The organism is Streptomyces sp. NPDC127119 (assembly GCF_042677425.1).
Lineage (GTDB): Bacteria > Actinomycetota > Actinomycetes > Streptomycetales > Streptomycetaceae > Streptomyces.
This window is the reverse complement of sequence record NZ_JBHXTO010000003.1, coordinates 111,649-167,058: the sequence shown is the minus strand read 5'-3', so window position 1 is coordinate 167,058 and position 55,410 is coordinate 111,649. Positions and strand designations below refer to the sequence as shown.

Here is a 55,410-nt window from a genome sequence, read left to right as displayed (position 1 = left end):
CGACGATCATCAGCGGGGCGTCGCGGAAGTAGCGTTCGACGTCGAACTCGGTCGAGTAGCCGTAACCGCCGTGGATCCGGACGGCGTTGAGCGCGATCTCCATGGCCGTCTCGGAGGCGAAGAGTTTCGCCATGCCGGCCTCCATGTCCACGCGGCGGCCCTCCTGCGCCTCCCGGGCGGCGTACAGGGTGAGCTGGCGGGCGGCGGTGAGGGAGGTCGCCATGTCCGCCAGGTAGTTGCCGATCGACTGGTGCTTCCAGATCGGCTTGCCGAACGACTCGCGCTGCTGGGCGTAGGCGAGGGAGTCCTCCAGGGCGGCGCGGCCGACGCCGAGGGCGCGGGCGGCGACCTGGAGGCGGCCGGTCTCCAGGCCCTTCATCATCTGGGCGAATCCCTTGCCCTCGACTCCGCCGAGCACGGCGTCGGCGGGTGCCCGGTAGTCGTCGAAGGCCAACTCGCAGCTCTCGACGCCCTTGTAGCCGAGTTTGGGCAGATCGCGCGAGACCGTCAGGCCGGGGCCGTGTTCGACGAGGAGGATCGAGATGCCCCGGTGGGCCGGGCTCGCCCGGGGGTCGGTCTTGCAGAGGAGGGCGATCAGTCCGGAGCGGCGGGAGTTGGTGATCCAGGTCTTCGAGCCGTTGACGACATAGCCGTCGCCGTCGGTGGCCTTGCGGGCGACCGTGCTCATGGCCTGGAGGTCGGAACCGCCGCCCGGCTCGGTCAGGGCCATGGTCGCGCGGACCTCGCCGGTGGCCAGCCTCGGCAGCCAGTGCCGCTTCTGCTCCTCGGTACCGAAGGTCAGGATGAGCTTGGCGACGACCGTGTGACCGCCCATCGCCCCGGCGAGGCTCATCCAGCCGCGGGCCAGCTCCTCGGTGATCAGCACGTAGCAGGGGACGGAGACGGGCGTGCCGCCGTACTCCTCGGGGACGGCGAGGCCGTAGACGCCGAGCCGTTTCATCTGCTCGATCAGGGCCTCGGGGTAGGTGTTGCCGTGCTCCAGTTCACGGACCACGGGCTTCACCTCCTTGTCCACGAAGTCCTGCACCGTCCTGACGATGAACTGCTCGTCCTCGGACAGGATGTCCAGAGTGCTCATGCGGTGACGCTCCTTCCAGAGCCGCGATGGTGTCGTGCGTCGGCGCTTCCTCGGTGGCTCATACGATGCGTTCCGCGCGCAGCCGCTCGATCTCGGCCGCGCCGTACCCGAGCCCGCCCAGGATCCTGTCGGTGTGTTCGCCCGCCGCGGGCACGGCGCCCATGGGCGGGACGGTGCCCGCCAGGTTCGTCGAGGGGGACGAGTGCGGGCCCCACTGGCATCGGAGGGACGTCGGCCGTCATACCAGGTCCGGGGCATCGCACAGCGCGCTCATCACGCGCTGCCGACACCCCTTGGCGATCACGGTGTGTCTGCCGTTCACCCGTTGTCCTCCTGGTGTGGGAGAGCTGTTGGGGCTGGGCCGGGACGATCGGGCCGCCCTTCCCATGACCATGTCAGGACGGAATCCGTGAACAGATCGATCGCCCGCGGTGGGCGTCGTGTCCTTGCCCGTGTTCTTGCCCGGTTCCTCGTCGTCGGCCCGCTGGTGGCCGCAGGCGCGCTGAGCGGTGTGCCCGCGGCGCACGCCGCCGTCGCCGACGACATCCGCATCAACGAGGTAGTGACCACCGGCGACGTCAACGACTCCATCGAGCTGTTCAACAAGGGCACCGCCACGATCGACGTCTCGGGCTGGATCCTCAAGGACGACGACACCAGTCACGCCTACAAGATCGCCTCGGGGACCACTCTGGCAGCGGGCGGATACCGGGCGTTCGACGTCCACGACACGTTCGGCCTTGGCTCCGACGACGACGCTCGCCTCTACCTCGCCGACGGCAAGACCCTGGTGGACAGCTTCTCCTGGAGCAGTCACTCCGGCCCGTCCTGGTCGCGCTGCCCGGACGGCACCGGCGACTTCCAGCAGGCGTTGGCCGTGACCTTGAGCGGCCCGAACAGTTGCCGCACCTCCGGGGGTGGCGGAGGTTCGACCAGCCCGGTGGTGTGGCCGGGCGGCAACAGCGTGGCGACCGCGGACGCCTCCAACGTGTTCGGGCAGGACCTGAGCGGCCTCTATCAGGAGGGCGACGTGCTGTGGGGCGCGCAGAACAGTGGAAAGCTGTGGCGCCTGGTGCGCGACGGCTCCACCGGCTGGAAGCCGGACACCAGCGGCGGTTGGTCCTCCGGCAAGTCCCTGCGCTTCACCGGCGGTTCCGGCAGTGCCGACAGCGAGGGCGTCACCCTGGCCGGCTCCGGCTCGGCCGGCGGGGCCTTCGTCGCCAGTGAGCGCAACGGCGACGCCTCCGGCACCAGCCGCCTGTCGGTGTTGAAGTACGACGTCACCACGTCCAGTTCGTCACTGACCGCTTCCAAGGAGTGGAACCTCACCTCCGATCTGCCCTCGACGGGCTCCAACCTGGGCCTTGAGGGCATCACCTGGGTTCCCGACACCTACCTCGTCGGGGCCGCCTTCAAGGACGCCTCCACCGGGACGGCCTATGACCCGGCCCGGTACAGCGCCCACAGCGCCGGTGTGTTCTTCGTCGGCGTCGAGGGGACCGGGATGATCTACGGCTATGTCCTCACGGACTCCGGCAGCTACACCCGGGTCGCCTCCTTCGCCAGCGGCATGGCCGGGGTGATGGAACTGCAGTGGGAACCCCAGGCCACGCGCCTGTGGGCGGTCTGCGACGACACCTGCGACGGCCAGCACCGCACTCTGAAGGTCGACGCCACCGGCGTGTTCACCGCCACCGCCGTCTTCAACCGCCCCACCGGCATGCCGAACTACAACAACGAGGGCTTCTCCGTCGCCGGCTCCGGCGAATGTGTGGCGGGCGCCAAGCCCGTCTACTGGTCCGACGACACCAATGACGGCGGCCACGCCCTGCGCAAGGGCACCATCACCTGCTGACCTGATCGTCTGCCGCATGTGGGTGGGCGCGAACCGTGAGCCCCGGACCGTACGGTCCGGGGCTCACGTGTTCCCTGCGGTGCTGCCGGGGAGTACCGACCACGCACGCCGGGCGCCACCACTCAGAGGCCGAGTTCGCTCAGCCGCTCCTCGTAGTCGAGGGCGGTGTCCTCCTCCTCGCGCGCGGGCTGGTCCCACATCCGGGTGAGTTCCGACTTCACCGTGACGGGGAGAGCTTCGTAGCGGTCGCCCCAGGTCTCGGAGCCCGGCATCCGGTAGCCGACCACCTTGAACCGGTCGGCGGGCAGGCCGAGTTCCTTGCGCAGGTAACGGCGTACGTCACGCAGCGCGTTGGTCTGCCCGGCGACCCACACGTACCCGCCGGTGAGGTCCGTGCCCGGCGGCACCTGCGAGGCGACGAGCTCCGCCAGCCGGCAGGGGCCGTGCCCGTTTCCGCCGTACTTCCAGGTCAGATGGCCCCCGGGGCGCAGCGACAGGTCCTGACGTGAGCCGGTCGCCCGGTACCTCCACCGCGATCCGGCTGCGCACCCCGTCCGGCGTCTGCTCCAACAGGCGTGCCAGCGCGGGCAGTCCGGTCAGGTCGGAGACCAGCACCTGTCGTTCGAGGTCGGCGGGCGGCCGATAGAGGCCGGTCGGCGATGTGAGGCCGACCGGGTCGCCGGGGCGCGCCCCGAGCGCCCACTCCGACGCCACCCCGTGGTCGTGGCGCACGAAATCGATGTCGATCTCCCCCACGTCAGGACGGACCGCCCGGATCGTGTACGTCCGCATCGGCGCGGTGGGACGGTCCTCGGGCGTCCGCCAGCCGCCGTCCCCCAAAGCCTGGGGCAGCGAGAAGTCGTGGCGGTCCGCCGTGCGGGTCGAGGACCCGGCGCAGGGCCCCTTGCCGCAGGGCGTGTTCGCCGTGTCCGTAGACGCTCACCATGGCGGCCGAGGCCCGCTGCCACGACCAGGACAACAGGACGAACGTGGCCGCCAGTACGGCGAGCCAGCCGGCCAGCGCGCTCGGGTCGCCGGGGGCCAGGGCACGGTCCACCACCACGCCGACGAGCACCGGGATCAGTGCCTCGCACGCCTCGTGGGCCATGAACGTGAGGGTGGTCAGGACGAGCAGCCGGGCCCGCCCCTGGTGCAGGAGCGCGAGACGGTAGAGCACGGAGACGGTACTGCCGGAGGAGGTGGCAGTGGCGGAGGAGGTGCCGCCGTAGGTGGCAGTGGCGGAGGAGGAAGTGGAGGTGGGGGCGGACGTAGGGGCGGTGGTGGGCTTCTTCTTCATGTTCACACCGAGGTCCTGGACATCGGCATCGCCGGCGACCCTGATCCGCTGACCACTCTTCAGCGTCCGTGGGCCCGCGCCGTCCTTGACGAGCCCGATCCGGCCGCCCAGCTCCGCCTCCAGGCCGCGGGCGCCTGTGCCATCCTGCGTCGCGCCGCGCCGCTGCTGGAGGTGGTGCGCAGCGCGGCGCCCTCCGAGCCGGAACTCGCCCAGCTCTGGCAGACCAACCTCGAACAGCGGCACACGGTGCAGCTCAATTTCGCCGAGGCCCTCGTGCCCAAGACCGCGGCCGGGCTGCGCGACGGCCACGACGCCGCGTCGGCCGCCGACATCGCGCTGACCGTGCTCGGCGCGGAGACCTTCACCCCGCTCGACGCGGGCCGCGGCTGGACACCGGAACGCTGGCAGCACTGGTCCGCCGACTGCCTGGTGCGCCAACTGCTGCCCTGACGTGCCGCGTTGTCTCACACCACCGGCGCAGGTCGAGTACGTTCACTCGACCTGCGCCGGACGGTGTTCGAGGTGGCCACGTGGGCCCCGATACCGGCGGTCACCGATACCGGCGGTCGTTACGCGGGGTCGAGGCGGGAGATGTTGCCGTTACTGGCGAGCACATACAATTCCTTGTCGCAGCCCTGAACGAACGACACCACTTCGCCGGCGCTGACTCCGAGGTCGCTCACGCCGGTGACCTTGCCGTTCTCCATCTGCAGCGTCCGGACGGTGCCGTCGCAGTAGTCACTGAAGACGTACTGTCCCTTGAGGTCCGGGATCTCGTCGCCGCGATAGACGTATCCGCCGGTCACCGAGCACCCCAGGCCGCTGCGGTCGTACTCGTGGACCGGCGGCACGTGGTTCGCGGGCTCCGCGCCACCCCGGAAGGCGTGGTTGCCCTCCATCTGGGACCATCCATAGTTCTCGCCGCCGTCGCTGTCGGCCGGGGCCCAGTCGATCTCTTCCCAGTCGCTCTGCCCGACGTCACCGATCAGCAGATCACCCGTGCCCTCGTCGAAGGAGAACCGCCACGGGTTGCGCAGCCCGTACGCCCAGATCTCGCCCTTCGCGTTCGGATCGTCCACGAACGGGTTGTCCGGCGGAATCGCGTACGGCTCGCCGCCCTGCGGATCGATCCGCAGCAGCTTGCCGAGCAGCGTGCCGAGGTTCTGCCCGTTCTTCTGAGGGTCGCCGCCTGAACCGCCGTCACCGAGCGCGATGTAGAGGTATCCGTCGGGGCCGAACTTGATGTCGCCGCCGTTGTGGTTCGAGTAGGGCTGCGTCTGGGTGAGGACCGTACGCCGGGTGTCCGGCTGGATCCTGCCGTCCTGAACGGCGAACTCGTCCACCGTGCTGGTGCCTTCGAGGTTGGTGAACGAGATGTAGAAGTGCGTGAACTCATTGTCGAAAGCGATGCCCAGCAAGCCTCGTTCGCCATCGGTCGTGGTCTCGGCGGACACGTCGAGGACGGGTTGGCCGAGGCCCTGATCGCCCAAGACCCTTACGGTTCCGGCGCGTTCTGCTATCCAGACCGTGCCGTCGGGGCCGGCCGCGCCGGCGGTCGGACTCTGGGCCGTGGTCAGTGTCGTGAGCACGACCGTACCGGCCTGCGCCGGTGATACGGATGCATCGGCGGACGCTGTGGTCAGGGCCAGGGAGGCGACGAGGCAGAGGGCGCCAACGATCGCCGAGCTTCTGGTGCGGACTTTCACCGTGATCCTCCTGGAGGCGGCGCGGTAGGTCACGCGGCCACTGGGCAGAGTGCGGTGGGGATCAGCCCGTGACGGCGCGCGACCTGCGTGGGGGGATGGTGCACTGCTGTCTGCTGTCCACGTATGAGGATACTGGGGTAACTGTGGTTTGCGGGGGCGAAAACTGCCCGCATTAAATCGGCGGGCCCGCGACGGTCACCGACCGACAGAACCCGTGTCGCCGGACTCCGCACACACGGTGGACCCCGCAGGCACCGCCTCAGAGGCGCCGACCGCTCCAGTGAGCAGGCTCAACTCATCGACGGTCTCGGCTTCGACCGGTCACGCGACAGGCGGGTTGAACCGGGAGTAGTTCTGGAGTTCCCACTGCAGCGGGCTGGCGTTGTCGATCTGCACCACGGTGTCGATCTCGAACTCCACCACGCGCAGAGCCCCTTCGTACGCCGCGGCGCTGCGGGGGTCCCAGTCGATGCGGCCGGTGCCGGTGAGTTGCAGGGTGTGGCCCCGCTCCCAGTCGAGGAACAGCAGGCCGGACGCGGGGGCGAGGTGCAGATTGCCCAGGGTCATGTAGAACTGGTTGCCGGTGTAGTCGGGCCAGCGCAGTGTGCGGGGCCCCGCGACGGTGACGAAGCCCGGCATGCCGCCGCGGTGCGACGCGTCGGCGCCGTGCTCGGCGGTCTGGCTGGCGATGAAGAAGGTGTCGGCCTGCTCGATCCACCGCCGCTGGACGGCACTGAGTTCCTTGCCGGTGCGGGCTTCCCCGGTCGGCGTGGCATCGGCGGACTCGGTGATGACGCGGTTCTGCAGGTACTTCGGGCAGTTGCCGAACACCTGCCCGGTGGTCATCCGCAGGCCGTCGCCGTCACGTACGGCCACGCCGTTCGCGCGGATACGGCGCTGGGTCTGCGGATGCAGGGCGAGCACGCCGACGGCGCGTTCCTCATCGAAGGCATGGTGGAGCGGATCGCCGGGAGCGGGCAGTGCATGGATGTCGAGGGTTCGGCCGTCCACGGGCTGGGCGAAACCGGGAGGTCCCGTCACGATCGTCGACCAGACGGCGCCGGTGTCGTCGGCGGCTCCGAGGACCAGCATCTGCTGGGCTCGGATGAAGGGGTGGAACCCGTGCGGGATGTCCGGGCCGAACATGGGCGATCCCCATCCGGGGCCGCCCTCCTGAGCCTTTCGCTGGACCGCCTGCTCCCCGCGGTGTTCTGCGCGCAGTGTCACGAGATGCCTCCTTGATCAGCGTGCGAGCAGGTCGGGCAGCTCGCCGAGGACCTGCTCGAAAACGGAAGGGTCGTCCAGGACGCGCGCCACCACCAGGGCGCCCTCGATACGGACGAGGGCGGCACGCGCCCGAAGCTCGGCGTCCTGTTCGGCCGCACCGGCCCTGACAGCAGCACCGGCCATGGCCTGGAGCCACGCTCGGGCGAGCCGGGCCGCGTGGGCCCTGATCTCCTGCGGCGCCCCGATCAGCGTCATCGTGTCGAGGACGCAGGCCATGCGGCCGTCCTTGTAGACGAGCGCCATACGCCGTGCCATCTCGGCAACACCTTCGGCGGCGTCCGGCGCCGAAGCGAGCAGCTCGAAGATCTCCCCGAAATGGGCCTCCATGCTCGTGAGGACGGCGGCCGCCATGGCGGGCTTGCCGTCCGGGAAGCGGTGATAGAGGCTCGCGCGCTGCAGCCCTGTCGCCCGAGACAGGTCGGAGAGTGACGCTCCGGCGTACCCGTTGGCCCGGAAGACCTCGGCGAGCCGGGCATGCATCAGCTCATCGTCGACATTCGGCGTCCGTCCCATGCTCTTACTTTACCGAACGTTCGGTAAAAGAGAAAGTCCGAGGTTCCCCACCCCGGGAGCGCACGCGTCATGACCGAGCCGGACGTGTCCCGCTTCCTGGCGATGTCAGTGCCCCGTGTCAGGCTGAAAGAGCCCGGCGGCGCCCATCACCTCGAAGCCGATGCTGCCGCCGGGCACCCTCGTCCCCATCGAAACGGGGAGGAGACAGACCGCGGCGACGCCAGCACGGGACACACTTTCGTACGACTCAGGCGCCACTGCCCATCCGACCACGCCCCGTTCGACGTCAGGCGTACCTGGCTGCACCCATGCAGTGGTGCACGCTCACCTTCGGCTATGCCGTCGCCGGCATAGCGTTCACGTCATGTGGAAAACCACGCGGCAGGCCTCGCGTGCCACCGCGCACCTCGCCCTCACGGCGGCCATGGCCTTCGGCGTGTAGCTCTTCATCACAGCGTTGATCATCACTGCCGTCGGCACCCTGGCCGTTGTCGGCGCCTGGATGCTGCCGGAGACAGTCCTGTTGATGGGCGGAGCTGACGCAGACGCGGGCCGGAGCGATCGCCGCTCACGGCGCCGAATTGCGCCGGATCGAACGCAACCTCCATGACGGCGCCCAGGCCCGGCTGGTCGCTCTCCCGGCATCTGCTGGAAGACGAGACCGACGGAGCCGAGGGCGGAAAGCACCGAGAGCAGGAAGCCGGCCGCCGCCTTGACCGGGACGAGCAGGGATCGGAAGACCAGCAGCAGAAGGACGAACGCCAGGCCGACCACGGCGATGAGGTCCAGGTGGAACGGGCTGCACCACGACGGCAACCACGAGTGACTCGCCGACACCACAGCCGGCCCGCGCCACTGCCAACAGGCGGAGTTGCCCGCGCAGGAACCTGACTCCGCTCATCACCCGCCCTCGGAAACAGGTCGCCTAGGCTGGCGAAGTGACTGGTGAGCGGGAGCGGGTGCAGCCGTCGGGAGTGTGGGCCACGGCGGTGGGGGTGGCCAGGGTGCGCGCGCTGGAGAGCGAGCGGGAGGACGCACTGTTCCGCGACCCACTGGCACGGGCCTTCGCCACAGCCGGTGGCCTATGGCCCTCCTCGCCGTCACTGCCCGATGAGGAGGCCGCGCGCCGCCGCCGACTGGCCGTGTCGTTCTCCATCGTCATCAGGACGAGGTTCCTCGACGACCTCTTGCGGCAGGCCGCCGCGTCCGGGGTCCGGCAGGTCGTGCTGCTCGGCGCCGGAATGGACAGCCGGGCCTTCCGGATGGACTGGCCCAACGGCACCCGGCTGTTCGAGGTCGACACCGCCACGCCGATGGACTTCAAGGCTGCGGTACTGCGCCAAGAGCGGGCCGTCGCGCGCTGCGAGCGGATCACCGTCCCGGTGGATCTGCGCGACGACTGGCCCGCCGCGCTGGCCGCCGCGGGGCACGACCCGACGGCGCCGACCGCGTGGATCGCCGAAGGGCTACTGATCTATCTGCCCCAGGACGCGGTGGAGTTGCTGCTGTCCCGGATCAGCGCGCTGTCGGCGGCAGGCAGTCGGATGGGGCTGACCTTGGGCTCGCGCGGCGTGATCGAGCGCTTCGGTGCGGACGCCGTGCCGGGATCGGCGGCGTCCATGTGGGTCTCGGAGATGCCCGACGACCCAGTGGGCTGGCTGGCCGGACATGGCTGGGAGGCAGACAGCCACACCCTGCGTGAGCGCGCTGCCGCCTACGGCCGTCCGACCAACACCCCTCCGGAGCAGGCGGAGCGGCCTGGCGGACTGATCTCGGCGGTCCGCCGGTAAACACGAGGCAACTGCCTTCACTTGATGGTGGACGTGCGCCTGTAGGGCACCGAATCGGTGCCCTACAGGCGCTGCGTAGGAAGTACGCCATCGCCGCGGTCGGCCGTCACCGACAGAACAGACCGACGCCCCAACGCCCCAGTCCTCAAGCCTCAAACCTCAACGACGCAACACCCCTGACCTACTACCAGGCGACAGGCAGCTCATAGATGCCGTACGCCTGCGAGTCCTCCTTGAACTTCAGCTCGGACAGGTCGGCCGCCAGCCGCAGTGTCGGGATACGGCGGAACAGGGTGCTGAACACGACGTGCAGTTCGATACGGGCCAACTGCTGGCCGATGCACTGGTGCGGTCCCCAGCTGAACGCCATGTGGTGTGCGGCCTTGCGCGCGAGGTCGAGCTTGTCCGGCTCGGGGAACGCCTCCGGGTCCCAGTTGGCCGCCGGCAGAGCTGCGATGACCCCCTCCCCCGCCCGGATGGTCTCGCCGTCGATCTCGATGTCCTCGACGACCGCCCGTCGGGCGAGGAGGTGCGGGATGGTCAGGTACCTCAGCAGTTCCTCGACCGCGTTCGCCACGAACTTGGGGTCGTCGGAGCGCTCCCGGAGAGCCGCCAGCTGATCCGGGTTCTGCAGCAGCAGGGCGGTGCCCAAGGTGATCATGTTGGCACTGGTGTCATGGCCGGCGACGAGCAGGATGTGTCCCAGCGGAGCGGCCTCCCCCATGGTCAGGTCCCTCGCCTTGACGCGTTCGGCGAGGTCGGAGAGCACGTCCTCACCGGGGTCGTCCATCTTGGCCTCGATGAGTCCGGAGATGTACTGGCGCAACACCCTCGTCGTCTCGGCGGCCTCCTCGGCGGTCTTGAACCGGGCGTTGGTGACCCCTGCGTGCTCCTGGAAGAAGTGGTGGTCCTCGTAGGGCACACCGAGCAGAGCGCAGATCATGAGTGACGGAAGCGGCAACGACAACGCTTCGTTGAGCTCGGTCGGGTTGGGTCCCGCGAGCATCTTGTCGATCAGGCCGTCGGTGATGTCCTGGATCTCGGGACGCAGCTTCTCCATCCGGTGCCGGGTGAAGGAGCTCGTCAACATACGGCGCCAGCGCTGGTGTTCGGGCCCATCGGTGTTGTTGATCGACGGCTGCATCTCGGCTGCGTGAGCCTTCATCGCCTCCGTCGTGTGCGGATACCCGGGCGCTCCGATATTGGCGCTGAGCCTCGGGTCGGCCAGCAGTTGGCGCTGCGCGGCGTAGGTCGTGGCCACCCAAGGAGTGCTGCCGTCCCAGGTCTCGACCCTGCGCACCGACTTGCCGGCGTCCTGCAGCTCCAGCAGCCCGGGCGGCGGCGCGAAGGGGCACTCGGACGCCCGGGGTGACGGGTATGTGGGATGCGCCCCGGTCACTCCGGCACTCGCCACGTTGTCGGCCATGTCCGCACTCCTCTTCTCTGACTGCCCTGTCGGACGACGATGAGCCACGCATGGGGACGACCCGCCGGGATCTCCGCCGGCCCTGAACCGGCGTCACCGCATCGCGCGCACCACGAACCTTACGTCGACCGATCGGTACAATCAATGCAAGTGAAGGGGTGGAATACGACCCCACAAACGGACTCCGAATACCGACGGAATGCGGTCGGCAGAAAGCGCGTAGGGGCAGCGCGGAGACCATGACCTCCGCCCTGCCCCTACGCAGCTCAGACCCAACTCAGCTCAAACCCTTCGCACCTCAAACCCTTCGCGGCTCAGGAGCTGGCAGCCCCCGGCTTCTCCTTGAACTGGTGCCCGAGAAAGGCCCCCGTCCACGCCATGAGGTCCGAGGGAACGTAGTAGCCGTCCTCGGCGTTGATCGCGTCCCAGTTCTTGACGACATCCTCGACCGTGGCAAGTCCGCCGTTATGCACGTAACCCGGTGTGGAGGCGATGAAGAAGCGTGCGAACCGGCCCGCTCCGGCTGCGTAGATCTCCCCGTTGACCGGGCACTCCTCGTGCGCGAGGTACGCGACCAGGGGCGCCACGGCCTGCGACGGCATCCCGGCCTGCTGAGCCGCCGCCTCCGCCGCGGCCTCGTCCTCGATACCGCCCATCCTGGTCAGGGCCGCCGGGGCGATCACGTTCACTTTGATCCCGTGGGGTTCGCCGGCCAGCCGCGCGCTGCGGGCCAGGCCGATGACTCCGCCCTTGGCAGCCGCGTACGAGAGGTTGTTGTCGAGGCCGAAGAGACCGGCCGACGACGTCAGCACGACACGGCCGTAGCCCTGTTCGACGAAGTGCGGCCAGGCGGCCTTCATGGTGTTGAAGGAGCCGACGAGGTGGACGTCGAGGTGGCGTTCGAGATTGTCGGCGTCGACCTCCGGCAGCCCGGCCCATCTGATGATGCCGGCGTTGTTGATGACGACGTCGATGCGTCCGAAGGCGTTCAACGCGGTGTCGATGATGGCCTTGCCGCCCGCCTCCGTGGAGACGTCGTTGGTGTCGGCGACGGCCTGGCCGCCCGCCGCCACGATGGCGTCGGCGGCCTTCAGTGCGGGGGCGGCGTCCGTGCCGTCGCCGTCCATCGCTCCGCCGAGATCGTTGACGACGACTTTCGCCCCCCGCTCGGCCAGCAGTCCGGCATAGGCGCGACCGATGCCACGCCCCGCGCCGGTGACCACGACCACGCGTCCTTCGAAGTTCAACTCGCTCATGGGTGACTCCTGTTGTGCTGCTGTAGAGCGGCGCCGCCCCGGACGACAAGTCCTGTGTGCCGCGCCGCCGATCCTGAAGAACGTTCTGACGAACGATGAATGCGGTGTCCCTGCTCGCCCGGCCGGGCCCGTGTCACTCCTCGATGTGAATGGCGAGCGCGGGGCACACGGCCGCCGCGTTGCGGACGTCGTCCGCGAGGTCGGCCGAGGGATTCCCGTCGAGCAGGATGACGATGCCGTCCTCCTCCCGCTGGTCGAAGACCTCGGGGGACGCGGCCACGCACTGTCCGGCCGCGCAGCATTTCTCCTCGTCGATGAGTACCTTCATGACACCTCTCCGGGCGACTCGGGGAACCAGTGGATTCAAGGGACGGAAACGGATGCGGTGATGCTGTCGACGACCTCTTGGCGGCGCATGCGTGTCTGCTTGGGCATGTTCCAGCCCAGGACTTCGGTCACGGCTCCACCGCTGGTGTAGCGGACGACGAAACGGCGGCCCGCCACATCGCCTTCGACGACCTCCGTCTCGGCGTCGGCCGGGAACAGGCCGTGGACCTGCAGCTTCGCTTCGAACTGGTCGGTCCAGAAGTAGGGCACCGGGGCGTAGGCCCGGTCCTCGCCGAGGATGACGGTGGCGACGGCCGCGGCCTGTTCGGTGGCGTTCGTGCGGTTCTCCAGCCGCATCAGCCGGTTGTAGCTCTCGTGGTGGAACCGGGCCACGTCACCGACCGCGTAGATGCCGTCCGCCGCGCGGCACCTCGCGTCGCAGACGACGCCGTTGTCCAGCGTCAGGCCGCTGTCGTCGAGCCACTGCGTCGCCGGAGTGGCTCCGATGGCGACGACCACGACATCGGACGGAAGGACCTCACCGCTGCTCAGTCGCACACCGGTGACCCGGCCGTCCTCGCTGAGCAGGCCCGCGACCCCTGAGCCCAGACGCAGGCGCACACCGTGCTCGTGATGGAGGCCGGCCAGCAACTCGGACACCATGGGGCCCACTTGCAGGGCCATCGGCGCCGCCAAGGGGCCGGCGAGGGTGACGTCCAGACCCAAAGTGCGCGCGGTCGCCGCGATCTCCGAGCCGAGTACACCCTCGCCGACCACGACGAGCCGGGATCCGGGCCGTAGGTCCGCCTTCAGGGCCACGGCGTCGTCGAGTCCGCGCAGCGTGTACACACCGGCGATGCCTTCCTGGCCGGGAAGGGCTCGCGCCCGGACCCCGGTCGCGAGCACGACGACGTCCGCGGACAGTTCGCGTCCGGAGGTCGTACGCACGGTCCGCGCGGCCACGTCGAGGGCGGTCGCGGCGTCGCCCAGCACGAAGTCGGCGTCGAGGTTCGCGATGACCTCGGCGGTGCGCAGTGCCGCGCGCTGCGGTTCCCAGGCTCCGGCGAGGACCTGCTTCGACAAGGGGGGCCGGTCGTACGGCGCGTGCACCTCGTCGCCGAGCACGTCGATGGCTCCGGTGTATCCCTTGCGCCGCAGCGCTTCCACCGTGGTGAGGCCGGCCGCCGAGGCTCCGACCACCAGGATGCGTCCGGGGCCGGTCATGCGCTCCCCCGTACGGTCGCCGGGCCGGTGGACGGCCGGTGACCGTCCCCCTGGCGGTCATCCCGGTCGCCGTGCTCCAACCTCATAGCTGTCTCCGATGCAGTTCGATCCGGTCGCTTCAGTTGTTGCGAACAGTCGGGACCCACTACGTGAGGTACCTGCCGCCGTTGGTGCTCAGGGTCTGTCCGGTGACGTAACCGGCCTCCTCCGACGCCAGGTAGGCCACGGCGTAGGCCACGTCCTCGGGGCGGCCGGCGCGCTTCATCGGCATGGTCTCCGCGACCGCTTCGACGTCGACGGGCCCCTGACGCACCAGCGGGGTGTCGATGAAGCCGGGCGGCACATGGTTGACCGTGATGCCCGTACTGGCGTACTCGATCGCGAGTGCCCTGGTCAGGCCGATGACCCCGCCTTTGGAAGCCGCGTAGTGCGCCATGGCCGGTGCCCCGGTCTGCGCGGACGAGGACGAGATGTTGACGATCCGGCCCCAGCCCGCGTCGAGCATGTCGGGCACCAGTTCCCTGGTCACCAGGAACGGCCCCTTGAGGTTGATGCCGACCATGCGGTCCCAGGCGGCCTCGGTGATGTCGGTGAAGGGCTGGTAGGCAGTCACCCCCGCGTTGTTGACCAGGACGGTGACGGGCCCCAGTTCCTCGCGGGTGCGCGCGGCGGCCTCGGCGACCGCGCCGGCGTCGGCGGCGTCTCCCCCGATCGCGATCGCGGTGCCGCCCGCCTCCTGGATGGCGGCGGCGGTCTTCTCGGCTCCTTCGTCATTCAGGTCCCATACCGCGACGGCCGCGCCCCTGGCGGCCAGGACTTTCGCGACCGCTTCCCCGATGCCGCGGGCCCCGCCCGTGACGACGGCGACCTTTCCCTGCAATGACATGCGTGCTCCTCATGTGCGTGGCGCCCCGCGGCCGGACCTCCGGCGGTCCCGCTCTCGTGGCAGATGGTTCGTCCCCGGGCGTTCATCCCTGAACGGTGGCCCCGACGCCCGGTGGAGCGTCGGGTGCCGCGTCAGTCGGGAAGCGCCTCTCGGGCGGCGTTACGTGCCGCCGTCGCCGCCGGGAAACCGGCGTAGCCCGCGGCGTGGTAGATGACTTCGGCGATCTCGTCCCTGGTCAGGCCGTTGGTCACGCCGATTCTGACGTGGGTCCTGAGCTCGCTCTCGGCACCCAGCGCGATGAGGATGCCGAGCGTGACCAGACTGCGGTCCCTCGGGGCAAGACCCTCCCGGGCCCACAGGGAGCCCCAGACGCTGGTCAGGCCGATGTCGACGAGTTCTTCACCGAGACGTCCGTCCCGCAGGTCGATGTCCCCTTCGGGGAACACCCCCGGCAGCGCGTCCCGCATGGCTTTCCACCCGGCGCTGCGCAGCGCGGCCGGTTCTTCGGCGTCCTTGGCCGTCATGTGTGACTCCTGGTTCGCACGGCTCTGTGTCTCCCCCGATGGAAAGTTAGACCAATCGGTCGGTATAATCAACGGCCAGGACAGCGGATACTCGTCACCCCTTGCGGGACGGGCCGCACCGGACGCCACACGGGCCGCGCTCCGCCCTCGAAACCGCCTCTCCGCGGCACGAGCATTGATCGATCCAAGGGCCTGCTCTACTCTCGCCCTGAAGATTCGATCGATCGGTCGAAATAACAAACTCGGGCTCACGCGGGCGGAGCAGCCCCCTGTTCACAGTGGAGGGCAGATGACCAACACGAAGACGACATCCTCAGCACCCGAGAGCCGGGGTGACGCGGACGAGGTACTGGATGTCGTGGTGATCGGTTCAGGTGTCACAGGCATCCACCAGCTGCATCTGGCGCGGGAGGCCGGTCTTTCCGCCAAGGCGCTGGAGGCCGGCAACGGTGTCGGCGGTGTCTGGTACTGGAACCGCTACCCCGAGGCCCGCTTCGACTCCGAGAGCTACAGCTACGGCTACCTCTTCTCCAAGGAGCTGTGGGAGGAGTGGGAGTGGTCGGAGCAGTACGCGGGGCAGCCGGAGATCGAGCGCTACTTCAACTACGTGGTCGACCGCTTCGACCTGCGGAAGGACATCGTCTTCAACGCGAAGGCGGACTCGGCCGTCTACGACGAGCCGACCGGCACCTGGACCGTGACGGCCGAGAACGGCACGACACTCAGGACACACTTCCTCGTCGCGGCCACCGGGAACCTGTCCGTTCCCTTCATCCCCGCCATCGAGGGCCGCGAGGTCTTCCGGGGCGAACAGCACCACACCAGCCGCTGGCCCAAGCAGCCCATCGACTTCACGGGCAAGCGCGTGGCCCTCATCGGAACCGGCTCCAGCGGTGTCCAGGTCGTACCGGCCATCGCCGACGACGTCGCCTCCCTGACCGTCTACCAGATGAAGGCGGACTGGGTCACACCGCTCAACAACCGGCCGATCACCCCCGACGAGCAGGCACGCCTCAAGGCCGACTTCGAACAGATCCGCGCCACCCTGACCAGCTCGCCCAGCGGGTTCCTGCATGCCATCAATCCGGCCAGCGGAGCGGATGTCGGCCCCGAGGAACGCCAGGCGTTCTACGAGCAGATGTGGAACAGCCCCGGCTTCACCAAACTGACCGAGCACTACCGGGACATGACGTATAACCCGGAGATCAACTCCGAGTGGTGCGCCTTCATGGCCGGGAAGATCCGCGGCATCGTCGAGGACCCCGAGACCGCGAAGAAGCTGATCCCCGAGGACGGTGGCTACGGCGCCCGGCGTCCTCCGTTCGGCACCGGCTACTACGAGGCGTACAACAAGCCGGCCGTCTCGCTCGTCTCCCTCCCCGAAGAGCCCATCATCCGGTTCACCGAGACCGGCGTCGAGACCTCGCAGGGGCTGCGCGAGTTCGACATCGTCATCTGGGGCACCGGTTACGACTTCGGCACCGGCGCGCTCAACCGGCTGGGCGTACGCGGCCGGCAGGGTCTGCCGCTGGAGGAGTACTGGGCGGACGGTCCGCGCACCTATCTCGGTGTCGCCACCGCCGGTTTCCCCAACTTCTTCTTCCCCGGCGGCCCGCACGGCGCCCTCGGCAACAACCCGCGGTACGCCGGCGACCAGGTGGAGTTCACGCACGACGTCCTGATGCACGCACGGGACCACGGACATGACGTGATCGAGGTGAAGGCGTCCGCGGAGAAGGAGTGGACGGACCTCATGAACAGCAGCGACAACCTGTCCATCTTCCAGAAGGCCAGCTATTTCTACGGCTCCAACATCCCCGGCAAGGCGGTCAGCCAGTTGCTGAACCCCACCGGGCGATGGAAGCTCCAGGAGCTGATCCGCGAGGTCGAGGGGAACGACTACAACACCTTCGACCTGTCGAGGTCGGACCGGCCTGCCGGTGCTTGAGCGCGTACGAAACGACGGTCGGCCGATGCGAGTCGGCCGACCGTCGTCGAGGGGGGCGGCGTGCCCTTCTCAGTAAGGGAGTTGGTCACGGCAGGAACGTGGTCACCCTGCGCTGGAAGCGCCACTCGCCGTCACGGCGGCGGAGCACGTCGTCGTAGCGGCCGACCAATCGGACCACCCAGCCGGATGCGTCGCGCTGGAAGAAGGCCAGGTTGCTGACGGCCGACGCCTCGTCCCCGGTGACCGATGTGACGACGGTGTTGGCGACGAGGTGCAACTGCGGCTGGGTGGGCGAGAAGCCGGCGTATCCGGCGCGTATCGCCTCGTGCCCCTCGAAGGTCCCGACACCGGTGATCTCGGCGACGCCGTCGGGCCAGAACAGCTCGACGAGGTCGTCCACCCGGTCGGCGTCCAGCGCCTGCGCGTAGGCGCCGATGGCGCTCTGCACATGGGCGGTGGTCGAGGCCTCGGTTGCTGTGGTCATCTCGGACTCCCGAAAAGTGAGGGGCCGGGCCCGTCGGTCGAGTGGACCGGGCCCGGCGGGTGGGGGATCAGGCCTGGTAGGTAGTGGACCGGCGGTGGAACAGCCACACCCCGTCCGTCCGACGCAGCGTGTCCACGTACCGGCCGGCGATCTGTGCGGTCCAGCCCGCCTCTCCGCGCTGCAGGAACACGACATCGCTCGTCGCCGTCGCCTCCTGTTCCGCGGAGACGGTGACCACGGTGTTGCTCACCAGATGGAGCTGGGGCTTCGTCGGCTCCCAGCCCTTGAAGGCCTGACGGATCGCGTCCCTGCCCCGGACGGGTTCGATGCCCGGGATCTCCAGGACCGCGTCGGGTGCGTACAGTCCGGCGATTTCGTCGGTACGCCCGGCGTCCTGTGCCTGGGTGTGTGCGCCGATGGTCGCTCGTACGCCTGCGACGACCTCGGCGTAAGGGGTTTCACTCATGGACGGCTCCAAGTGCTGACAGATAGCTGCAGGCCCAGGTCTACCGTATTTCGACCTCTCAGTCTATTGCTCCGGCTGGAAAATCGTCCGGCATCACCGTGCCATATTCAGGGATTCATTGACCGACCGGTACATAGTCCTTAGCATGGCGAAGACAGTCGACAGGGACGTCGGCAGAGGAGGCGTTTTATCGTGACGAAGCGTTGGAAGCAGCGGCCGCCCGGTTCGACGTGGGGCGACTGGGGTGACGACGACGAGCTGGGGCGGATCAACCTCCTCACGCCGGAGAAGGTGCTGCAGGGGGTGCGCGAGGTCGAGCACGGCATCGCCTTCAGCCTGAGCCTGCCTCTCGACTATCCCGGCGGCTCGGCGATGAACCAGCGCCGCTACCCGCCGATCCTCAGGCCCACCGAGGACCTGCAGCACAAGCAGGACGTCTTCTACAACGTCGTGGCCAGCGAGCAGATCAGCCCGGACCTGATCGACGTGTGGTCCGACGACGTGGTCACCCTGTGGCTCCAGTACTCGACCCAGTGGGACTCCCTGGCCCACCAGGGGGCCGAGTTCGACGCGGACGGCGACGGCGTCGCGGAGCCGGTCTATTACAACGGCTACCGGCCCGGCACCGACCTGGTCGGCCCCGAGGAGGACGCCAAGGGCGACGGCAGCGGCAGCAAGGCCTTCGCCCGCCGTCTCGGGCTTGAGCACATGGCCGAGCACGGGGTGCAGGGCCGGGGCGTGCTGATCGACATCGCGCACCACCTGGGCACCGGCTACCAGCCGGTCTCCTTCAAGCAGTTGCAGGAGATCATGGCGGCGGACAACGTCGTCGTGGAACCCGGGGACATGCTCCTGCTGCACACCGGGTTCGCCACACAGATCCTCGCCTGGGAGAAGAATCCCGACCCGGTCGCGATCCACCAGACCGCGCCCTACCTGGACGCGGACGACCCCGAACTGCTGCGGTGGATCGCGGATTCACAGATCTCGGCGCTGATCGCGGACAACTACGCCGTCGAGGGCGTGGGCGTCACCCAGGCGCAGGGGCCGCACACCCTGCTCCCCATCCATCACCTGTGCCTGTTCAAGCTGGGCGTCCCCCTGGGCGAACTGTGGTACCTCAAGGAACTCGCCGCCTGGCTGCGTGAGCACCACCGCAGCCGCTTCCTGCTGACCGCTCCCCCGCTGAACCTCCCCGGAACGCAGGGCAGCCCCCTGACGCCGGTGGCGACGGTCTGACGCACCGCGGGCGGAGTGCCCCCGCGCAGACGCCGATGCCCCGGAACCCAGGTTCCGGGGCATCGGCGTGCGGGCGTGTACGCGTGTCGGCGTGTCAGCTCTCCCGAGAGGCCGGCCGGAGCGGTTCCGGACTGGCGTTCCTCCTGACCGCGAGAAACTCACGCATGCGGTCTTCGAGATCGTCGAACCGGTGGCCCGGCTTCGCGAAGCCCAGGAAGAGGGTGGCGCAGTACTCGCGGGAGAGGTACTCGGCGTCCCACTCACCGTCGGGCCTGATCCACTGGTAGGTGTGGTTGTGCAGGTTCAGGAACTGCAGGGTGGCCAGTCGCGGATCGAGTTGCCGGAAGGCCCCTTCGTCCATGGCCGCGACGAGCAACTGCTGGACCAGGTCCTCGAACTCGCGGCGCTGGGTCATCAGACGGGACCGGTTGACGCCGTGCAGATTGCGGTAGTCGTGCTCGTACACCCAGACATGGTCCAGCCGGGCCAGGATGTTCTCCAGCAGTGTCTGCGACAGCATCCTGAGCCGGATGAGCGCGCCCTCCTCCAGGGAGGCGATGCGGTGCGCGCTTTCCAGCATCGGACCCATCACGCGGTCCTGGATCTCGACGAGGAGCTGTTCCTTCGAGCCGATGTAGTAGTAGAGCGCGCCTCTGGCCAGCCCGGCGGCCTCGCCCACCTCTGCGATGCCGGTGGCCGCGTACCCCTTCTTGGCGAACAGGGCGGCCGCCCGGTCGATGATCTCCTGGCGGCGGATCTCGTAACCCGGCCCATGTCCCGGTGGTCTAGGCATGGGTCAGCATGTTACGGCCTGGGACCACGGCCGCCACCAGCGGCATCACGCGCCGGGCGGTCGCCCGGCACGCTGTCGCGGCGTTTCGGCTCAGACGGCGGCGATACGACGGACGGTGTCCGCGATCGTGTCGCGTGAGGGCAGCCAGACGCGTTCCAGGGAGGGCGCGTACGGGGCCGGAACCGGGGGCGGGGCCACCCGTGTGACGGGGGCGTCCAGGTGCCAGAAGCCCTCGTCGACGGCGAGGGCGGCCAGTTCGGCGCCGACGCCGAAGTCCCGTACCGCCTCGTGGGCGATGACCAGGCGGTTGGTCTTGGCGAGGGAGGCGAGGACGGTCTCGCGGTCCAGCGGGGCGATCGTGCGCAGGTCGATCACCTCGACGCTGATTCCTTCGGCGGCCAGCTTGTCGGCGGCGGCGAGGCAGTCCTGCACCATGCGGGACCAGGAGACGAGGGTGACGTCGGTGCCCTCGCGGGCGACCTTGGCCCTGCCGAGCGGGATCAGGTGGTCGGCCGCGGGGCGGGGGCCCTTGAGGCCGTACTGGAGGCGGTTCTCGACGAAGACGACCGGGTTCGGGTCCTGGATGGCCGCCCGCAGGAGACCGTACGTGTCGGCCGGGTTGGACGGCATGACCACGGTCAGTCCGGGGATGTGCGCGAGGATGGCCTCCAGGCTCTGCGAGTGCTGGCTGCCCGAGGAGCGGCCGGCGCCGAACTGGGTCCGCACGACCAGCGGCATGGAGGCACGTCCGCCGGTCATGAAGCGGAGTTTGGCGGCCTGGTTGAGCAGCATGTCGAGGCACACACCGATGAAGTCCATGTACATGATCTCCACGACGGGCTTCATTCCCGCCATCGCCGCCCCCACCGCCGCACCGAGGATCGCGCTCTCGCTGATCGGGGTGTCGCGGACCCGTCCGGGGAAGGCCTGCGCGAGTCCCCGGGTGAGGCCGAAGACGTTGCCGCCCGCGCCGACGTCGATGCCGGCGATGAACACCGCCGGATCCGCGGTCAGTTCGTGCTCCAGGGCGAGACGTACGGCGTCCATCGAGCGGAAGATCTCCGCGTCGGGCGGCAGGGGAGCCGGTTCCGGCACGGCCGGGCGCGGGGCGGACACGAAGTCGTGGAGGGTCCCGGGGTCGGGTTCGGGCAGGCTCCTCGCCCATTCCACGGCCGACTCGATCTCCTTGTCGATCTCCTCGTCGACCGCGTCGACGAGCGGCTCCTCGACTCCCGCGTCCGCGAGGCGCCGCCGGGCCACCAGCAGGGGGTCGCGTTCCTTGGCGGCGGCGACCTCCTCCGGACTGCGGTAGCGCTCGGGGTCGCCCTCGTAGTGCCCGTGCCAGCGGTAGGTCTCCGCCTCCACGAGGACCGGGCCGCCGCCCTGCCGTATGCGCTCCACCACGTCGTTCATCATCCCGGCCACGGCCAGGACGTCGTTGCCGTCGACGTGGGCGTAGCCGATGCCGTATCCGGCGGCGCGGGCCGAGAGCGGCGCGCGGTGCTGCTCCGAGGCGGGCGAGAACTCGGAGTAGTGGTTGTTCTCGCAGAGGAAGACGACGGGCAGGTCCCATACGGCGGCCAGGTTGACCGCCTCGTGGAACATCCCCTGGGCCACCGCTCCGTCGCCGAAGAACGCCACCACCACATCGCCGGCCGCCCGCAGTTTGGCGGCGGTGGCCACCCCTGCCGCGATGGGCAGTCCCGCGCCCACGATGCCGTTGGCGCCGTAGATGCCAAGACCGGGATCGGCGATGTGCATGGAGCCGCCGCGGCCGTGACAGGTTCCGGCGTCCTTGCCCATGAGTTCGGCCATCATCGAGGCCGTGTCCAGGCCCTTGGCCAGGACGTGGCCGTGGCCGCGGTGGGTGGAGGTGATGCCGTCGCTCTCGCGCAGGGGCCAGCACGCGCCGACCGCGCTGGCCTCCTGACCGATCGACAGATGCAGAAAGCCGGGGATCTCGGTCGCCTTGTACAGTTCCGACGCCCGCTGCTCGAAGCGGCGGATTCGGCGCATGCGACGGTACATTTCGAGAAGTTGTTCCGAGTGGGTGGATTGCTCGCCGATTATCTGCGGTGCCAAGGTCATGTCAGTCCTCGCTACACTCACGCAGGCAATGCATCTGAGGCACGGCCTGTGCTGCCTTTTTTTAATGTACTGATCGCTCAAGGGAGAGAATCGGATGGCAAGGCCGCCGGGGCACGGTCCCGGCTTCGAGGTCAGGCGCCAGAAGATCATCGACACGGCTGCCGAGTTGTTCGCCCGCCAGGGCTATGCGGCGACGTCCGTCAACGATCTGGGCCGGGAGGTCGGGCTTGCCAAGGGGGCGCTGTACTACTACATCGTCTCCAAGGAGAACCTGCTGATCGAGATCCAGTCGCGGGTGATGGTGCCGCTGCTCAGGCGGGCCCGGCAGATCACGGAACTCGACGAGACGCCGTTGGTACGGCTGCGCCTGCTGTCCGAGTCGCTGCTGACGATCATCTTCCACCGGCTCGATCACATCTGGGTCTACGAGCACGACTACCGCAACCTCAGTGGGGACGAACTGGACCGACTGCTCGGCCAGCGCGCCGAGTTCGAGGGGCTCGTCTCGGGGCTGCTCGCGGAAGCCGCGGACGAGACCGCCGTACGGACGAGCCACACCCGCCTCGCCACCCTGCAGTTCCTCAACCTGCACAATCACACCTACCAATGGGTGCGGACCGATGGACCATGGGGTCCGGCCCTCCTCTCGCGCGAGTACTGCGACACCCTGTTCCGCGGTTTCGGTGCGAGCGACAGCGCTCTGGACGCCGCCGAGGAGAGGGCAGAGACGTTCAAGCGTGAGCGCCCGGACCTCCCGCTCGACCCCGAAGCCGAGTGGGCGCCCGTCACCGTGGGAGGCTGATCCGCTCCGCGGCGGGGCAGCCGCCGGCAGCGCATCGGCCCGGCCCTCACCCGCGCTTGACCAGCGCCTTGGCGATGACATTGCGCTGGATCTCGTTGGTGCCCTCGCCGATCTCCAGGATCTTCGCGTCCGCGTAGAAGCGGGAGATCTCGGATTCACGCATGTAGCCGTAGCCGCCGTGGATCTGCAGCGCCTGGGAGGCAGCGCGGTTGGCGACCTCGGAGGCGTACAGCTTCGCCATCGCGGCCTCCGTCGCGTGCGGACGGCCCTGGTCGGCGAGCCATGCGGCGCGGTAGACCATCCACCGCGCGGCCTCGAACTCCGTACCGATGTCCGCGATCTTGTGGGCGACGGCCTGGAAGGCGGACAGCGGACGCCCGAACTGCTCGCGCTCCCTGGCGTGCTGGACGCCCAGGGTGAGTGCGGCCCTCGCCAGTGACATGCTCAGCGCGGCGACGCTGATACGGCCCTTGTCGAGCACGGACAGGAACTGGCGCAGTCCGCCGCCCTCTTCGCCGATCAGGTGGTCCCGGGGAATGAAGCAGTCGGTGAAAACGAGTTCCCGGGTGTCCATGGCGTGCCAGCCGAGCTTCCTGAGCTTGCGGCCGACGGTGTAGCCGGGTGTGTCCGTCGGCACGTAGAAGGTCGCGAACTGCTTGCGGCCCTCGGCGTCGTGGCCGGTCCGCGCGAGCAGGGTCACACCCTGGCTGATGTCCGTGCCGGCGTTGGTGATGAACATCTTGGTGCCGTTGATCACCCAGCCGCCGTCAGCGCGGTGGGCCGTCGTGGTGATGCCCGCCGCGTCGGAGCCGGCACCGGGCTCGGTGAGCCCGAACGCGCCGATGGCCTCACCGCGTGCCAGGGGTGCCAGCCACCGGTGCTTCTGCTCCTGGGTGCCGTAGGCGAGCAGCGGCAGCGTGGCGATCGTGGAGTGGGCGTTCCAGGAGGAGGCCACCGACTGGTCGGCGGCGCCCAGTTCCTCCATCACCGCCACGTAGGACACCATGTCGGATCCGGCGCCGCCGTACTCCTCGGGCACCAGCATGCCCATCAGGCCCAGTTCGCCGAGCTTGGTGAAGATGTGGGTGGGGAACTGCTCGTTCTCGGACCACTCGGCCGCGTGCGGGGCGATCTCACGCGTCGCGAACTCCCGGACCATGTCCTGCAGCGCCCGCGTCTCCTCGGGCAGATCGAAATCCATGTCACAGTCCCTTCGGGGTCAGCAGAACCTTGAGGTGGGAGGCCCGGTCGGCGGCCAGGTCCGCGAAGACGCCGACACCGTCCTCCAGCGAACGCCGCCCGGTCAGCAGAGGGGAGGCGTCCAGGCGCCCGGTGCTCATCAGATCGATGACGCGCGGGATGTCGAAGGTGTAGCCGAGGGTGCCGAGCAGGGTGCGCTCGTAGAAGACGAGCTGTCCCATCTCGATCTCGACGCTGCCATGGCCGACCCCGGCCAGGACGACCCGGCCGCCGCGCCGGACGGTGGCGACCGCCTGGGCCGCGAGCGCCGCCACGCCGGTCGCGTCGATCACCGCGTCCGGGCCGACGCGTCCGGTTCGCCGGAACACCTCACGGCGTACGTCGGTCTCCCGGGGGTCGAAGGCCTCGGTGACGCCGATCTCCAGCAGCTTCTCCCGGCGCTCCTTCAGCGGCTCGCTCACGTACAGCCCGGCCGCTCCCGCGAGGCGGGCCGCGAGCACCACGGCGAAGCCGATCGGGCCGCCGCCGACGACGAGGACGTTGTCGCCCGGTCGTATCCCTGCGCGGGCCACCGCGTGCAGGCCGACGGCCAACGGCTCGGCCAGGGCCGCCATTTCGTCGCTGACGTTGTCGGGGAGGCAGGTCAGTCCGGCCAGCGGTACGGTGACGCGCTCGGCGAACCCTCCCGGCGAGGCCAGTCCCACCGATCCACTTCTGGGGCAGATGTGGTACTCGCCCCGTGCGCACCAGTAGCAGACGCCGCATCGCCACACCGGGTCCACTGCCACCCGGTCGCCCACGGCGATGCCCGGTGTATCGGTCCCCAATGCCAGGACGGTGCCGCTGAGTTCGTGTCCCAGCGCCAGGGGTGGCTGCGCCCCGGTGAGCGGGTGCGGCGCGGTGCGGATCATGTGCGGGCCCTCAAGGAACTCGTGCAGGTCGGTGCCGCACACGCCGCACCAGGACACCTCCACGACAGCCTCGTGCGGCCGCGGTTCCGCGGGATCGGGCACCTCTTCGAGCCTCAGGTCCCGTGCACCGTGCCAGCGCAGCGCCTTCATGCCGAACCACCCTTCTCGTCGTCGCTGTCGTGCACCGGGATTTCCTCGCGTACGGGGCCCTGTTCGTGCGCCGGACCCTGTTCATGCGCTGGGCCCTGTTCGTGCACTGGGCTGCCGAAGCTCGCCTTTCCCGGGCCGTGGTCGAGGAACGAGTGGAGTCCGGTGGCCGCGTCGCGCGTGCCGAAGACGCCTGTGAACAGGGCCCGTTCCAGGGCGAGGCCGGTGCCGATTCCGGCGTCGGCTCCCTGGTCGACCGCTTCCTTGATGGCTTCCAGGGCGGCAGCCGGTCCCTCCGCAAGGCGGTGGGCATAGGCGAGGGCGGTGGCGTAGACCGAATCGGCCGGTACGACCTCGTCCACGAGCCCGATCCGCAGCGCCTCGGCAGCCTTCACCCGGCGGCCGGTCATCAGCAGGTTCTTGGCCTTCGCGGGGCCGAGCAGGCGGGTGAGTCGCTGGGTTCCGCCGGAGCCGGGCATGATGCCAAGCCTGACCTCCGGCTGGCCCAGTACCGCGTTGTCGGCCGCCACCCGGTAGTCGGCACAGAGCGCCAGTTCCAGACCGCCGCCCAGCGCATGGCCGGTCAGCGCCGCCACCACCGGCATCGGCAGGCGGGCGACGTCCTCGAAGGTCCGCTGCAGTGCCCGGTTCCAGCCGCGGACCTCCTCCGGCCCCATCGCCGCCAGCGCGTTGATGTCCGCGCCGGCGGCGAAGAGCCGTTCACCGCCGTAGAGGACGACGGCCCCTACGTCGCGGGCGTCCGCCAGCTCGCGCGCCGCGGCTGCCAGCTCTCGCCGCTGGGCCGAGTCGAAGGCGTTCATCGGCGGATTGACCAGGCGAAGTACGACCACCGGTCCATCGGCATCGATGCGGATGCGGGGCACAGGTCGGCTCCCCTTTCCGGGGGATCCTCCCCCTCATGACGGTTGTCGGTGGCTGCGGAGCGTCGTAGAGTGCGCTGCAGGTTTTATAGACCAATGGGTACACGAAAAGTTTGTAGCGGGCAACCGACCGGTCGGGACAATGCCGGTCAACGAACAAGAGAGTCGCCGTGCACAATTTCGCGAGCATCCTCGACTACCACTTGGCCCAGCGCCCCGACGCCGTCGCCGTCGTACAGGACGACCGGCGACTGACCGTGCGAGATCTGCACACCAGGGTCAATGAACTGGCCGCCGGCCTGTCCGAACTGGGCGTGCGCCGGGGAGACATCGTCGGGCTGCTGCTGTACAACCGGCCCGAATTCATCGAGCTGCTGTACGCCGTCAACCGGATCGGCGCCGTCCTCCTGCCGTTGAACTACCGCCTGTCGGAGGACGAATGGCAGTTCATCCTCGACCACGCGCACGCGAAGGTGATCGTGACCGAGCCGGAATTTGTTCCGGCTATCGATCAGCTCAGGCACGCATTGGACCGACTGGAACACCAGATCCAGGTGGGCGACGGCACCATAGCCGAGGGGTGGACGGGCTATGACGACCTGCTCTCCCGGCATGTGGGCGCCGCGGTGGAGACGGTGGACGTCGAGGCGGGAGACCTCCAGCGGCTGATGTACACCTCGGGCACCACGTCACGGCCCAAGGGCGTGTGCATCACCTACGGCAACCTCCAGGCGAAGAACCTCGCCCACATCGTCCACTTCGGGCTGACCGCGCAGGACACCACCTTGGTGTGCGGCCCGCTGTATCACGTGGGTGGCCTGGACATGCCGGCGCTCGGCGTGCTGTACACGGGAGGAAAGGTGGTCCTGCAGCGCAAGTTCGACGCCGAGGGCGTACTGAAGGCGATCCAGGAGCAGCGCGTGACGAACCTGTGGCTCGCCCCGGCCATGGTCAACGCCGTCCTTGAGGTGCCGGGCCGCGAGGCGTACGACACCACCTCGGTCCGCTTCGTGCTGGGCGGCGGGGAGAAGACCCCCGAGCCCGTGCTGCGGCGTATCGGCTCCGCCTTCCCCAACGCCTGGTTCGCCGACGCCTACGGACTCACCGAGACCGTCTCCGGCGACACCTTCCTCGACCGCGCGCACAGCCTGTCCAAGCTCGGCTCGGTCGGGCGGCCCGTTCCGCACACCCGGATCAGGATCGTCGACGAAGGCGGGAGGCAGGCGCCGACCGGCGAGTTGGGCGAGATCACCCTGCGCGGTCCGAAGGTCTTCGCGGGCTACTGGCGGGACGACAGGGCGACGGCTGCGGCCGTCAAGGACGGCTGGTTCCACACCGGGGACATCGGCCATGTCGACGAGGAGGGCTTCCTCTACATCGACGACCGCAAGAAGGACATGATCGTCTCGGGCGGCGAGAACATCGCCACCCCGGAGGTCGAACGGGTCCTGTACGACCATCCCGCCATCCTGGAGGCGGCCGTGGTCGGACTCCCCCATCCCCGCTGGGGCGAGGTGCCGCGGGCCTTCGTCGTCTTCCGCCCGGGCATGCGGACCGGGTCCGAGGAACTGCGCCGGTTCTGCCAGGAGCGCCTGGCCAAGTTCAAGGTGCCCGCCCGTATCGACGTGGTCGACGCACTCCCCCGTACACCGTCAGGGAAAGTCCTCAAACGGACCCTGCGCGACCTTCCGACGGAGCCGCAGGCATGACCGACATGACGAGCGACCTGCGCCTCGACGGCAAGACGGTCTGGGTGACCGGTGCCGGAAAGGGGCTCGGCCGCGCCATGGCCGTGGCCCTGTCCCGGGCCGGGGCGGCACTGGCCGTGACCGCGCGCACGGCCGACGACCTGGAGCAGCTGGCCGCCGAAGTCTCCGGCCACGGTGGCAAGACACTCGTCGTGCCCGGTTCGGTGTCCGACCCGGACACCGTCAGGGACATGATCGACCGCATCACCGACTGGGCGGGCCGGCTGGACGCGGTGGTCAACTGCGCGGGCGTCAGCCCTCACTTCACCCGCAGCGAAAGGGTGTCGGACGAGGCCTGGCAGCAGGTCCTCGACGTCAACCTGGCCGGCACCTTCTACTGCTGCCGCGAGGCCGGGAAGGTGATGCTCGACCAGCGGGCGGGTTCGATCGTGAACGTCTCCTCGGTGCACGCGAGGGTCGGTTTCGAGCGCATCGCGGCCTACGCGGCCAGCAAGGGCGGCGTCGAAGCTCTCACCAAGTCCCTCGCCGTCGAGTGGGCCGACCGCGGGGTGCGGGTGAACACGCTCGCGCCCGGCTACTTCCGCACCGACCTCAGCTCGGGCCTGCTGGACAGCAGTTGGGGTGAGCGCATCGTGGGCAGCACTCCCCTGGGCCGGGTCGGGGAGACACACGAACTGGGCGGCGCCGCGGTCTTCCTCGCCTCCGACGCCTCCCGCTACATGACCGGCTCCACGGTCACGGTGGACGGAGGCTGGACGGCCCGGTAGCCGACTCAGCCGCTTCGAGGCGGAGGAGGACGGAGGGAGCGAAGAGGGACGGTCCACGGACCGCCCCTCTCACAGGCATGTCGTTCCACTTCCGGGCCGATTCCTTGGCTCTTTTCGCGGGATCAACTTTTCCTGAGCGATCCATTGATTGTACCGACCGATGGGTCTATTTTACCGGCAGCCGCACTCTTCGAGCCGCGTCAGGACTGCTTCACCGCCGCGCGGTTCCCGCTTTCGAGCACGTCAACGCCCTGTCCCGAGCTGCGAGGACCGGAGCCGTTCCCCTCACCCCGTTCCACCCCGCTCACCCACGGAGGGCTTCCATGACTCAAACCCAGACCTCGCCGTCACCGGCTGCGGAGGGTTCACGTTCCACAGGGCGCAACGCGGTCATCGTCGCCGCCCTCATGTGGTCGGTCCAACTGGTCTCGCTCGTCGCCGCCCTGTCGGGCACCACACAGGCGGCCATAGCGATCCATTTCCAGACGACCGAGATCGCCTGGTTCACTCTCATGACCTTGCTGACGGGCACCTTCTTCCTGCCCTTCATGGTCAAGGGAGCGGCCCTGTTCGGAAAACGGCGCGCCCTGCTCGTCGCCACCGGCCTCGGTCTCGCCGGTGACCTCGTCGCCGCGCTGGCCACCGACTACCGCACCCTCCTCATCGGGCGGGGCATCGCGGGCGTCTACACGGCCGCCACCCCGCTCGCCTACGCCCTCACCCGCGATGTCTTCCCGCGCCGCTGGGTCGGAGTCGCGAACGGCGTCATGGCCGGTGGCGTGGGCTTCGTCGCCTTCGGCGGCCCGTTCCTCTCCGGATACCTGCTCGACCACCACGGCTTCCGGGGCGTCCTGTGGTTCGTGGCCATCAGCACGGCCGTGAGCTTCTTCCTCGTCCTGTTCCTCGTGCCGGAGAGCCCGGTCCGCGAGCGGGGCGGGCGCATGGACTGGGCCGGCGGGCTTCTCCTCGGCGGCGGAGTCACCCTCATCATCTACGCCGTGGGCCAGGGGTCGCACTGGGGCTGGAACAGCGGGAAGTTCATCGGGTTCATCGTCGCCGCGGTGGCCGCCCTCATCGCCTTCCTGCTCGTCGAACGCCGGGTCGCCGACCCGCTGTTCCCCCTCAGCATGACCAGACGGCGCCCCGTGTGGTCCGCCCTGCTGGCCACCTCCATCGCGGCCGGTTCCCTCAGCGCCGTCGGTGTGGTCATCCAGCTCCTGGTCCTGATGCCGAAGATCCCGGACGTCTCCGACGGCCTGGGCTGGTCGGGCACCCACAACGCCATCGTCACCAGCCCGATCAGCTTCATGATCCTGGTGGGCGCCATCGGAACCGGCACGATCGCGCGCCGCGCCGACAGCCGGGTACTGCTGGCCATCGGAACCGTGCTCGCCGTCGTGGGGTACGGCATCGGCACCCAGTACCACCAGTCCGCCGGCCAGATCATCTCGTGGGGCGTCATCGCGGGCCTGGGCACGGGCGTGGTCGTCGCGGTCGTGCCCATCATGGTCATCGAGGTGGTCAGCCCCGAGGAACAGGCCATGGCGAACGGCGCGCAGGCCCTGGCCCAGGGCGTGGCGCAGATCATCGTCTCGCAGCTGACGTACGTGATCATGTCGCAGCACGGAGCGGTGATGAAGGGCACCCAGTTCTACCTCGACCAGGGCTTCACGAACGGTATGTGGCTGGTGATCGGGTGCGTCGTACTCGGCGGCCTGTTCGTCACCCTCATCCCGAAGGCCGAACGCCTTGAGGACGCGAAGGTCGGTCAGGGCGCCTGATCTCGTCGCCCTGATCTCGTCGCCCTGATTCCGTCGCCGTGATTCCGTCGCCCGCAGAGCGGAGTCGGAGCCGTAGTCGAGGACGAGCTGAGGTTCCATATCCCGATCGGGCGGGGCGACGGGCTGACGCGGGAGGGACTCGAAGGGGGCGTCTGGTACGGCACCGGGTACGCGGGATTCCGCTCGGCGGCGGCCAGACGCATCGCACACGGAGTGCTCGACCAGCACATCGCGGAGCGGGACTGAGCGGAGCGGAGCGGGGCTAAGCCGAGAGGAGCAGCAGATCAAAGTGCCTGGGTGTCAGCCTGCGGAAGGTAATCGTCAGCGCTGACGGCCAGTCGGGGCAGGTCATTGCGCTCACGAAGGGCCGAAGGCTCCCCGCGGATCGCAGAGCGCGCAGAGGTCACACATCGAGGCGATGGACACTGACCGCGTACCCGCCGTCGTCATAGGGAGCGCCGCCCCAAGTGGCGAAGCGGTCGACGAGAGCAAGGCCGGCCGCGGCACAGCAGGCGTCGTACTCCGGCAGCGTAGTGGTGGGTGGCAAGGGCAGGTGGGCTGCGTCCAGGCCGAAGCCTGCGACCAGCAGCCCGCCCGGACGCAGGGTCGCGGCCAAGCGGTCGACCACCGCGGCCTCCGTCCCGGGAGCCAGCAGCGGTAGGACGTTACCGGCGGCCACCACGAGGTCGAAGTCCGCAACAATGCCGAACCGTGCCGGATCGAACTCCGCGAGATCGGCCTGGAACCAGGGCAGTTGAGGCGCCTGCGTCCGCGCAACTTCCAGCATCGAGTCATCCAGGTCGACACCGACGCAGTCGTACCCGAGCTCCGACAACCGGATCATGACCCTCCCGGTGCCGCAGCCCGCGTCGAGCACACGGGCCGGCGCGGGCACCAGAGCAGCGCAGAACGCCGCCTCCCCGTGCATGTCCTTCCCGCCCCGGGCCAGCGCCTCGAAACGCGCGGCGTACTCGCCCCCGGACACTCCACCGGTCAGGTCCCTCCACCTACTCATGAGATCGACTATATGCCGCTCAGCCGACCCTCCTCTGCGACGTCGTGAGCCTGCATGGCACGCGGGCGACGGCAGGTACCCAGACCACGTAACCGGCTGAGCTGCGTGGTCAACCGATGGATGGCGTCCCGTTCAGGACCCGGCAATAGCGTCTGCTAGGTGCTGGTATCAGAACCTAGCTATGATGGCCGGCATGGCGAAACAGACGAACATCCGACTGGACGACGCCGTCAGGGCGGCAGCCGAGGAGCGGGCCAAACGGCGCGGTCTGAGCCTGCAAGGCTATGTGGCCGACTTGATCGAGGCCGACGTGAACCAGTCACGGGCCGCCTTCATGGCCGGAGCCGCTTCGTTCCTGGCCGCGTACACGGAGGCGTTCGAGGAGGAGGTCGGTGAGGACCGCTACCCGAATCTGCCGGAGGGGCTGGCGCAGACCGCGCCGAGGGACGCCGCGTGAGCCTTCACATCGACCTCGCGTGGATCCTGGCGGTGGCACAGCAGATCCCGGGCGACCCTCAGGTGGTCGACTACGGCGTGCCGGTGGCCGCGGAAGCCCGCCACCGGTCGGAGGTCCTGGAACACGAGGTCTACCCCGAGCCCCATCACAAGGCCGCGGCACTGCTGTGCGAGCTGGCGAGGAACCCCAGCCTGGAGGTGAGAAACCTGCTGTTCGCGGCCACGGTGGCTGCGGCCTACCTGGCCGCGTGCGGCCTTCCGGTCAGCCCCGGGCTGGACACCGTTCTCCCGCTGGCACGCGCGGCCCGGGACGGGCTGCCCGTGCGGGAGGTCGCCGCTCAGATCAAGACCTGGACCAGCTGATCCACCAGGCCCTTTCAGTCGTGCAGAAGCTCATACTCGATCGCGGAGGAAGCAACCTCGCTAACCCCCTCTCGGACGGCAGATGCCTCCGCGGCGACGGCCACATTCAGCGGGTCCCGTCCGCTCGCGGCCCGCGTGTCCGGCGCGCAGTCTCGGGGAAGGCTTCGTGCTCCCAACCGTCGTACGCCCCGTACCCGTGACCCGTGACCCGTGACCCGCGCCGGAGTGGTCACCTCGGTACCGTGAAGATCGCTGCTGGTGCCGTTCGCGAGCGAGGGCCCGCTCAACGTGCCGACCGCACTCGTCCGGGGGGGATACGGCCATTCACTGTCCCCGATAGGCGAGGGCGTGAACCGCCCGGGATCAGTGTGCCCGCGCCATGTCCACTCGACTACTGGCCACCCGCTTCGGGCCCCCGGAACACAGCAGCATGGTGACCCAACCGATCCTGCTGCCGTACCCGCTGCGTCATGACGATCGCGGGGATACCCAGCGCCAGGAGCACCGGGATCGCCGCGACGGTCCCGAACCAGAGGAAGAGCGCGAGGTAGCCGTAGGCCGCGTTGTCCACGTCCGCGTCCGCCTTCACCAGGAGGGCGATGCCAGCCACGAAAGCGACCGCCATGAGACCAGCGACCGCGATCGCGAGGCGGCGCAGAACCCCCGCCCAACGCCGGTACCCGGCACTCACTTCACGCCCCCACGGTGGCCCGTACCCGCCGGGCGGGCCGGGAGAAGAGCTTGGCGCATGACGCTGCGCCGACCACCGATCAGACATGCAGCAGCCCAGTCCTACGATGCGCGGCCCCGGAAGAGCAACTCCCGCCGCCACAAAGCACGTCGCTCCGGAGGAGCGTCCCCGAGGTCACCGCTTCACCGAGTCCCACGCGCCGGCGTTGAAACTGCGCAGGAGGGCGATCAGAGCTGCCCCCAACCGCCAGTCCACACCGGGTGCGTGTACGTGCAGTTTGTCGCCCTTGGACCTGAACTCCAGCGGAACCTGCCCGTTCGCGCGCCACCGGATGCGCCGGGGTGCGCGGGCGAAGCCGCCCTCGTTGCCAGGGACACTGTCGAAGACGGTCATCACGAGGACCACCGTCATCAGGGGCAGCAGGAACCACCACATCCACCACCATACGATCCTCCCTTTGAAGCCGACCGCTTCGGAGCCGTTGGGCTGGTGCACGGTCCAGCGGGTGCGCAGGCCCCTGCCGCGGAGCGCCTTCTCGCGTATAAGCGTGCCGAGGACCTCACCGTGCGCGCCGACTACCTGGAACCTCGCCACGCCGCCGCCGGCCGACCGTGTCACCACGGTGGCCACCCGCTCCCGGCGTTGATCGTCGGCCCACAGGGCGAAGGAACGGGCCCCGCCTCCCCGGGCCGCACGGTACGCGGACGTGCCGCCCGGCGGCAGTTCGCGCTCGACGTACACGACCGACGGCGCCGGCCCCGACCCGTCGGAGAAACTGACCATGTTCACCACTTTCGGCGAACCCCGGCGGTCAACTCGTCTCGGCCCGCCGTACATGGTCAGTACGTTGCTACTCATCCGACGTACTCCAAGCGATAGTCGTGTACCTGGACCGACCCAGACCGTTTCACTCGGCACCAACGGGTCGACGCGCCCTACGGCCGGGGCCGTTCCGAAGGTCCGGGGCGTCCTCGTACACCAGCGTGCGCGTTTCCAGCGGGGTCCCCTGCCGCAGCGGCCGGCCACCCGCTTGGACCGGCGGATCCACCGCCGACGCAGCGTCATCCAGCGCTGCTTCAACCGGATCAAAGGCTTCCGCGGTGTCGCGCCCCGGCACGACAAGACGGCCCCCTGCGAAGCAGCGGTCAGCCTCGCGTCATACGCCCTGCGAGCAGGGGCAGTTCGAAGGCGGACCCTAGAACCCGGTATCGAGGCAGGCGATATAGATACCGCCCGGGGTATACAACGGCCACCGCATCTGTCCACGGGTCGCCGGCCCATAGACGCCGTCGGCGCTCACGCCGAGTCGGTTGGCTTGGAGCCACCGAACGGCATCCACTGTGCCGTCGCCGTAAGACCCGTCCGCCCCTCCGGTGTTGATGATCCGATTGGCGGCATAGGTGCCGGGATAGCAGTACACGATGGCCCTCTGCAGCGCTGTCACGGCGTTGTCACTCCCCGTCTGATACTGCATGTAACAGCTCAGACCGTTACCAGTGCGCGCGGGGACCGTGAAGTGATTGCCGGAGTTGTTCAACCCATCGGTACGCTTCACCGTCGTGTTGCACGGACCATAGGCAGCATGGGCCGGTGCAGTCATCATCGGGCTGGCTGTCAGGCCGGCGGCGAAGAGGAGAACCAAAGCACCCAACACTCCGCTCCGCATGCGGAGCGTCGTTGATACTCGTTGCACGATGCAGTCCTTCCGGTCGGTGACGTCGTCTCAGTGACGGCCTCGACCATGGACCTTAGGGTCATCGTGAGCTGCGGACTTTGTCATCCGTGCAGGGAAGTTGGTCAGTAGTGCACCGGCGTCAGCCTGGCTGTATGACCGCTGGGCGTCACGCTCCGAGGAAGCTCACTGTTTCCGTCACGTCCGCCCGCCCGGTGCGCAGCCGTGGTGCGTCTTCCTTCTCGAATCCCACCGAGACGCCACAGAACAACACGCGCCCGTCATCGGCCCCGACCATCTCGCTGACGGTCTTGCGATACATCGTCCACATCACCTGGGGGCAACTGTGCAGCCCTTCCGCCCTCAGCAACAGCATGACCGTCTGCAAGTACATCCCCGCGTCCGCCCACTGCCCGGGTCCCATCGTCCGGTCGAGATAGCAGAACAGCACGACGGACGCCCCGAACGCCCCTGTGTTCAACGCGGCGATCTTCATGGGCCTGGCAGGGTCGTCGCGCTCGATGCCCAGCGCCTGGTACCGCAGGGCAGCCGCGGCGGAGAAACGGTCCAGATACGGTGAGGCCAGGTCCGGCGGGTACATCGGGTACTCCCGCTCGTCACCCGGGTCCCCCGCCAGCGCCCTGGCCGTCGCACGTCTTTTCAATTCGGCCAAAGGCTCGCCAATCACTACGTACACATGCCAGGGCTGAAGGTTTCCACTTGAGGGAGCCCGCGTCGCCGCAGCCAGCACTCGCTCAAGTACCTCCTTGGATACGGGCATTTCGCTGAACGCCCGCACCGCTCTGCGACTGTCCACGGCTTCGTACACATCCACGTTCTTTCGTCCTCTCACTCCATGGCGGGCAGCGAAGACACGAGGATGATCGTCGCAGCAGGCGGCCAGCCCGAGCGGGACGTTCGCCCAGGGCCTGACCCCCTGCTACAGGGCGATCAGTCCAGCTGTCGTCTCTCTGAAGCCGCAGACATCGAAGTAGAACGAACGAAGATGCTCCTCGAAGTCGACGTGAAGCCACTCGCACTTCGCGGCACGAGCTTCGTGAGCAGCAGTTGCTACCAGCGCACCTCCGACACCACTCCGCTTGCGATGACCGGCCACCACCGTGTCCAGGATGAAGGCGTGAACTCCGCCGTCCCAGGCCACGTTGACGAAGCCGATCAGTGAGCCGTCCTCCCAAGCGCAGACCCAGCCGAGGCTGTGGCGCTCAAGTCGTTCTCGCCAGTCAGTCTGAGAAACCGGGTGGCCGAAGCCGTCCGCATGCAGCGCGTTGAGGACGGGGTTGTCGAAGTCGCCCCGCCACTCGTACTCGATCGTCACTCCTCGATCGTAGGGTCCGGGTTGGATCCAGCCGACCGAAAGCACGCGCATGCGCGGAGAGTGCCGTCAATTCCGGGCAGTTGGCCAGGACGGACGGCTTTGAGCCGGAGGCGGTCGGCCTCAGGCAGGGCGGCGTCGGGATGCTCGTGCGGGGTTCACTCCGCCACGGAGACGTACCGGTCAGCAGGGCCGCCATCGTCGTCCAGCTTGGCGTCACCCCGGTCGACGTCCACCTCCACGCCCGCGGGTTCGAGCGTCTCGCATATCCGTTGCCGGAATGACTCGCTCAGGAAGTTGTGGTGCAGGTCCAGCTTCTTGAGGTGGGTGAGTGGCTGGCCTGCGAGAAGGGCGGCGGCTCCGTCATCGCTCAGCGTGCCCATGGACAGGTCGAGCACTTCGAGCCGGGCGACCACCGGAGCGGAGGCAAGGGCGACGGCGATCTCGTCCTGGATCTCGCTGTTGCGCAGGGCCAGGTGACGCAGCCGGGGGAACCGGTCGCCGTACAGGATCGGCTCCACATCAGCGACCGTACAGTCGCCCCCGTACTCAGAGACACCCAGCCACAGGTCAAGGTGCTCCAGCGCGGGCAGTTCGCTGGCTCCCACCCCGCGGACGACGTCCGCCGGCAGGCCGCCGCTCTGCACGGTCAGCCTGCGCAGCGCGTCGTGACGCAGGGCAGGAAACTCCAACCGCTGCACCCTGCCCATGGATTGGCTCTCTCCCGCGCGCACGCCGAAATCCTCCAGTGCGGGAAAGCCGGCCAGCAGCGGTGTGACGTCGGTCTGGCTGATCATGGAGATCTCGGCCTCCTCGGCCACCATGTCCCCCAGGAACAGCGAGCGCAGGGCCGGCAGCCGGTCACGCGCGGCCAACAGCGCCTCGATGACTTGGGAAGGGTCCGTGTCGAGAGGGTCGTCCCAGCTGCCGACGATCAGTGCACGGACCCGCGTCGTGTCGACCTCGGCGCAGAAGCGGTCGAAGGCCTCGTCCCAGCACTCCTCCTCGACTAACGGCTCCCCCACGGTGCTCCGCCAGGCCACGGCGTCAGGCTGCCCGTTGATCAGCCAGGCCACGGCGTCGGGTTCGGGCAGGACCGTTGGCGCTTCCAGCGCGGGAAACGTGAAGGCGGGGAGCCCGTACAGCTCCTCCATCCGGTCATAGAAACTCATCCGGGCTGCTCCTGTCCTACGGTGCGATACGAAGCGAAGCGGCAGAGGGAAAATCTGCCGGCGCCTACTCTGACAGGAGTGCCCGTCCACGTACTGACGGGCCCTCGGTTCATGGGGCCGTCCCCGCACCGACGACGCCGTACCTGCCCCAGCGGACTCGCAGGCCAACGTGATCGATGGGCCGGGGGGCGGTCAGGAAGCGCAGCGGAAAGTGGCGGCGGGGCCGATCGCGCCGGGCCCGAACTTCCCTCGGATACGGTCGCTGACCGCCTCCGTGACCAGCCGGTCCTCGCGTGCCTGGTCCAGGCTGATCTGCTCGGCCACCTGGTCGGCGTCGACCAGGTCCTCGCCCTTCAGCACGAGCCCGGTCAGCCGGCCGCGCTGCAGGCCCGCGGCATCGATGAGCCGGTACGCCATCGTGCGCAGGTCGTCCTCGTGCGCGGAGGCTTCCGGCAGGCGGCGCGTCTTCTCCCACGCGGTGCCACCGGCGAACCGCAACGCGAGCGTCAGGCCACGAGCCACCTGGCCGTGGTCGCGCAGTTGGAGTCCGAGCCGGACGACCAGTTCGAGCAGGGCACCGCGGACCGCGGCACCGTCCAGGGTGTGCTGGACGAAGGTGTGGCGCACGCTCGTGGACACCGGCAACGAGCGCGGGGCGACAGGCCGGGGGTCGATACCCCGCGCTCGGTCCACGGCCAGCCGTCCGGCCTTGCCGCCCAGCAGGCGCTGCACGGTGACCGGCGGAATGGTGGCAAGCAGGCCCACACAATGCACGCCGTACTCCCTCAGCGCCGCCGCCTGCTTCGGACCAATGCCGTGCAGGGCTTCCACCGGCAGTGGCCCGAGCCAGTCGAGGACCTCGTCCCGCTCCACGGCGAGGACTCCCCCGGGCGCATCGACCTGCGCGGAGGCAGTGGCCGCGACCGTAACGGTGGGCCCGATCCCCACCCGCACATCGACGCCCAGCCGGGACAACGTGCGCACCCGCAGTACCTCACCCAGTCGCCGAGCGTCGGCGCCGTAATACCTCAAGGCACCCTTCAGCTCCACCAGGGCGGCCGACGGCGGGAGGGCCTGAACGCTCGGGGAGAGTTCCGCGCACTGTTCCAGGACCTGCCGGAAAACCTCCTCCGGCAGCCGGTCCGGACAGCGCACATGCATCACACTCGACACCCGCACCTGGTCATCTGCTGCCGCCATGGCACCTCGCCTCCTCCAGACGTAGAGTATCGAACTAGTATTCGAACACGCGAATGGCGAGCCCACCGGACCTCGAATCCAGGAACGAGACCCATGCTCGATGACCTACCGCCCGACCTGGCACAGCTGCTCACCACGGACGCCCGCGCCTGCAGCCACTACTGCTGGCCCGACCTCGCCATGGGAGTCATCGACTTATCCGCCCGCCCGGCCCACACCCCCGCGGCGCGCTGACCGGCCCCGTCCCTTCCGGCCGCATACGCTGCGTCCGCGGTGATCCACCCGCCCTCACCCGGAAGAGGACAACCCTCGATGACCGCCACTCCCCCGCCCCCGGTCAGCGAACCGGACCCCTCCACCTTCACCATTTCCAGCAGCTACGTCGGCCCCTGCTCCGGCTGCCAGCGCAGCACCCACAAGTACGGAAGCGGCGGACTGCCCCTGTGCCAGTGGTGCCTGTCGCCCGTACGGGAGAACTGGGGTACCGCCGTCCGTTTCACCAGCACCCGCACCCAGGCGAGCTGATCGACGGGACCAGTCCGGCGACCGGCCCGAGGCTGAAAGCGCGGTGCCCGGTCCGCGTGCCGGTCCGGGCAGCTCCTCGTACGCTGAAACCCTCGGGGCCGTACAGGAGGTTCGTCGTGCCCCGAACTGTCTGGTCAGGTGCCATCTCGTTCGGCCTGGTGACCGTGCCCATCCACGTGGTGTCCGCGACCGAGAACCACGCGATCCGCTTCCACCAGTACCACCTCGAAGACATGAGCCGCGTACGCGTCCGCAAGATCTGCGAGATCGAGGACCGCGAGGTCCCCCAGGACGAGATCGGCAAGGCGTACGAGATCAGCAAGGACACCCTCATCGCGATATCCGACGAGGAACTGCGGGAGATCCCGCTGCCCACCGCGAAGGCCATCGAGATCGCCGCGTTCATCCCCGCCGCCTCGATCGACCCCCTCCAGGTCGGCGACGGCTACTACCTCCAGGCCGACGGCCCGGTCGCCGCCAAGCCGTACAAGCTGCTGCGGATGGCACTGGAACGCAGTGCCAAGGTCGCCATCGCCAAATACGCGTGGAGCGGCCGCGAACGCCTCGGGCTGCTGCGTGTGCGTGACGACGCGATCGTCCTGCACGCCATGCGCTGGCCGGACGAGATCCGCTCCCCCAAAGAACTGGCACCCGGCGCGGTGGAGGTGTCGGACGATGAGATTGAAGGCGCACGGGCCCTCATCGACCACATGACCCGCGACGACCTCGAAGGCAGCGAGTTCGAGGACCACTACACCGACGCCCTCGCCGAAGTCATCAAGGCCAAACGGGAAGGCCATGCGGCTCCCGAAACACCGGCACCCGACGCACCGGCCGGGGAGGTCGTCGACCTGATGGCCGCCCTGGAAGCCTCCGTGAAAAAGGCCCGGACCTCACGCGGCGAGGGCGACGCCGACGTCCACGAGCTGCACCCGAAGAAGAAGACCACAGCCAAGAAGACAGTGAAGAAGACGACTGCCAAAAAGACCACCGCGAAGAAGGTGGCCAAGAAGACGGCGGCGAAGCCGAAACGCAGTGCATGACGTGCCCGGCCCAGGGATATACCGCTCGACGCCTGCACTGGACACATCGTCACTCATGCGTGCACCTGGTACGACACGGTGACCATGGGAGTTCGCTCTTACGGTGCCGTAGCGTCGCCACATGATGATGAACAGCAGCTTTGCAGTGCACGTCCCCGATGCCGATCTGATCCCCGAAGCTCTCGACCCCGCACAGATCTTGCAGGGTTCACCCGAGGTGTCTGCCAAGGTGTTGTGGGAGTCGAAGGACGGTACGCAGGTTCGTGGCATCTGGCAGATCACGCCCGGCATCGTCACCGATACGGAGTCGGACGAGCTCTTCGTGGTCGTCAGCGGCAGGGCCACGATCGCAGTGGAGGGCGGCGCCACTTTCGACGTCGGCCCTGGAGACGCCTGTGTCCTGCGCGCCGGCGACCGGACGACGTGGACGGTTCATGAGACGTTGCGCAAGGCGTTCCACACCACCGTGGGCTAAGGATTGTCCTTACTGGTCTGGTCTGGATCAGTGATCGCCTCGGGTCCCCCGACCGTTCTGCCCACTCCATGGCCTGACAGAAGACCGGTTCTTCGAACCGAGGGGTCTGCGGAGCCTGGGCCGAGCGCTCACCCGACAGGCCGTCGTCGCGAACTACGCTGACTGGCTGGAGATCCGTGACCCGGCGGTCACCGGCTTCGTCAGTTTCGGCCTAGAGGCACCAGTTGAAGGACACGGCCTCGCCGGGCTGTTCCCGCCCGACCTCAGCGGCTACTACGACGGTGCCGAGGTCTCGGTCCCGGTCGCGCTGGAGCTGGTCCGGGCCATGCTCCGCGACCAGGGTGCCTGGTGCCGGCTGGAGCAGCGGGACACGTTCACCGTGCACGTCGGGTGGGATCAATACGTGTACGTGTACGTCGGCAGCGACCAGCCCTGCGAAGCGGCTGTCGCCCGGACCCACGAGCTCGGCCTGTTCGCGGAACCGATCACGGTCTCGCCCTACGCTGCGGACCTTGAGGAACCAGAGGTGACGCAGGCTGCGGACGGGGAGTTCTGGGAACGAGCGCGGGCAGAGCTGGCCGCACCGCAGACGCTGCTCGTCGAGGAGAGTTACCTCCGCAACGCCACCCGCTGGCACCGCCTCACCGCGAACAACCTCGATACCGTCCGCGCCGCACTCGGCCCGCGCGCGCTCCTGACCGGCTGGCCCGACCTCACATCTGATGTCGATGCGGTCCTGGCCGCGCTGCCCGAGGACGAATACGTGGACTTCGTCTGGGAGTCGGCGGACGGCACGATCCGTCACGTGACCGTCGACGAGACCCACCAACAACAACTCGCCACTGTGGTGGCAGGCGCGAGGGCGGCCTGCTCCCTGCCGCTTGTCCTCGACGAACGTCACCCGCTGTTCCAAGCCGCTCTGCCTGACAGTGACGGCGTGCTGCGTGCCCGGTGGTGACCTGACCTGGCTCTCCGTGTCGTGGTCAGGGGCCAGGGGGTGGGCCCAACGTAGCTGGCCGACTCCAGGCGTGGACTCATTGTGGAGCCGGGACTACCGGTCGGCCGATGCGTTGGTGGCTGCCTCGCGCAGGACGAGGTCGAGGAGGCCCGGGAAGCGCCGGTTGACCTCCAGGCGGCGGAGGGAGTTGATGCGGCGCGTGCCCATATCTCGCTGGTGGATGAGCCCGGCCTCGCGCAGGACGCGGAAGTGGCGACTTGCGGTCGACTTGCCCACCGGGAGATCGAAGCAGTTGCAGGCCACCTCGGACTGGGCGCTCAGGGTCGTCACGATGCTCAGACGGACCGGGTCGCTGAGAGCCGTCATCACGGTGAAGAGGTTCATGCTCTGCTCGTCTGGGTGGAGCAGTGGCGAAGAAGTTCGGCTGGCCATGCTTCCAGTATCCCCGGTGCCCCGACCAGTCATGTTCGCTTTGATGCGAACATGCGCCTAGGGTGGTTTTCTGCTCCGCGCATTCAGCCGACGCGAAGGAACACCCATGGCCTCCTCCCTTTCCTCCACTCACGCCTCTGGGCCGGCCGCGCCCATCGGTGTTGGCATCGTTGGACTCAGCACCCGCGGCGGCTGGGCAAGTCGGGCCCACGTCCCCGCTCTTGCCGCACTGCCCGCCGCCTACGAGCTGCGCGCGCTCAGTGCCAGCAGCGCCGCGACCGCGAAGGCCGCCGGGGAGAAATTCGGTGTTCCGTTGGCTTTCGGCAGCGTCGAGGAGCTGGTGGAGCGGGACGAGGTAAACCTGGTGGTCGTGACCGTGAAGGTGCCGCACCACCAGAAGCTGGTCACGTCCGCCCTGGCCGCCGGGAAGACCGTGCTGAGCGAGTGGCCGCTGGGCAACGGAACCGCCGAAGCCGAGGAGATGGCTGCGTTCGCGCATGCACGGGAGCTGCGCGGCTTCGTCGGACTTCAGGCGCGTTCCGCTCCGCCGGTCCGCTATCTGCGCGACCTGGTCGCGGACGGCTACGTCGGCGAGGTGCTCTCGACCAGCGTGGTCGCCTCGGGAGGTGCGTGGGGGCCGACGTTCGACGACAGCAGCGCCTACCTCATCGACCGGGACAACGGCGCCACGATGCTGACCATCCCGCTCGGCCACACCCTCGACGGGCTCGCCTCGGTCCTGGGCTCGTTCACCGAACTCAGTGCCACGACGGCCACCCGGCGCAGCCCGGTCCGTCACCAGCAGACCGGGAAGCTTGCGCCGATGACCGCGGAGGACCAGATCGCCGTCACGGGCACCCTAGAATCCGGCGCCGTCGCCTCCGTCCACTACCGCGGCGGGAAGTCGCGCTCCACCAACTTCCTGTGGGAGATCAACGGAACCGAGGGGGACGTGCTGGTCACCAGCGACTTGGGCCATCTCCAGTACGGTCTGGTCAGCATTCACGGTGCCCGCGGCGCGAGCAACGAACTCGTCGAGCTGCCCGTCCCGGACCGCTACGAGGCGCGCTTCCCTGCCCTGGCCGAGCTTCGCGGCACCATGGCCCACAGCGTCGCGCACGCCTACGGCCAGCTGCACGACGACTTGATCGAAGGCACCCACACCGTTCCCGACTTCGACCACTCCACTCGCCAACACCGTCTTCTGGATCAGATCCAGAAGGCGGCTGCCACCGGGGAGCGGCAGCGGCTCACGAGCTGAGGGGCAGGATCCCGGCGCTACGGGTCAGGTCGGCGTCGGTGAGCTGGGCACCGTCGGGCGCCGGCCGGCGGCATCGGGCTGCTGACCGACCTGTCCGGCACGACCGGCCGACCGCCCGACCCCGTATCCCGGTATCCCCGTATCCCTGTCTCGCGGTCGAGCGGTCTCACGGTCTCCATGTCTCGCGGCCTCGCGCCGATCCCCGCACCCCGGCACCCCGGCACCCCGCGATCACGGCCGCCCAAGCGCCCGGTACTCCCACCCGGCCGCCCGCCAGCGCGACGCGTCCAAGGTGTTCCGGCCGTCGATGATGCGCTGCCCGGCCACCGTGGTACCCAGGGCGCGGGGATCGATGTCCTCGAACTCCGGCCATTCGGTGAGGTGCAGCAGGACGTCGGTTCCGGTGGCCGCCTTGGTGACGGAGTCGGCGAAGGACAGCGAGGGGAACACCTTGCGCGCGTTGTCCATCGCCATGGGGTCGTAGACGACCACCTCCGCACCCTCCCGCTCGATGAGGTCGGCCACCGCGAGCGCCGGTGAGTCCCGTACGTCGTCGGAGCCTGGCTTGAAGGCCGCTCCCAGGACCGCGATCCGCCGCCCGCACAGGTCGCCGCCACTCAGTTCCCTCGCCAGGTCGACCACCGCGGTACGCCGCCGCAGGTTGACCTCGTCGGCCTGGTGCAGAAACTCCACGGCCCGGCCGACGCCGAGCTCTTCGGCCCTGGCCGTGAAGGCGCGGATGTCCTTGGGCAGGCAGCCGCCGCCGAAGCCGACCCCTGGGCGCAGGAAGCGTCCGCCGATCCTGGGGTCGTGGGAGAGCGCCCGCGCCAGCGGCAGAACGTCTGCTCCCGCCGCCTCGCAGACCTCGGCCATGGCGTTGATGAAGGAGATCTTCATGGCCAGGAAGGAGTTCGCGGCGACCTTCACCAGTTCCGCGGTCGCCAGGTCGGCGACCACCAACGGCACGGGCTCATCCCCTTCGGCCGGTGCGAGCAGTGGTGCGTAGACCTCGCGCAGCAGCCGCTCCGCCCGGTCCGAGGTGACTCCGAAGACCAGGCGGTCGGGTCGCAGGGTGTCCTGCACCGCGAATCCCTCGCGCAGGAACTCCGGGTTCCACGCCACTTCCGCGCCCTGCCCCGCCGGTGACAGCTGTGCGAGCCGCGCCCCCAGGCGGGCGGCCGTGCCGACCGGGACGGTGGACTTGCCCACCAGCAGGCTGGGGCGTGTCAGGTGCGGGCCGAGCGCTTCCACCGCGCCGTCCACGTACCGCAGGTCGGCGCCGGGCCCGTCGGTGCGTTGCGGGGTGCCGACGCACAGGAAGTGGACGTCGGCGAAGGCCGCGGCCTCCTCGTACGACGTGGTGAAGCGCAGTCGTCCGGTGGCGAGTTGGTCACGCAGGAGGTCTTCGAGTCCGGGTTCGTAGAACGGGAGTCGGCCGGCCGAGAGGGCCGCGATCTTCTCGGCGTCCGTGTCCAGGCCCAGCGTCTCGAAGCCGAGCGCGGCCATGCAGACCGCGTGGGTGGCTCCCAGGTATCCGGTGCCGATCACGGAGAGACGGTGGGCAGGGGGTAAGGGGGGCACTGCAGTGACTGTTCCGGTCCTGCCCGGGACGGACTTGCCCGGGACGGACTTGCCCGGGGCGGACTCGCTCGGGACGGACTCACTCGGCACAGTCTTGCTCTGCGCGGACTTACTCTCCACGGTCTTGCTCTGCACAGGGGGCTCCATCGTCTCGTCATCGGTTCGCCGACGTGTCATTCACTCTTCAGGGGTGCGCAGTTCCGCCCGGACGGGCTGCGCGGCAGGCGCGCTCTTTCTGCGCCTCGTGCTCTGCCGGTCCTGCTCGCGCAGCGCGTCGGTGCTCAGCAGGGCCAGCGCGATCCAGATCAGGACGAAACCGCTCCACCGCGAGGCCGGCATCTCCTCGTGGAACAGCACGACGCCGATGAGGAGTTGCAGTACCGGAGTCAGGTACTGGAGAAGCCCGATCGTGGCCAGCGGCATCCGCCGGGCAGCCGCCGCGAACAGCAGGAGCGGGGCGACGACCGTCACTCCGCCCGCGGCGAGGAGCACGGCGTGCCAGGGGGCGTCCTGGGTGAAGGTGCCGTGCCCGGTGGCCGTGTAGAAGGCCAGTCCGGCCGCGGCCAGCGGGGCGAGGGTGAGGGCTTCGGTGGTGAGCCCGGCGAGCGCTTCGACATCCTCGCCGACCTGCTTCTTGATGAGTCCGTAGAGGCCGAACGAGGTCGCGAGGATCAGCGCGATCCAGGGCGGTCGGCCGTAGTCGACGGTGACGACGAGCACGGACAGGGCGCCTGTGGAGACCGCCGCCCATTGCAGAGGACGCAGCCGTTCTCGGCGTACGAGCACGGCCAGTGCCACGGTGACCAGCGGGTTGATGAAGTAGCCCAGCGACGCCTCGATGACGCGGTCCGCGTTGACGGCGTACACGTAGCAGCCCGAGTTCACCGCGAGTACGGCGGCAGCCCCCGCGAGCGCGGACACGCGCCGCCCCCGGCGCAGCAGTGCGCGCAGCCGGCCCGCGGTGCCGGTGGCAGCGACGACCAGCAGGCAGACCGGTAGCGTCCACAGGAGCCGCTGCAGCAGGATCTCCAGGGTGCTGGAGCTGTCCAGGAGCCGGAAGTACAGCGGGAACAGGCCCCACAGCACATAGGCGGCGACCCCGTACAAGCCTCCTCGGCGTGCGTCGTTCACCGTGCCCCCAGCCCTCTTCTGTCCGCCTCCACGAGGTCGTCCTCCACGGGATCGCCCTCCACGAGGCCGCCGCGGGGCCGGAAGCGCCGTATCCGACGGCAGGCCTCCTCCACCACCGCGTCCTCCTTGGCGAAGCAGAACCGCAGCAGGTTCTCGCCGGTCGCCCCCTGGTAGAAGGCGCTGCCCGGTACCGAGGCCACGCCTCCTTGTTCCAGCAGCGCCATCGCCGCGGCCCGGGCGGTGCCGAAGCCCCAGTCCGCGACGTCGGCGAGGACGTAGTACGCCCCCTTCGGGACGATGGGCGACATGCCGGCCTCGGCAAGCGCGTCACACAGCCGGTCGCGCTTGCGCTGGTAGTCCGCTCGCATCTCGGCGAAGTAGGAGGGCGGCAGGGCGAAGCCGGCGAGGACGCCGTGCTGGAGCGGATTGGGCGCGCAGACGTAGTACAGGTCGTTGACGAGGGCGATCGCCCTGGCCAGCGGCTCGGGCGCGAGGGCGTAACCGAGGCGCCAGCCGGTGATGCTGAACGTCTTCGACAGGCCCGTGATGGTGACCGAGCGGGGCCACAGGCCGCCCACCGTGGCCGGGGAGAGGTGGGGGCAGTCGTCGTAGCGGATGTACTCGTAGATCTCGTCGCTGATGACGAGCAGGTCCCGGTCGTGCGCGACGCGCGCGACCGCTTCCAGTTCGGTCCGGCTGAACATCTTGCCGCTGGGGTTCGACGGCGTGCACACCACGATGGCCCGGGTGGTGGGCCGCACCGCCGCCCGCAACGCCTCCTCGGTGAGGGTGAACTCCGGCGGCGCGAGGGTGAGGAAGTGCGGTTCGAGCCCGGCGACGATCGCGGCGTTGACGTGGTAGCCGTAGTACGGCTCCATGATCAGGATGCCGTCGCCGGGGTCGAGCAACGCGTTGACGGCCGCGGTGTACGCGCCGGTGGCGCCGACGGTGACCACGACCTCCCCCTCGGGTGCGGCCGTCAGGCCGTTGTCCCGTGCCGCCTTCTCGGCGATCGCCCGGCGCAGCGCCAGGTGCCCCTCGGGGTAGGTGTAGATGCTCTCGTCGGCGTCTATCGCCGCCTTGGCCGCCTCGGCCACGACTGTGGGAGTGGGCAGGTCGCAGATCCCCTGTCCGAGGTTGATGGCCCCGAGCCGGTCGCTCTCCCGGCTCATCCGCCGTATGTCGGACTGGGCCAGGCCGCGCAGGCGGTTCGCGGCCGGGAAAGTGGCGGGCCAGGCGTCCGTCCTCCCTCTCATCGGCCGGCCTCCTGCCGCACCGGGACGGGCCCGGGCCGCTGCCCGCCCGTCAGGGTCGTCGTGGTCGTCCGGGCGGAGAAGTCGGCGATCGTCCGGCGCAGCCCGTCCTCCAGGTCGACCTTCGGCTCCCAGCCCAGCAAGGTGTCGGCCCGGGAGATGTCGGGGCGGCGGCGGGTGGGGTCGTCCTCGGGCAGCGGCCGGAAGGCCAGCTCGGACCGCGAGCCGGCGAGCCGCTTGATCTGCCGGGCGATCTGCTCGACGGTCGTCTCCTGCGGGTTGCCGAGGTTCACCGGCCGGGCGTCGGTCTCGGTCGCCATCAGGCGGACGATCGCCTCGACGAGGTCGTCGACGTAGCAGAAGGACCGGGTCTGGCTGCCGTCGCCGTAGATGGTCAGGGGCTCCTCGCGCAGTGCCTGCACCGCGAAGTTCGACACCACCCTGCCGTCGTTCTCGTGCATCCGCGGCCCATAGGTGTTGAAGATCCGGCCGAGCCTGACCTCCACTCCGTACTGCCGCGCGAAGCTCACGGCGAGGGCCTCCGCACAGCGTTTGCCCTCGTCGTAACAGGCCCTGATCCCGATGGGGTTGACGTGCCCCCAGTAGTCCTCCTGCTGCGGGTGGACCTCGGGGTCGCCGTACACCTCGGAGGTGGAGGCGATGAACAGCCGGGCTCCGGTCTCACGGGCCAGTTCGAGGGCGTTCAACGTGCCCTGCACACAGGTGCGGACGGTGCGCACCGGGTTGCGCTGATAGTGGACCGGTGAGGCCGGGCAGGCTAAGTGGTAGATCTGGTCGACCTCGGCGTGGAAGGGCTCGGCCACGTCGTGCCGCTCGAACTCGAAGTGGGGATTGCCGAGCAGCTTCGCCATGTTGCCGCGCCGCCCGGTGAACAGGTTGTCCAGGCAGATGACCTCGTTGCCGTCGTCGATCAGCCGCTCGCACAGGTGTGATCCGATGAACCCGGCACCACCCGTGACAAGAACACGTGTACTCATATGGGTAAAACCTTCCCTGGAATCGTGCGGAGGCAGGGGGCGGCCACGACGCCTACCGCATGGCGAGGCCGCCGTTGCAGTCGATCGTCTCCCCCGTGACGAAGGTGGCGCCGACCAGGTATTCGATGGTGCGGGCGACGTCCGCCACCCCTCCCGCGCGCTTCAGCGGGGTGTTCTCGATGAACTGCCGCATCTTGTCCTCGGACGTCACGCGCTCGTGGAAGCGGGTGTCGATGATGCCGGGCGCCACCGCGTTGACCCGGATGTGCGGCGCGAGTTCGGCTGCGGCGCCACGGGTGAAGGAGTCCATGGCGGCCTTGGACGCGCCGTACGCCGTCGCGGTCGGCGCTCCGTGGCGCATCGCGATCGAGGTCACGTTCACCACGCAGGGGTCGTTGCCGCCCCGGCGCAGGAGGCCGGTGCACAGGCTGGTCAGCCGCATCGCGGAGTAGGTGTTCAGCGCGAACGTCGCGGCCAGGTGATCCCATGTCAGGTCCCCGACGGACTGGCGCTCGATCATGCCGCCCGCGTTGTTGACCAGGACGTCCAGTGCGTCCGTGCGCCTGCCGATCTCCTCGGACAGTGCCTCGCAGCCCGCGTCCGTGGTCAGGTCGGCCTCGACCACGTCGACACCGGCACAGACCGGCGCCAGCTCCTCGCGCAGGGCCAACACACCCTCCTTCGCCGTGTGGTAGTGCAGGACGAGCCGGTTTCCCGGGGCCAGCCGTCGCGCCGTCTCGGCCCCGATGCCGCTGCCGGCCCCCGTGATCACGATGTTCTTCCCAGACATGCATGCATCCCCTCCGGGCCGGATGTCACGGCCCATGCTCTGCGCGGGAACTCTCTGTCCCCGCATCTGCCGTGCTCGACAGGAGACCGGCCGTGCTCAATACGAGACCTGCCGCGCACCCGACGGGTCGACCGCGTCGCTGAACCGCAGGGCGAGTGCCTCGGGCACGTTCATGTTGGCCGCGTGCTTCTTCGCCCGGGCGGTCAGCAACTCCGGCTTGCCCGCCCAGTCGGGCGGCGTCTCCCAGCAGGTGCGGGTCGATCCGGCGAGGATCTCCTTCGCTTCGTCCGCGTCCACGTTGCCGGCGGCCTTGGAGTGCTCCAGAGCCAGAGCCAGCTCCTTGCGGCCGTTGACGGCGCACATCGTCCACTTGGGCAGTACGGTCATGGTGGCGCCGGAGTCGACGCCGAAGACGCCGATGTTGCGCCGCATCCGCGAGTCCGACACCGTGTTGATGGCGATCTTGAGGTACGTCCCGAGGATCTTGGACCGGCGCAGCTCCGGGTAGAAGTCACGCAGCCGGCTCAGCGTCCGCTCGGCGCGTTCCCGCATCTCCGGGTGGCCCTCGGCGAGGTGGCGCGCGTACGGGGCGGCGCCGGTGACCGGGTCCATCACCATGTTCATCACGTGCCCGGCCGGCGGGTGGTAGATCATCGCGACGTGCTCGTTGAGCGGGCTGAGCATGCCCCCGTAGGCGTCCTCCAGCTTCAGGCAGGTGAAGTTCTTCTCCGTACCGTCGGGGAGGTCGACGTAGAGGATCTCCCGGAGCGCCATGAACAGCCGCGGGAACTCGATCCCCGGATTGAGCGACTTGGCCAAGCCGAACGCCGCCGTCGCCGCGCACAGACTCACCTGGTCCGCGACCACGGTGCGCGTGGCGCCGTCGGCGTTCGTGTGCACGACGTCGTACCGGCCGTCGGCGCGGCGCTCCACCGTCTGTACGCTGCTGCCCTCGCGGAAGTCGACGCCGCACTGGCGCAGCTCCCAGTCGAGCACCGTGGACACGAGCACGGGGTTCATCCCGCGCTGCGGGGTCAGGAACGCGGCAGCCACGTCGTGGACGCCGTCCACGGTGGACACCTCGCGGCAGACCTGCGACGGGTCGCCGAAGACGGCGTTGGCCGGGTCCTCCTCGCAGCGCCGGGCGTAGTGCGATCGGATGACGTCCATGTTCGTGCGGCACTGGCCGACGATGTCGTGGCCGTCGTCCATCATGCTCTGGGAGGCGATGATGCGGCTGTTCGTCTTTCCGCCGTAGATCGCCTCGGGGAAGAAGCGCTCGTTCTCGATACGGCCGTCGAGGCAGTCACGCGCGCTCTGCGGGTCGAAGGGGTACTCGGCGCCGCTGTGGTTCTCGCTGACGATGTTGCTGGTCTGCGTGCACACGGGGTACGTGCCTTCGGAGCGCGCCTGCTGCCCCTCCAGGACGACGACGTCGTACCCCGCGCGGCTGCGCGTGATCGCGGCGACGCAGCCGGCGATTCCCCCGCCGATCACCACGTGCAGTTCCTTGTGCTTCATTTCCCGGCCTCCCCGTTCCCGTCGGTCGCGTACGTCGCGTAGGTCGCCTGGACACGCTTGAGCGCGGCGGCGACACCCCGGATGTCGTCCTCGGTGTGATTGGCCGCGATGCACAGCCGCAGTTGCGCGGACTTGCGGCGGACGATGGGGAAGAAGACCACCGACGCGTAGTAGCCCTCGGCCAGGAGTTCCTCGCCGGCTTTCAGGGCGTTCGACTCGTCCCCGATCGGGACCATCCGGATCGGGCTGAACGGCAGTGACAGCCCCATCAGTTCGTCGAACAGCGCCACCCGCTCGCGCAGGGTCCGCTGCAGGGGGGCGATCGCGCCCTCCTCGTGCAGTTCGACGACGGCGCGGCAGGCGTAGACCGCCTGGAAGGTCTGCGCCGCGGAGAACGCGTAGACCTGTCCGTAGGAGCGGATCAGCTGTTCGCGCCACTCGCCCTGGACGAGCAGCCCGCCGCCGTAGGCGCCGAAGCCCTTGGACAGCGAGTAGGTGAGGATGACGCGCTCGGGGATGTCGCCCTCGATCTGGCTGAGGAGCTGGCCCTCTCCGCGCTCACCGAAGATGCCCAGGCCGTGGGCGTCGTCGACGTAGAGCCACAGGTCCAGTTCCTCGGCCAGGTCGAGCAGCTCGCGGGCCGGGCACAGGCCGCCCATCGAGTAGATGCCGTCGGCCACGTAGACCGGCACCTCGCCGCGCGCCCTTGCGGCCACGGCCTGCTTCCGCAGGTCCTCGAAGGAGTTGTGGGGAACCGTCTCCACCGTCGCCTCGGCGGCGAGCACCGGCTTGAGATAGGCCATGGACGAGTGGGCGAACTGGTCGAAGATCAGGCACGTCCTGTGCGCCGTGCCCTCCTCGAAGAGCACCCCGCTGGCGAGGAGCGGCATGAGCGAGATGTGCGCGGTGGTCGTCGAGGGGAAGGTGATGGCCCGTCCCCGGTACAGCGCCGACAGCTCCTCTTCGAGAAGTCGCTGCGGCTCGAAGGAGAAACGCGAGCGGGCGCAGCAGAAGTTCATCCCCCACTCCTCGTCCACGGCCTTCGACGCCGCGATCACACGGGGATGCAGGTCGAGCCCGAGGTAGGAGCAGTTGACGAACTCGACCACCCCGCGGCCGTCCGGCAGGAACACCTGCTTCCCTTTGCGGCCGGTGATGCTTACCTGCATCAGGCTGCTCTCGACAGCACGCTCGTACTGAGCGGACGACTCCTTGATGACGAAGGGGGTATTCCTGAGTCGGACGGATTGCGAAGACGACGCCATGTCTACCTCGATAAAGTAGGGGCTATTGACGGAATTTCGCGCACGCTCATCACACGTACCTGTTCGGGAACTGCCGGCCCACGGCAGGCCGGAAAAGGGAAATCATTTCTTGTTCTCCGGCATTCTTTTCGGCATGCCGGATCGACAGGAGCGGGCAATCGTCGAATCCGGCCGGTCGGCTGCACGAACACAGGGAGAACACTGCCTGGGCAGTGGAAAGCGACGACCGGCCGACACCACCGGTGGACGGACCGTCAGGCACCGCTCCCGCACGGTGCCGCGACGAAGCGCAGAGGAGCTCTCGTGGGTCTTGTCCGCCGCGCGGCCTCGAACGACAGGTCCACCGCCCGCGAAGATCGCAGCCTCGGGCTCCTGAAGCGCGAGTGACTGACAACCCTTCTGCGGCCGATTCGGTCCCGAAGAAGACAGAGCGCGTGCTTGACCCTACTCACTACCGCCCCCAACTGCGGATGACAGCGGGCAATATGAAGCCCTCTCAGTGTCCGTCATTACGACCGGTCACTGTTTGCCATCCATCCCCCGTGGATGGAATTCATACAACAGTCCACTACCGGCCCGTGTCAACACCTTACGGTATCGTTTGGATTTCTCCGTCAGCCGGAAGGTGAAACGGAATGCCCAGGACACCGCGATGATGTGCGGACATCACCGACGACGGAATCGAACTGGCAGTGATCCCGCACAGGGTAAACAACATGGAAAACGGGGTGCCAGGCACGGCGAGGCGGACTCCGGACCGCGAATTGAGATCTGCACCACACCTGCGGACGGGCCCCTGCTCAAGGCGCGTTGCGTGGTCGGAGTGGCTTTTGGTTCCTGAGGGTTTCCTGAGGGCCGGGTGTTGCGGACCGTTCGCGGGACGGCAGCGAGAAGCCCCCGCCCGCTCGATCCTCCGCTCAGTCCTCCGCGTCGCGGATCAGCAGCGCGATCTGAACCCGGTTCTCGACCGCCAGCTTCGCGAAGAGATTGCCGGTGTGGGCCTTGACCGTCGCGACCGTGATGCGCAGTCGCTCGGCGATCTGCGCATTGCCCAGTCCGTCCGCGATGGCCCGGGCGGTCTCCCGTTCCCGTTCGGTCAGCGTCGACAACTGTGCGCGCGCGGCGGCGCGATGGTGGTCCCGGGTGTGCACGGAATCCGGGCCGGTGGCCGCGGCGATCACCCGTGCGGTGGCCGCCGGGGACAGCACCGGGTTGCCTTCCGCGACGGTCCGCACCGCGTCGAGGATGCGGGCGGGCGGGGTGTCCTTGAGGACGAAGCCGAGCGCTCCGGCGCGCAGCGCCCCGAGCACCAGGTCGTCGGAGTCGAAGGTGGTCAGCATCAGCACCCGGGGCGGCGCCTGCCGGGTGAGCAGTTCCCGGGTCGTGTCCAGGCCGTCCCGGCCCGGCATCCGTACGTCCATCAGTACGACGTCGGGCCGCTGTTCGTCCACCACGGTGAGCGCGGCGTTCCCGTCGGCCGCCTCCCCCACGACGGTCAGGTCCGGTTCGCCGTCGATGACGAGCCGCAGGGCCATGCGGACCAGTTCTTCGTCGTCGACGATGACGACCCGTACGGGATCGTGCCGGCTCTCCGTCGACGTGCTCTTGTCGTGGCTCATGCGCTCGTTTCGTGACTGTGGGCGGGGCCGTCCGGCCAGGGCAGTCGTGCCGTGAGAACGTACCCGCCCTCGGACGTGGGACCGTGGTCGAGTTCGCCGCCTGCGAGGGTGATGCGTTCGCCGAGGCCCAGCAGGCCGAACCCGGAGGCGGGTGGCCGTGCGGTGCGCAGGGGAGCCGGTCCGTTGCGGACGCCGATGTCGAGGGTGCCGCCCTCGGAGCCGTCGAGGGTCACGTGTACGACCGCGCCGGGGGCGTGCTTGGCGGCGTTGGTCAGCGCCTCCTGGACGATCCGGTAGCAGGTCCTTCCGACGCCGCCGGGCGGGGTCGCGGTCACGGTGTCGGTCAGCCGGACGTCGAGTCCCGAGGTGCGGGCGTCGGCCACCAGGTCGGGGATCCGGTCGAGGGAGGGCTGCGGCGGTTCCGGGCGGCCGGGGTCGGCGCGGAGCACGCCGAGAACCTCCCGCAGCTCTTCCAGCGCCTGGTGGGAGCCCTCGGCGATACCGCGTACCAGGACGCGGTTCTCCTCGGGCGGCAGGTCGCGGCGGTGGTCGAGCACCCCGGCCTGCATGGCGACCAGGGAGATGCGGTGCGCGAGGACGTCGTGCATCTCGCGGGCGATCCGGTTGCGCTCCAGGGCACGTGCCTGCGCCGCCCGCGCGCTCTGCTCCCGCTCCGCGCTCTCCGCCCGCTCCCGCAGGGACCGCACCTCGACCCGCCGTGCCCCGACGGCCATACCCGCGGCCGCCGCGATTCCCGCGGTCAGCGCCGGCACGACGACCTGGACCCACCACTGCACGTCCGCCGAGCCCTGCACCGGGAACATCCCGACGGCGACCTGCGACGCGATCACGTAGGCCAGGGCGACGGCCCCGATCTCCACCGGGCGGCGGCGGGTGGAGACCGAGCACAGTGCCAGCAGTGCGGCGCCGGTGGCGAACGCCGAAGCGGTCGAGGCGACCGCGACCGCCAGGGCCACTGTGAGGGGCCACCGGCGCCGCCACAGCAGCACCGTCAGGCAGCCCAGGGCGATCAGCGGATCGGCGACGAGGATCCAGGCGTCCGGGCCGCCGGGTTCCTTGCGCGCCAGTGCGAGGGTCGTCAGCCAGATCGGCAGGCTCACGACCGCGGCCACCACCAGCCGCCAGGTCTGCTGCCACACTCCGAGCCGCGGCATCACGTCCGTGTTCACCAGGCCATTGTCGCCACATCGTGCGACCGGTGGATCACACCCAGGACCGATGCGTCTACGACCCAGGTCTAACCGGCGCCTCTCCCGCGGTCCAGGCCGGGTCGGTCCGTCGGGCCGATGTGCCGGCCGTTCCTGATCAACAGACTCGTTCGCGTGCCGGTAAAGCCCCCCACAGCCGGTTAAGGCCCCCACAGGAGGACACCTCATGCGCAGAAGTCTGCCCCTCGCCCTCACCGCCGCGGCGTTGACACTGACCGCGCTTCCGGCGTCGTCGTCCGCATCGACACTGTCGTCGACAGCGTCCACGACGACGGCCACAGGGGCGGAGGCAGCCACGACGGCACCGGCGCCCGGCCCCCTGCGGTGGGGCCCGTGCCCCGAGGGAGCCTCCGCGCCCCGCCTGGAGTGCTCGACCCTCGAGGTCCCGCTGGACTACCGCGATCCGGACGGCCGGCAGATCGATGTCGCCGTGTCCCGGCTGGCGAGCCAGAAGCCGTCGCAGCGACGCGGCGTCCTGCTGACCAACCCGGGCGGCCCGGGCGGTTCCGGTCTGATCTATCCGGCCGTCCTCGCCGCGTCGGGGCTGCCGCAGAAGGTGCTCGACTCCTACGACATCATCGGCTTCGACCCGCGCGGTGTCGGCCGCAGCACTCCGGTGACCTGCGACCTGACGAAGGAACAGCAGTGGCGCGGCAACTTCCCGCCGTACGCCCACACCGCGGCCGACGTGACACGGGAAGCGGGACACGCGCGGAAGATCGCCGGGCAGTGCGCGAACTCGAAGACCGCGTGGATGCTGCCGCACACCACCACCGCCAACACCGCACGCGACATGGACCGTCTCCGGAGCGCACTGGGCGAGCGCAACCTGTCGTACCTCGGCGCCTCCTACGGCAGTTACCTCGGCGCGGTCTACACGACGCTGTTCCCGCGGCGGAGTGACCGGATCGTGCTCGACAGCAACCTGGGTCCCCGCGGTTACGACGTCACGGCCATGCGGTTGTTCGCCCGGGGGCTGGAGGACCGCTTCCCCGACTTCGCCGCGTTCGCCGTCGCGCAT

General features: G+C 69.0%; 55 protein-coding genes and 2 pseudogenes (2 of these 57 cut by a window edge). 19 read left to right on the top strand and 38 right to left on the bottom strand.

Annotation, left to right across the window (positions count from 1 at the left end):
• Positions 1–1,099 carry the 5' portion of an acyl-CoA dehydrogenase family protein gene (locus tag ACFVH5_RS02840; protein WP_385831523.1) on the bottom strand. 74 nt of this gene lie to the left of the window's left edge, so 1,099 of the gene's 1,173 nt are visible here — the first part of the coding sequence; its start codon is at positions 1,097–1,099; the stop codon falls past the left edge of the window.
• A 409-nt stretch (positions 1,100–1,508) separates the two neighbouring features.
• Between ACFVH5_RS02840 and ACFVH5_RS02835 the strand changes: the two genes are divergently transcribed.
• Complete coding sequence (locus ACFVH5_RS02835; protein WP_385831521.1) at positions 1,509–2,954, top strand: lamin tail domain-containing protein; 1,446 nt, start codon at positions 1,509–1,511, stop codon at positions 2,952–2,954.
• A 122-nt stretch (positions 2,955–3,076) separates the two neighbouring features.
• Here the strand turns inward: ACFVH5_RS02835 and ACFVH5_RS02830 are convergent, their stop codons facing one another.
• The 3 genes and pseudogenes from ACFVH5_RS02830 to ACFVH5_RS02820 form a co-directional block, all read right to left on the bottom strand.
• Positions 3,077–3,427, bottom strand: coding sequence for an SIP domain-containing protein (locus ACFVH5_RS02830; RefSeq protein ID WP_385831584.1), 351 nt, complete (start codon positions 3,425–3,427; stop codon positions 3,077–3,079).
• A gap of 91 nt (positions 3,428–3,518) precedes the next feature.
• Positions 3,519–3,794, bottom strand: a pseudogene (locus ACFVH5_RS02825) (siderophore-interacting protein); the annotation flags it as partial.
• Positions 3,712–4,494: a hypothetical protein gene (locus ACFVH5_RS02820; protein ID WP_385831519.1), complete on the bottom strand. Its 783-nt coding sequence runs from the start codon at positions 4,492–4,494 to the stop codon at positions 3,712–3,714. The pseudogene ACFVH5_RS02825 and the gene ACFVH5_RS02820, both read right to left, overlap by 83 nt.
• A 3-nt stretch (positions 4,495–4,497) precedes the next feature.
• On the opposite strand from ACFVH5_RS02820, the gene ACFVH5_RS02815 reads away from it, so the two are divergent.
• Complete coding sequence (locus ACFVH5_RS02815; protein WP_385831518.1) at positions 4,498–4,701, top strand: hypothetical protein; 204 nt, start codon at positions 4,498–4,500, stop codon at positions 4,699–4,701.
• A gap of 119 nt (positions 4,702–4,820) precedes the next feature.
• Here the strand turns inward: ACFVH5_RS02815 and ACFVH5_RS02810 are convergent, their stop codons facing one another.
• The 3 genes from ACFVH5_RS02810 to ACFVH5_RS02800 all read right to left on the bottom strand — a co-directional run bounded on the left by ACFVH5_RS02810 (position 4,821) and on the right by ACFVH5_RS02800 (position 7,757).
• The gene (locus ACFVH5_RS02810) at positions 4,821–5,957 is read right to left on the bottom strand and encodes a PQQ-dependent sugar dehydrogenase (protein WP_385831517.1); all 1,137 of its coding nucleotides are present in this window, start codon (positions 5,955–5,957) and stop codon (positions 4,821–4,823) included.
• 321 nt (positions 5,958–6,278) lie between these two features.
• On the bottom strand, positions 6,279–7,184 hold the full coding sequence (locus ACFVH5_RS02805; RefSeq protein WP_385831515.1) for a pyridoxamine 5'-phosphate oxidase family protein: 906 nt from the start codon (positions 7,182–7,184) through the stop codon (positions 6,279–6,281).
• Between the two features lie 15 nt (positions 7,185–7,199).
• Positions 7,200–7,757, bottom strand: a complete 558-nt coding sequence (locus tag ACFVH5_RS02800; protein WP_385831514.1) for a TetR/AcrR family transcriptional regulator — start codon at positions 7,755–7,757, stop codon at positions 7,200–7,202.
• Positions 7,758–8,290: 533 nt separating this feature from the next.
• Here ACFVH5_RS02800 and ACFVH5_RS02795 point away from each other — a divergent pair.
• Positions 8,291–8,410 (top strand): annotated as a pseudogene (locus tag ACFVH5_RS02795) (sensor histidine kinase); the annotation flags it as partial.
• A 321-nt stretch (positions 8,411–8,731) separates the two neighbouring features.
• Positions 8,732–9,547 (top strand): class I SAM-dependent methyltransferase, encoded by an 816-nt coding sequence (locus tag ACFVH5_RS02790; protein WP_385831582.1) that lies wholly within the window; start codon positions 8,732–8,734, stop codon positions 9,545–9,547.
• Between the two features lie 184 nt (positions 9,548–9,731).
• On the opposite strand, the gene ACFVH5_RS02785 is transcribed toward ACFVH5_RS02790, so the two are convergent.
• The 6 genes from ACFVH5_RS02785 to ACFVH5_RS02760 form a co-directional block, all read right to left on the bottom strand.
• Positions 9,732–10,973, bottom strand: a complete 1,242-nt coding sequence (locus tag ACFVH5_RS02785) for a cytochrome P450 (RefSeq protein WP_385831513.1) — start codon at positions 10,971–10,973, stop codon at positions 9,732–9,734.
• A gap of 314 nt (positions 10,974–11,287) precedes the next feature.
• The gene (locus ACFVH5_RS02780; RefSeq protein WP_385831510.1) at positions 11,288–12,229 is read right to left on the bottom strand and encodes an SDR family NAD(P)-dependent oxidoreductase; all 942 of its coding nucleotides are present in this window, start codon (positions 12,227–12,229) and stop codon (positions 11,288–11,290) included.
• Between the two features lie 133 nt (positions 12,230–12,362).
• Positions 12,363–12,557: a ferredoxin gene (locus ACFVH5_RS02775; protein ID WP_384798146.1), complete on the bottom strand. Its 195-nt coding sequence runs from the start codon at positions 12,555–12,557 to the stop codon at positions 12,363–12,365.
• Between the two features lie 35 nt (positions 12,558–12,592).
• Positions 12,593–13,780 carry an NAD(P)/FAD-dependent oxidoreductase gene (locus ACFVH5_RS02770; RefSeq protein ID WP_385831509.1) on the bottom strand — a complete coding sequence of 396 codons (1,188 nt, stop codon included), beginning with the start codon at positions 13,778–13,780 and terminating at the stop codon, positions 12,593–12,595.
• Positions 13,781–13,925: 145 nt separating this feature from the next.
• Entirely contained in the window at positions 13,926–14,666 is a 741-nt protein-coding gene (locus ACFVH5_RS02765; protein WP_384798141.1) for an SDR family NAD(P)-dependent oxidoreductase, read from the bottom strand.
• A gap of 131 nt (positions 14,667–14,797) precedes the next feature.
• The gene (locus ACFVH5_RS02760) at positions 14,798–15,190 is read right to left on the bottom strand and encodes a carboxymuconolactone decarboxylase family protein (protein ID WP_385831507.1); all 393 of its coding nucleotides are present in this window, start codon (positions 15,188–15,190) and stop codon (positions 14,798–14,800) included.
• Between the two features lie 289 nt (positions 15,191–15,479).
• Between ACFVH5_RS02760 and ACFVH5_RS02755 the strand changes: the two genes are divergently transcribed.
• Positions 15,480–17,138 carry a flavin-containing monooxygenase gene (locus tag ACFVH5_RS02755; protein ID WP_385831505.1) on the top strand — a complete coding sequence of 553 codons (1,659 nt, stop codon included), beginning with the start codon at positions 15,480–15,482 and terminating at the stop codon, positions 17,136–17,138.
• Between the two features lie 85 nt (positions 17,139–17,223).
• On the opposite strand, the gene ACFVH5_RS02750 is transcribed toward ACFVH5_RS02755, so the two are convergent.
• Both ACFVH5_RS02750 and ACFVH5_RS02745 read right to left on the bottom strand, forming a co-directional pair.
• Positions 17,224–17,622 carry a nuclear transport factor 2 family protein gene (locus ACFVH5_RS02750; RefSeq protein WP_385831503.1) on the bottom strand — a complete coding sequence of 133 codons (399 nt, stop codon included), beginning with the start codon at positions 17,620–17,622 and terminating at the stop codon, positions 17,224–17,226.
• A 67-nt stretch (positions 17,623–17,689) separates the two neighbouring features.
• A complete protein-coding gene (locus ACFVH5_RS02745) occupies positions 17,690–18,088 on the bottom strand; it encodes a nuclear transport factor 2 family protein (RefSeq protein ID WP_385831502.1) in 399 nt (132 codons plus the stop codon).
• A 192-nt stretch (positions 18,089–18,280) separates the two neighbouring features.
• Between ACFVH5_RS02745 and ACFVH5_RS02740 the strand changes: the two genes are divergently transcribed.
• Positions 18,281–19,327, top strand: a complete 1,047-nt coding sequence (locus tag ACFVH5_RS02740; RefSeq protein WP_385831500.1) for a cyclase family protein — start codon at positions 18,281–18,283, stop codon at positions 19,325–19,327.
• A gap of 94 nt (positions 19,328–19,421) precedes the next feature.
• Here the strand turns inward: ACFVH5_RS02740 and ACFVH5_RS02735 are convergent, their stop codons facing one another.
• The gene (locus tag ACFVH5_RS02735) at positions 19,422–20,120 is read right to left on the bottom strand and encodes a TetR/AcrR family transcriptional regulator (RefSeq protein ID WP_385831499.1); all 699 of its coding nucleotides are present in this window, start codon (positions 20,118–20,120) and stop codon (positions 19,422–19,424) included.
• A 90-nt stretch (positions 20,121–20,210) separates the two neighbouring features.
• Positions 20,211–22,136, bottom strand: a complete 1,926-nt coding sequence (locus ACFVH5_RS02730; RefSeq protein ID WP_385831497.1) for a pyruvate dehydrogenase complex E1 component subunit beta — start codon at positions 22,134–22,136, stop codon at positions 20,211–20,213.
• Between the two features lie 166 nt (positions 22,137–22,302).
• On the opposite strand from ACFVH5_RS02730, the gene ACFVH5_RS02725 reads away from it, so the two are divergent.
• A complete protein-coding gene (locus tag ACFVH5_RS02725) occupies positions 22,303–23,010 on the top strand; it encodes a TetR family transcriptional regulator (RefSeq protein ID WP_385831495.1) in 708 nt (235 codons plus the stop codon).
• A 46-nt stretch (positions 23,011–23,056) separates the two neighbouring features.
• Here ACFVH5_RS02725 and ACFVH5_RS02720 read toward each other — a convergent pair whose 3' ends face one another.
• The 3 genes from ACFVH5_RS02720 to ACFVH5_RS02710 are packed head-to-tail and all read right to left on the bottom strand — an operon-like array spanning position 23,057 to position 26,119.
• Entirely contained in the window at positions 23,057–24,211 is a 1,155-nt protein-coding gene (locus ACFVH5_RS02720; protein ID WP_385831493.1) for an acyl-CoA dehydrogenase family protein, read from the bottom strand.
• Between the two features lies 1 nt (position 24,212).
• A complete protein-coding gene (locus ACFVH5_RS02715; protein WP_385831492.1) occupies positions 24,213–25,271 on the bottom strand; it encodes an alcohol dehydrogenase catalytic domain-containing protein in 1,059 nt (352 codons plus the stop codon).
• Complete coding sequence (locus ACFVH5_RS02710) at positions 25,268–26,119, bottom strand: enoyl-CoA hydratase/isomerase family protein (RefSeq protein ID WP_385831490.1); 852 nt, start codon at positions 26,117–26,119, stop codon at positions 25,268–25,270. The genes ACFVH5_RS02715 and ACFVH5_RS02710 overlap by 4 nt, the downstream gene beginning before the upstream one ends.
• Before the next feature lie 200 nt (positions 26,120–26,319).
• On the opposite strand from ACFVH5_RS02710, the gene ACFVH5_RS02705 reads away from it, so the two are divergent.
• The 3 genes from ACFVH5_RS02705 (at position 26,320) to ACFVH5_RS02695 (ending at position 30,406) form a co-directional block, all read left to right on the top strand.
• Positions 26,320–27,858, top strand: coding sequence for a long-chain fatty acid--CoA ligase (locus ACFVH5_RS02705; protein WP_385831488.1), 1,539 nt, complete (start codon positions 26,320–26,322; stop codon positions 27,856–27,858).
• The gene (locus ACFVH5_RS02700; RefSeq protein WP_385831486.1) at positions 27,855–28,625 is read left to right on the top strand and encodes an SDR family NAD(P)-dependent oxidoreductase; all 771 of its coding nucleotides are present in this window, start codon (positions 27,855–27,857) and stop codon (positions 28,623–28,625) included. Before ACFVH5_RS02705 ends, ACFVH5_RS02700 begins: the two co-directional genes overlap by 4 nt.
• A 323-nt stretch (positions 28,626–28,948) precedes the next feature.
• The gene (locus ACFVH5_RS02695; protein ID WP_384798103.1) at positions 28,949–30,406 is read left to right on the top strand and encodes an MFS transporter; all 1,458 of its coding nucleotides are present in this window, start codon (positions 28,949–28,951) and stop codon (positions 30,404–30,406) included.
• 403 nt (positions 30,407–30,809) lie between these two features.
• Here ACFVH5_RS02695 and ACFVH5_RS02690 read toward each other — a convergent pair whose 3' ends face one another.
• On the bottom strand, positions 30,810–31,421 hold the full coding sequence (locus ACFVH5_RS02690; RefSeq protein ID WP_385831485.1) for a class I SAM-dependent methyltransferase: 612 nt from the start codon (positions 31,419–31,421) through the stop codon (positions 30,810–30,812).
• Between the two features lie 193 nt (positions 31,422–31,614).
• Here ACFVH5_RS02690 and ACFVH5_RS02685 point away from each other — a divergent pair, with 193 nt between their 5' ends.
• Both ACFVH5_RS02685 and ACFVH5_RS02680 read left to right on the top strand, forming a co-directional pair.
• Positions 31,615–31,878, top strand: a complete 264-nt coding sequence (locus ACFVH5_RS02685; protein WP_385831484.1) for a hypothetical protein — start codon at positions 31,615–31,617, stop codon at positions 31,876–31,878.
• Positions 31,875–32,240 (top strand): hypothetical protein, encoded by a 366-nt coding sequence (locus ACFVH5_RS02680; protein WP_385831482.1) that lies wholly within the window; start codon positions 31,875–31,877, stop codon positions 32,238–32,240. The genes ACFVH5_RS02685 and ACFVH5_RS02680 overlap by 4 nt, the downstream gene beginning before the upstream one ends.
• Before the next feature lie 391 nt (positions 32,241–32,631).
• On the opposite strand, the gene ACFVH5_RS02675 is transcribed toward ACFVH5_RS02680, so the two are convergent.
• The 7 genes from ACFVH5_RS02675 to ACFVH5_RS02645 form a co-directional block, all read right to left on the bottom strand.
• Positions 32,632–32,850 (bottom strand): hypothetical protein, encoded by a 219-nt coding sequence (locus tag ACFVH5_RS02675; RefSeq protein ID WP_385831480.1) that lies wholly within the window; start codon positions 32,848–32,850, stop codon positions 32,632–32,634.
• A 255-nt stretch (positions 32,851–33,105) separates the two neighbouring features.
• Positions 33,106–33,714, bottom strand: coding sequence for a hypothetical protein (locus ACFVH5_RS02670; RefSeq protein WP_385831478.1), 609 nt, complete (start codon positions 33,712–33,714; stop codon positions 33,106–33,108).
• A 412-nt stretch (positions 33,715–34,126) separates the two neighbouring features.
• Entirely contained in the window at positions 34,127–34,597 is a 471-nt protein-coding gene (locus tag ACFVH5_RS02665; protein WP_385831477.1) for a peptidoglycan-binding domain-containing protein, read from the bottom strand.
• Positions 34,598–34,772: 175 nt separating this feature from the next.
• Positions 34,773–35,438 carry a nitroreductase gene (locus ACFVH5_RS02660; RefSeq protein WP_385831475.1) on the bottom strand — a complete coding sequence of 222 codons (666 nt, stop codon included), beginning with the start codon at positions 35,436–35,438 and terminating at the stop codon, positions 34,773–34,775.
• Between the two features lie 105 nt (positions 35,439–35,543).
• Positions 35,544–35,939, bottom strand: coding sequence for a GNAT family N-acetyltransferase (locus tag ACFVH5_RS02655; protein ID WP_385831473.1), 396 nt, complete (start codon positions 35,937–35,939; stop codon positions 35,544–35,546).
• Positions 35,940–36,094: 155 nt separating this feature from the next.
• Positions 36,095–37,108, bottom strand: coding sequence for an STM4015 family protein (locus ACFVH5_RS02650; RefSeq protein ID WP_385831471.1), 1,014 nt, complete (start codon positions 37,106–37,108; stop codon positions 36,095–36,097).
• Positions 37,109–37,300: 192 nt separating this feature from the next.
• Positions 37,301–38,308 carry a hypothetical protein gene (locus ACFVH5_RS02645; RefSeq protein ID WP_385831470.1) on the bottom strand — a complete coding sequence of 336 codons (1,008 nt, stop codon included), beginning with the start codon at positions 38,306–38,308 and terminating at the stop codon, positions 37,301–37,303.
• 93 nt (positions 38,309–38,401) lie between these two features.
• Here ACFVH5_RS02645 and ACFVH5_RS02640 point away from each other — a divergent pair, with 93 nt between their 5' ends.
• From ACFVH5_RS02640 to ACFVH5_RS02620, 5 genes are all read left to right on the top strand, one after another.
• Complete coding sequence (locus tag ACFVH5_RS02640) at positions 38,402–38,542, top strand: hypothetical protein (RefSeq protein ID WP_385831468.1); 141 nt, start codon at positions 38,402–38,404, stop codon at positions 38,540–38,542.
• Between the two features lie 78 nt (positions 38,543–38,620).
• On the top strand, positions 38,621–38,833 hold the full coding sequence (locus ACFVH5_RS02635) for a hypothetical protein (protein WP_385831467.1): 213 nt from the start codon (positions 38,621–38,623) through the stop codon (positions 38,831–38,833).
• Between the two features lie 116 nt (positions 38,834–38,949).
• Positions 38,950–39,876: a Ku protein gene (locus ACFVH5_RS02630; protein WP_385831466.1), complete on the top strand. Its 927-nt coding sequence runs from the start codon at positions 38,950–38,952 to the stop codon at positions 39,874–39,876.
• A 127-nt stretch (positions 39,877–40,003) separates the two neighbouring features.
• Positions 40,004–40,351, top strand: coding sequence for a cupin domain-containing protein (locus ACFVH5_RS02625; protein WP_385831581.1), 348 nt, complete (start codon positions 40,004–40,006; stop codon positions 40,349–40,351).
• Between the two features lie 325 nt (positions 40,352–40,676).
• On the top strand, positions 40,677–41,309 hold the full coding sequence (locus tag ACFVH5_RS02620; RefSeq protein WP_385831464.1) for a hypothetical protein: 633 nt from the start codon (positions 40,677–40,679) through the stop codon (positions 41,307–41,309).
• 93 nt (positions 41,310–41,402) lie between these two features.
• On the opposite strand, the gene ACFVH5_RS02615 is transcribed toward ACFVH5_RS02620, so the two are convergent.
• Entirely contained in the window at positions 41,403–41,693 is a 291-nt protein-coding gene (locus ACFVH5_RS02615; RefSeq protein WP_385831463.1) for an ArsR/SmtB family transcription factor, read from the bottom strand.
• A gap of 154 nt (positions 41,694–41,847) precedes the next feature.
• On the opposite strand from ACFVH5_RS02615, the gene ACFVH5_RS02610 reads away from it, so the two are divergent.
• Entirely contained in the window at positions 41,848–43,002 is a 1,155-nt protein-coding gene (locus ACFVH5_RS02610) for a Gfo/Idh/MocA family oxidoreductase (RefSeq protein ID WP_385831462.1), read from the top strand.
• 231 nt (positions 43,003–43,233) lie between these two features.
• On the opposite strand, the gene ACFVH5_RS02605 is transcribed toward ACFVH5_RS02610, so the two are convergent.
• The 9 genes from ACFVH5_RS02605 to ACFVH5_RS02565 all read right to left on the bottom strand — a co-directional run bounded on the left by ACFVH5_RS02605 (position 43,234) and on the right by ACFVH5_RS02565 (position 54,335).
• Complete coding sequence (locus ACFVH5_RS02605) at positions 43,234–44,550, bottom strand: UDP-glucose dehydrogenase family protein (RefSeq protein WP_385831460.1); 1,317 nt, start codon at positions 44,548–44,550, stop codon at positions 43,234–43,236.
• Between the two features lie 210 nt (positions 44,551–44,760).
• Positions 44,761–45,690 carry an EamA family transporter RarD gene (gene rarD / locus ACFVH5_RS02600; RefSeq protein ID WP_385831459.1) on the bottom strand — a complete coding sequence of 310 codons (930 nt, stop codon included), beginning with the start codon at positions 45,688–45,690 and terminating at the stop codon, positions 44,761–44,763.
• 20 nt (positions 45,691–45,710) lie between these two features.
• The gene (locus ACFVH5_RS02595; protein ID WP_385831458.1) at positions 45,711–46,970 is read right to left on the bottom strand and encodes a pyridoxal phosphate-dependent aminotransferase; all 1,260 of its coding nucleotides are present in this window, start codon (positions 46,968–46,970) and stop codon (positions 45,711–45,713) included.
• On the bottom strand, positions 46,967–47,965 hold the full coding sequence (locus ACFVH5_RS02590; protein ID WP_385831457.1) for a UDP-glucuronic acid decarboxylase family protein: 999 nt from the start codon (positions 47,963–47,965) through the stop codon (positions 46,967–46,969). Before ACFVH5_RS02590 ends, ACFVH5_RS02595 begins: the two co-directional genes overlap by 4 nt.
• A 52-nt stretch (positions 47,966–48,017) precedes the next feature.
• On the bottom strand, positions 48,018–48,755 hold the full coding sequence (locus ACFVH5_RS02585; RefSeq protein ID WP_385831455.1) for an SDR family NAD(P)-dependent oxidoreductase: 738 nt from the start codon (positions 48,753–48,755) through the stop codon (positions 48,018–48,020).
• 96 nt (positions 48,756–48,851) lie between these two features.
• Entirely contained in the window at positions 48,852–50,276 is a 1,425-nt protein-coding gene (locus ACFVH5_RS02580; RefSeq protein ID WP_385831454.1) for an FAD-dependent oxidoreductase, read from the bottom strand.
• On the bottom strand, positions 50,273–51,541 hold the full coding sequence (locus ACFVH5_RS02575; protein ID WP_385831452.1) for an aminotransferase class I/II-fold pyridoxal phosphate-dependent enzyme: 1,269 nt from the start codon (positions 51,539–51,541) through the stop codon (positions 50,273–50,275). The genes ACFVH5_RS02580 and ACFVH5_RS02575 overlap by 4 nt, the downstream gene beginning before the upstream one ends.
• Positions 51,542–52,458: 917 nt before the next feature.
• Positions 52,459–53,160, bottom strand: a complete 702-nt coding sequence (locus ACFVH5_RS02570) for a response regulator (protein WP_385831451.1) — start codon at positions 53,158–53,160, stop codon at positions 52,459–52,461.
• Complete coding sequence (locus ACFVH5_RS02565) at positions 53,157–54,335, bottom strand: sensor histidine kinase (RefSeq protein WP_385831580.1); 1,179 nt, start codon at positions 54,333–54,335, stop codon at positions 53,157–53,159. The genes ACFVH5_RS02570 and ACFVH5_RS02565 overlap by 4 nt, the downstream gene beginning before the upstream one ends.
• A 220-nt stretch (positions 54,336–54,555) precedes the next feature.
• Between ACFVH5_RS02565 and ACFVH5_RS02560 the strand changes: the two genes are divergently transcribed.
• Positions 54,556–55,410 carry the 5' portion of an alpha/beta hydrolase gene (locus tag ACFVH5_RS02560; protein WP_385831449.1) on the top strand. 705 nt of this gene lie beyond the right edge of the window, so the window shows 855 of its 1,560 coding nt (coding positions 1–855); its start codon is at positions 54,556–54,558; its stop codon lies off the right edge, out of view.

Excerpts from the sequence above, each read along its gene's own strand:
- ACFVH5_RS02800 (WP_385831514.1), bottom strand. The coding sequence starts at position 7,757 with ATGGGACGGACGCCGAATGTCGACGATGAGCTGATGCATGCCCGGCTC.
- ACFVH5_RS02785 (WP_385831513.1), bottom strand. The coding sequence starts at position 10,973 with ATGGCCGACAACGTGGCGAGTGCCGGAGTGACCGGGGCGCATCCCACA.
- ACFVH5_RS02780 (WP_385831510.1), bottom strand. The coding sequence starts at position 12,229 with ATGAGCGAGTTGAACTTCGAAGGACGCGTGGTCGTGGTCACCGGCGCG.
- ACFVH5_RS02775 (WP_384798146.1), bottom strand. The coding sequence starts at position 12,557 with ATGAAGGTACTCATCGACGAGGAGAAATGCTGCGCGGCCGGACAGTGC.
- ACFVH5_RS02770 (WP_385831509.1), bottom strand. The coding sequence starts at position 13,780 with ATGACCGGCCCCGGACGCATCCTGGTGGTCGGAGCCTCGGCGGCCGGC.
- ACFVH5_RS02765 (WP_384798141.1), bottom strand. The coding sequence starts at position 14,666 with ATGTCATTGCAGGGAAAGGTCGCCGTCGTCACGGGCGGGGCCCGCGGC.
- ACFVH5_RS02760 (WP_385831507.1), bottom strand. The coding sequence starts at position 15,190 with ATGACGGCCAAGGACGCCGAAGAACCGGCCGCGCTGCGCAGCGCCGGG.
- ACFVH5_RS02755 (WP_385831505.1), top strand. The coding sequence starts at position 15,480 with ATGACCAACACGAAGACGACATCCTCAGCACCCGAGAGCCGGGGTGAC.
- ACFVH5_RS02750 (WP_385831503.1), bottom strand. The coding sequence starts at position 17,622 with ATGACCACAGCAACCGAGGCCTCGACCACCGCCCATGTGCAGAGCGCC.
- ACFVH5_RS02745 (WP_385831502.1), bottom strand. The coding sequence starts at position 18,088 with ATGAGTGAAACCCCTTACGCCGAGGTCGTCGCAGGCGTACGAGCGACC.
- ACFVH5_RS02735 (WP_385831499.1), bottom strand. The coding sequence starts at position 20,120 with ATGCCTAGACCACCGGGACATGGGCCGGGTTACGAGATCCGCCGCCAG.
- ACFVH5_RS02730 (WP_385831497.1), bottom strand. The coding sequence starts at position 22,136 with ATGCGCCGAATCCGCCGCTTCGAGCAGCGGGCGTCGGAACTGTACAAG.
- ACFVH5_RS02725 (WP_385831495.1), top strand. The coding sequence starts at position 22,303 with ATGGCAAGGCCGCCGGGGCACGGTCCCGGCTTCGAGGTCAGGCGCCAG.
- ACFVH5_RS02720 (WP_385831493.1), bottom strand. The coding sequence starts at position 24,211 with ATGGATTTCGATCTGCCCGAGGAGACGCGGGCGCTGCAGGACATGGTC.
- ACFVH5_RS02715 (WP_385831492.1), bottom strand. The coding sequence starts at position 25,271 with ATGAAGGCGCTGCGCTGGCACGGTGCACGGGACCTGAGGCTCGAAGAG.
- ACFVH5_RS02700 (WP_385831486.1), top strand. The coding sequence starts at position 27,855 with ATGACCGACATGACGAGCGACCTGCGCCTCGACGGCAAGACGGTCTGG.
- ACFVH5_RS02695 (WP_384798103.1), top strand. The coding sequence starts at position 28,949 with ATGACTCAAACCCAGACCTCGCCGTCACCGGCTGCGGAGGGTTCACGT.
- ACFVH5_RS02690 (WP_385831485.1), bottom strand. The coding sequence starts at position 31,421 with ATGAGTAGGTGGAGGGACCTGACCGGTGGAGTGTCCGGGGGCGAGTAC.
- ACFVH5_RS02685 (WP_385831484.1), top strand. The coding sequence starts at position 31,615 with ATGGCGAAACAGACGAACATCCGACTGGACGACGCCGTCAGGGCGGCA.
- ACFVH5_RS02670 (WP_385831478.1), bottom strand. The coding sequence starts at position 33,714 with ATGGTCAGTTTCTCCGACGGGTCGGGGCCGGCGCCGTCGGTCGTGTAC.
- ACFVH5_RS02665 (WP_385831477.1), bottom strand. The coding sequence starts at position 34,597 with ATGCGGAGCGGAGTGTTGGGTGCTTTGGTTCTCCTCTTCGCCGCCGGC.
- ACFVH5_RS02650 (WP_385831471.1), bottom strand. The coding sequence starts at position 37,108 with ATGAGTTTCTATGACCGGATGGAGGAGCTGTACGGGCTCCCCGCCTTC.
- ACFVH5_RS02645 (WP_385831470.1), bottom strand. The coding sequence starts at position 38,308 with ATGGCGGCAGCAGATGACCAGGTGCGGGTGTCGAGTGTGATGCATGTG.
- ACFVH5_RS02640 (WP_385831468.1), top strand. The coding sequence starts at position 38,402 with ATGCTCGATGACCTACCGCCCGACCTGGCACAGCTGCTCACCACGGAC.
- ACFVH5_RS02635 (WP_385831467.1), top strand. The coding sequence starts at position 38,621 with ATGACCGCCACTCCCCCGCCCCCGGTCAGCGAACCGGACCCCTCCACC.
- ACFVH5_RS02625 (WP_385831581.1), top strand. The coding sequence starts at position 40,004 with ATGAACAGCAGCTTTGCAGTGCACGTCCCCGATGCCGATCTGATCCCC.
- ACFVH5_RS02620 (WP_385831464.1), top strand. The coding sequence starts at position 40,677 with ATGCTCCGCGACCAGGGTGCCTGGTGCCGGCTGGAGCAGCGGGACACG.
- ACFVH5_RS02615 (WP_385831463.1), bottom strand. The coding sequence starts at position 41,693 with ATGAACCTCTTCACCGTGATGACGGCTCTCAGCGACCCGGTCCGTCTG.
- ACFVH5_RS02610 (WP_385831462.1), top strand. The coding sequence starts at position 41,848 with ATGGCCTCCTCCCTTTCCTCCACTCACGCCTCTGGGCCGGCCGCGCCC.
- ACFVH5_RS02595 (WP_385831458.1), bottom strand. The coding sequence starts at position 46,970 with ATGAGAGGGAGGACGGACGCCTGGCCCGCCACTTTCCCGGCCGCGAAC.
- ACFVH5_RS02590 (WP_385831457.1), bottom strand. The coding sequence starts at position 47,965 with ATGAGTACACGTGTTCTTGTCACGGGTGGTGCCGGGTTCATCGGATCA.
- ACFVH5_RS02585 (WP_385831455.1), bottom strand. The coding sequence starts at position 48,755 with ATGTCTGGGAAGAACATCGTGATCACGGGGGCCGGCAGCGGCATCGGG.
- ACFVH5_RS02580 (WP_385831454.1), bottom strand. The coding sequence starts at position 50,276 with ATGAAGCACAAGGAACTGCACGTGGTGATCGGCGGGGGAATCGCCGGC.
- ACFVH5_RS02575 (WP_385831452.1), bottom strand. The coding sequence starts at position 51,541 with ATGGCGTCGTCTTCGCAATCCGTCCGACTCAGGAATACCCCCTTCGTC.
- ACFVH5_RS02570 (WP_385831451.1), bottom strand. The coding sequence starts at position 53,160 with ATGAGCCACGACAAGAGCACGTCGACGGAGAGCCGGCACGATCCCGTA.
- ACFVH5_RS02565 (WP_385831580.1), bottom strand. The coding sequence starts at position 54,335 with ATGCCGCGGCTCGGAGTGTGGCAGCAGACCTGGCGGCTGGTGGTGGCC.